Source organism: Allobosea sp. TND4EK4 (assembly GCF_900156025.1).
In the GTDB taxonomy this organism is placed as follows: domain Bacteria; phylum Pseudomonadota; class Alphaproteobacteria; order Rhizobiales; family Beijerinckiaceae; genus Allobosea.
On record NZ_FTMO01000018.1, the window covers coordinates 1 to 54964 of the forward strand.

58 protein-coding genes (1 of these 58 cut by a window edge) are annotated in these 54964 nt (G+C 68.0%); 27 read left to right on the plus strand and 31 right to left on the minus strand.

Annotated features, from left to right (window positions below; genetic code table 11):
- From BW981_RS18590 to tesB, 4 genes are all read right to left on the minus strand, one after another.
- Positions 1–1260: DNA translocase FtsK (locus BW981_RS18590; RefSeq protein ID WP_175624172.1), on the minus strand; the 1260-nt coding region annotated here is incomplete at its 3' end.
- A 175-nt stretch (positions 1261–1435) separates the two neighbouring features.
- Positions 1436–2917 carry an ammonium transporter gene (locus BW981_RS18595; RefSeq protein WP_076441956.1) on the minus strand — a complete coding sequence of 494 codons (1482 nt, stop codon included), beginning with the start codon at positions 2915–2917 and terminating at the stop codon, positions 1436–1438.
- Between the two features lie 28 nt (positions 2918–2945).
- Positions 2946–3284: a P-II family nitrogen regulator gene (locus BW981_RS18600; RefSeq protein ID WP_076441958.1), complete on the minus strand. Its 339-nt coding sequence runs from the start codon at positions 3282–3284 to the stop codon at positions 2946–2948.
- A 237-nt stretch (positions 3285–3521) separates the two neighbouring features.
- The gene (tesB, locus tag BW981_RS18605; protein WP_076441960.1) at positions 3522–4388 is read right to left on the minus strand and encodes an acyl-CoA thioesterase II; all 867 of its coding nucleotides are present in this window, start codon (positions 4386–4388) and stop codon (positions 3522–3524) included.
- A 123-nt stretch (positions 4389–4511) separates the two neighbouring features.
- On the opposite strand from tesB, the gene BW981_RS18610 reads away from it, so the two are divergent.
- Positions 4512–5753, plus strand: coding sequence for a ubiquinone biosynthesis hydroxylase (locus BW981_RS18610; RefSeq protein ID WP_076441962.1), 1242 nt, complete (start codon positions 4512–4514; stop codon positions 5751–5753).
- A 12-nt stretch (positions 5754–5765) separates the two neighbouring features.
- Here the strand turns inward: BW981_RS18610 and BW981_RS18615 are convergent, their stop codons facing one another.
- Together BW981_RS18615 and BW981_RS18620 are read right to left on the minus strand one after the other, a co-directional pair.
- Positions 5766–5963: a Trm112 family protein gene (locus tag BW981_RS18615; protein ID WP_076441964.1), complete on the minus strand. Its 198-nt coding sequence runs from the start codon at positions 5961–5963 to the stop codon at positions 5766–5768.
- Between the two features lie 10 nt (positions 5964–5973).
- Entirely contained in the window at positions 5974–10803 is a 4830-nt protein-coding gene (locus tag BW981_RS18620) for an NAD-glutamate dehydrogenase (RefSeq protein WP_076441966.1), read from the minus strand.
- A gap of 181 nt (positions 10804–10984) precedes the next feature.
- On the opposite strand from BW981_RS18620, the gene BW981_RS18625 reads away from it, so the two are divergent.
- Positions 10985–11533, plus strand: coding sequence for a peroxidase-related enzyme (locus tag BW981_RS18625; protein WP_076442042.1), 549 nt, complete (start codon positions 10985–10987; stop codon positions 11531–11533).
- Between the two features lie 292 nt (positions 11534–11825).
- Positions 11826–12191: a DUF2794 domain-containing protein gene (locus tag BW981_RS18630; RefSeq protein WP_076441968.1), complete on the plus strand. Its 366-nt coding sequence runs from the start codon at positions 11826–11828 to the stop codon at positions 12189–12191.
- A 110-nt stretch (positions 12192–12301) separates the two neighbouring features.
- Here BW981_RS18630 and BW981_RS18635 read toward each other — a convergent pair whose 3' ends face one another.
- The 4 genes from BW981_RS18635 to BW981_RS18650 form a co-directional block, all read right to left on the minus strand.
- Positions 12302–12838 (minus strand): GNAT family N-acetyltransferase, encoded by a 537-nt coding sequence (locus BW981_RS18635; RefSeq protein WP_076441970.1) that lies wholly within the window; start codon positions 12836–12838, stop codon positions 12302–12304.
- A gap of 88 nt (positions 12839–12926) precedes the next feature.
- A complete protein-coding gene (locus BW981_RS18640) occupies positions 12927–13709 on the minus strand; it encodes a Bax inhibitor-1/YccA family protein (protein WP_076441971.1) in 783 nt (260 codons plus the stop codon).
- Positions 13710–13927: 218 nt separating this feature from the next.
- Positions 13928–16513: an ABC transporter permease gene (locus BW981_RS18645; protein ID WP_076441973.1), complete on the minus strand. Its 2586-nt coding sequence runs from the start codon at positions 16511–16513 to the stop codon at positions 13928–13930.
- Positions 16514–16515: 2 nt separating this feature from the next.
- Positions 16516–17232: an ABC transporter ATP-binding protein gene (locus tag BW981_RS18650; protein ID WP_076441975.1), complete on the minus strand. Its 717-nt coding sequence runs from the start codon at positions 17230–17232 to the stop codon at positions 16516–16518.
- A gap of 156 nt (positions 17233–17388) precedes the next feature.
- Between BW981_RS18650 and BW981_RS18655 the strand changes: the two genes are divergently transcribed.
- The 4 genes from BW981_RS18655 (at position 17389) to BW981_RS18670 (ending at position 20180) form a co-directional block, all read left to right on the plus strand.
- Positions 17389–18027: an arylesterase gene (locus BW981_RS18655; protein ID WP_139333849.1), complete on the plus strand. Its 639-nt coding sequence runs from the start codon at positions 17389–17391 to the stop codon at positions 18025–18027.
- 82 nt (positions 18028–18109) lie between these two features.
- On the plus strand, positions 18110–19165 hold the full coding sequence (locus BW981_RS18660; protein WP_076441976.1) for an NADP(H)-dependent aldo-keto reductase: 1056 nt from the start codon (positions 18110–18112) through the stop codon (positions 19163–19165).
- Positions 19166–19314: 149 nt separating this feature from the next.
- Positions 19315–19887: an RNA 2',3'-cyclic phosphodiesterase gene (thpR, locus tag BW981_RS18665; protein WP_076441978.1), complete on the plus strand. Its 573-nt coding sequence runs from the start codon at positions 19315–19317 to the stop codon at positions 19885–19887.
- Positions 19884–20180, plus strand: coding sequence for a 4a-hydroxytetrahydrobiopterin dehydratase (locus tag BW981_RS18670; protein ID WP_076441980.1), 297 nt, complete (start codon positions 19884–19886; stop codon positions 20178–20180). The genes thpR and BW981_RS18670 overlap by 4 nt, the downstream gene beginning before the upstream one ends.
- A gap of 6 nt (positions 20181–20186) precedes the next feature.
- Here BW981_RS18670 and BW981_RS18675 read toward each other — a convergent pair whose 3' ends face one another.
- A complete protein-coding gene (locus BW981_RS18675) occupies positions 20187–20846 on the minus strand; it encodes an RluA family pseudouridine synthase (RefSeq protein WP_244560375.1) in 660 nt (219 codons plus the stop codon).
- 155 nt (positions 20847–21001) lie between these two features.
- On the opposite strand from BW981_RS18675, the gene ftsY reads away from it, so the two are divergent.
- The 4 genes from ftsY to BW981_RS18695 all read left to right on the plus strand — a co-directional run bounded on the left by ftsY (position 21002) and on the right by BW981_RS18695 (position 24033).
- Complete coding sequence (gene ftsY / locus BW981_RS18680) at positions 21002–22198, plus strand: signal recognition particle-docking protein FtsY (protein WP_076441984.1); 1197 nt, start codon at positions 21002–21004, stop codon at positions 22196–22198.
- Complete coding sequence (locus tag BW981_RS18685) at positions 22198–22842, plus strand: septation protein A (protein WP_244560376.1); 645 nt, start codon at positions 22198–22200, stop codon at positions 22840–22842. Before ftsY ends, BW981_RS18685 begins: the two co-directional genes overlap by 1 nt.
- Positions 22843–22912: 70 nt before the next feature.
- Entirely contained in the window at positions 22913–23323 is a 411-nt protein-coding gene (locus BW981_RS18690; protein WP_210188699.1) for an MbcA/ParS/Xre antitoxin family protein, read from the plus strand.
- On the plus strand, positions 23320–24033 hold the full coding sequence (locus tag BW981_RS18695; protein ID WP_076441988.1) for an RES family NAD+ phosphorylase: 714 nt from the start codon (positions 23320–23322) through the stop codon (positions 24031–24033). Before BW981_RS18690 ends, BW981_RS18695 begins: the two co-directional genes overlap by 4 nt.
- A gap of 2 nt (positions 24034–24035) precedes the next feature.
- Here BW981_RS18695 and BW981_RS18700 read toward each other — a convergent pair whose 3' ends face one another.
- Positions 24036–24821 carry an SDR family NAD(P)-dependent oxidoreductase gene (locus BW981_RS18700; protein WP_076441990.1) on the minus strand — a complete coding sequence of 262 codons (786 nt, stop codon included), beginning with the start codon at positions 24819–24821 and terminating at the stop codon, positions 24036–24038.
- 179 nt (positions 24822–25000) lie between these two features.
- On the opposite strand from BW981_RS18700, the gene BW981_RS18705 reads away from it, so the two are divergent.
- The gene (locus BW981_RS18705) at positions 25001–25375 is read left to right on the plus strand and encodes a YkvA family protein (RefSeq protein ID WP_076441992.1); all 375 of its coding nucleotides are present in this window, start codon (positions 25001–25003) and stop codon (positions 25373–25375) included.
- A gap of 7 nt (positions 25376–25382) precedes the next feature.
- On the opposite strand, the gene BW981_RS18710 is transcribed toward BW981_RS18705, so the two are convergent.
- On the minus strand, positions 25383–26357 hold the full coding sequence (locus tag BW981_RS18710; RefSeq protein WP_076441994.1) for an NADPH:quinone oxidoreductase family protein: 975 nt from the start codon (positions 26355–26357) through the stop codon (positions 25383–25385).
- 189 nt (positions 26358–26546) lie between these two features.
- On the opposite strand from BW981_RS18710, the gene BW981_RS18715 reads away from it, so the two are divergent.
- The 3 genes from BW981_RS18715 to BW981_RS18725 all read left to right on the plus strand — a co-directional run bounded on the left by BW981_RS18715 (position 26547) and on the right by BW981_RS18725 (position 29000).
- Entirely contained in the window at positions 26547–27146 is a 600-nt protein-coding gene (locus BW981_RS18715; protein WP_083712479.1) for a hypothetical protein, read from the plus strand.
- Positions 27147–27274: 128 nt separating this feature from the next.
- Positions 27275–28507 (plus strand): dual-specificity RNA methyltransferase RlmN, encoded by a 1233-nt coding sequence (rlmN, locus tag BW981_RS18720; RefSeq protein ID WP_076441996.1) that lies wholly within the window; start codon positions 27275–27277, stop codon positions 28505–28507.
- Positions 28508–28514: 7 nt separating this feature from the next.
- Positions 28515–29000, plus strand: a complete 486-nt coding sequence (locus BW981_RS18725) for a hypothetical protein (protein WP_076441997.1) — start codon at positions 28515–28517, stop codon at positions 28998–29000.
- A gap of 25 nt (positions 29001–29025) precedes the next feature.
- Here the strand turns inward: BW981_RS18725 and ggt are convergent, their stop codons facing one another.
- Positions 29026–30771: a gamma-glutamyltransferase gene (gene ggt / locus BW981_RS18730; protein WP_076441999.1), complete on the minus strand. Its 1746-nt coding sequence runs from the start codon at positions 30769–30771 to the stop codon at positions 29026–29028.
- Positions 30772–30897: 126 nt separating this feature from the next.
- Here ggt and BW981_RS18735 point away from each other — a divergent pair, with 126 nt between their 5' ends.
- The 3 genes from BW981_RS18735 (at position 30898) to BW981_RS18745 (ending at position 32958) form a co-directional block, all read left to right on the plus strand.
- Positions 30898–31500 carry a LemA family protein gene (locus tag BW981_RS18735; RefSeq protein ID WP_076442000.1) on the plus strand — a complete coding sequence of 201 codons (603 nt, stop codon included), beginning with the start codon at positions 30898–30900 and terminating at the stop codon, positions 31498–31500.
- A gap of 82 nt (positions 31501–31582) precedes the next feature.
- Positions 31583–32353, plus strand: a complete 771-nt coding sequence (locus tag BW981_RS18740; RefSeq protein ID WP_244560373.1) for a TPM domain-containing protein — start codon at positions 31583–31585, stop codon at positions 32351–32353.
- The gene (locus tag BW981_RS18745) at positions 32353–32958 is read left to right on the plus strand and encodes a TPM domain-containing protein (RefSeq protein WP_083712481.1); all 606 of its coding nucleotides are present in this window, start codon (positions 32353–32355) and stop codon (positions 32956–32958) included. The genes BW981_RS18740 and BW981_RS18745 overlap by 1 nt, the downstream gene beginning before the upstream one ends.
- 8 nt (positions 32959–32966) lie before the next feature.
- On the opposite strand, the gene BW981_RS18750 is transcribed toward BW981_RS18745, so the two are convergent.
- The 10 genes from BW981_RS18750 to BW981_RS18795 form a co-directional block, all read right to left on the minus strand.
- Positions 32967–33728: a DUF1223 domain-containing protein gene (locus BW981_RS18750; protein WP_076442003.1), complete on the minus strand. Its 762-nt coding sequence runs from the start codon at positions 33726–33728 to the stop codon at positions 32967–32969.
- Between the two features lie 68 nt (positions 33729–33796).
- Positions 33797–34777, minus strand: a complete 981-nt coding sequence (locus BW981_RS18755) for a lipid A biosynthesis lauroyl acyltransferase (RefSeq protein WP_244560374.1) — start codon at positions 34775–34777, stop codon at positions 33797–33799.
- 101 nt (positions 34778–34878) lie between these two features.
- Complete coding sequence (locus tag BW981_RS18760; protein WP_076442006.1) at positions 34879–35901, minus strand: zinc-binding dehydrogenase; 1023 nt, start codon at positions 35899–35901, stop codon at positions 34879–34881.
- A 13-nt stretch (positions 35902–35914) separates the two neighbouring features.
- Positions 35915–36199 (minus strand): type II toxin-antitoxin system RelE/ParE family toxin, encoded by a 285-nt coding sequence (locus tag BW981_RS18765; protein WP_076442008.1) that lies wholly within the window; start codon positions 36197–36199, stop codon positions 35915–35917.
- Between the two features lie 6 nt (positions 36200–36205).
- Positions 36206–36439, minus strand: coding sequence for a CopG family ribbon-helix-helix protein (locus BW981_RS18770; protein WP_076442010.1), 234 nt, complete (start codon positions 36437–36439; stop codon positions 36206–36208).
- Positions 36440–36494: 55 nt separating this feature from the next.
- Positions 36495–37241: an SDR family oxidoreductase gene (locus BW981_RS18775; protein ID WP_076442011.1), complete on the minus strand. Its 747-nt coding sequence runs from the start codon at positions 37239–37241 to the stop codon at positions 36495–36497.
- Complete coding sequence (locus tag BW981_RS18780) at positions 37238–38527, minus strand: beta-ketoacyl-ACP synthase (protein ID WP_076442013.1); 1290 nt, start codon at positions 38525–38527, stop codon at positions 37238–37240. The genes BW981_RS18775 and BW981_RS18780 overlap by 4 nt, the downstream gene beginning before the upstream one ends.
- An 11-nt stretch (positions 38528–38538) precedes the next feature.
- A complete protein-coding gene (locus tag BW981_RS18785; RefSeq protein ID WP_076442015.1) occupies positions 38539–39678 on the minus strand; it encodes a beta-ketoacyl-ACP synthase in 1140 nt (379 codons plus the stop codon).
- The gene (locus BW981_RS18790) at positions 39675–40139 is read right to left on the minus strand and encodes a 3-hydroxyacyl-ACP dehydratase FabZ family protein (RefSeq protein ID WP_076442017.1); all 465 of its coding nucleotides are present in this window, start codon (positions 40137–40139) and stop codon (positions 39675–39677) included. The genes BW981_RS18785 and BW981_RS18790 overlap by 4 nt, the downstream gene beginning before the upstream one ends.
- Before the next feature lie 137 nt (positions 40140–40276).
- The gene (locus BW981_RS18795) at positions 40277–40558 is read right to left on the minus strand and encodes an acyl carrier protein (RefSeq protein ID WP_076442018.1); all 282 of its coding nucleotides are present in this window, start codon (positions 40556–40558) and stop codon (positions 40277–40279) included.
- 266 nt (positions 40559–40824) lie between these two features.
- Between BW981_RS18795 and BW981_RS18800 the strand changes: the two genes are divergently transcribed.
- Entirely contained in the window at positions 40825–42759 is a 1935-nt protein-coding gene (locus BW981_RS18800; RefSeq protein WP_076442020.1) for a methyl-accepting chemotaxis protein, read from the plus strand.
- 123 nt (positions 42760–42882) lie between these two features.
- Here the strand turns inward: BW981_RS18800 and acnA are convergent, their stop codons facing one another.
- A complete protein-coding gene (gene acnA / locus BW981_RS18805) occupies positions 42883–45582 on the minus strand; it encodes an aconitate hydratase AcnA (protein ID WP_076442022.1) in 2700 nt (899 codons plus the stop codon).
- Positions 45583–45841: 259 nt separating this feature from the next.
- On the opposite strand from acnA, the gene ccmA reads away from it, so the two are divergent.
- From ccmA to BW981_RS18830, 5 genes are all read left to right on the plus strand, one after another.
- On the plus strand, positions 45842–46438 hold the full coding sequence (gene ccmA, locus BW981_RS18810) for a heme ABC exporter ATP-binding protein CcmA (protein WP_076442051.1): 597 nt from the start codon (positions 45842–45844) through the stop codon (positions 46436–46438).
- Positions 46435–47103, plus strand: a complete 669-nt coding sequence (gene ccmB, locus BW981_RS18815; protein ID WP_076442024.1) for a heme exporter protein CcmB — start codon at positions 46435–46437, stop codon at positions 47101–47103. The genes ccmA and ccmB overlap by 4 nt, the downstream gene beginning before the upstream one ends.
- A 125-nt stretch (positions 47104–47228) precedes the next feature.
- Positions 47229–47990: a heme ABC transporter permease gene (locus tag BW981_RS18820; RefSeq protein ID WP_076442025.1), complete on the plus strand. Its 762-nt coding sequence runs from the start codon at positions 47229–47231 to the stop codon at positions 47988–47990.
- Positions 47987–48172, plus strand: coding sequence for a heme exporter protein CcmD (gene ccmD, locus BW981_RS18825; RefSeq protein WP_139333848.1), 186 nt, complete (start codon positions 47987–47989; stop codon positions 48170–48172). The genes BW981_RS18820 and ccmD overlap by 4 nt, the downstream gene beginning before the upstream one ends.
- On the plus strand, positions 48169–48777 hold the full coding sequence (locus BW981_RS18830; protein WP_076442027.1) for a DsbE family thiol:disulfide interchange protein: 609 nt from the start codon (positions 48169–48171) through the stop codon (positions 48775–48777). The genes ccmD and BW981_RS18830 overlap by 4 nt, the downstream gene beginning before the upstream one ends.
- Positions 48778–48901: 124 nt before the next feature.
- Here the strand turns inward: BW981_RS18830 and purQ are convergent, their stop codons facing one another.
- From purQ to purC, 4 genes are all read right to left on the minus strand, one after another.
- Positions 48902–49594 (minus strand): phosphoribosylformylglycinamidine synthase subunit PurQ, encoded by a 693-nt coding sequence (purQ, locus tag BW981_RS18835; protein WP_076442029.1) that lies wholly within the window; start codon positions 49592–49594, stop codon positions 48902–48904.
- A gap of 4 nt (positions 49595–49598) precedes the next feature.
- Positions 49599–49841 carry a phosphoribosylformylglycinamidine synthase subunit PurS gene (gene purS / locus BW981_RS18840; protein ID WP_076442030.1) on the minus strand — a complete coding sequence of 81 codons (243 nt, stop codon included), beginning with the start codon at positions 49839–49841 and terminating at the stop codon, positions 49599–49601.
- 84 nt (positions 49842–49925) lie between these two features.
- A complete protein-coding gene (locus tag BW981_RS18845) occupies positions 49926–50510 on the minus strand; it encodes a hypothetical protein (protein ID WP_076442032.1) in 585 nt (194 codons plus the stop codon).
- A gap of 41 nt (positions 50511–50551) precedes the next feature.
- Positions 50552–51346: a phosphoribosylaminoimidazolesuccinocarboxamide synthase gene (purC, locus tag BW981_RS18850; RefSeq protein WP_076442033.1), complete on the minus strand. Its 795-nt coding sequence runs from the start codon at positions 51344–51346 to the stop codon at positions 50552–50554.
- A 274-nt stretch (positions 51347–51620) separates the two neighbouring features.
- Here purC and BW981_RS18855 point away from each other — a divergent pair, with 274 nt between their 5' ends.
- Positions 51621–51944, plus strand: coding sequence for a DUF1476 domain-containing protein (locus tag BW981_RS18855; RefSeq protein WP_076442035.1), 324 nt, complete (start codon positions 51621–51623; stop codon positions 51942–51944).
- 130 nt (positions 51945–52074) lie between these two features.
- A complete protein-coding gene (locus BW981_RS18860; RefSeq protein ID WP_076442036.1) occupies positions 52075–52854 on the plus strand; it encodes an HpcH/HpaI aldolase family protein in 780 nt (259 codons plus the stop codon).
- A 7-nt stretch (positions 52855–52861) separates the two neighbouring features.
- Here BW981_RS18860 and BW981_RS18865 read toward each other — a convergent pair whose 3' ends face one another.
- Positions 52862–53506: a DNA-3-methyladenine glycosylase family protein gene (locus tag BW981_RS18865; protein ID WP_076442055.1), complete on the minus strand. Its 645-nt coding sequence runs from the start codon at positions 53504–53506 to the stop codon at positions 52862–52864.
- Positions 53507–53606: 100 nt separating this feature from the next.
- Between BW981_RS18865 and gluQRS the strand changes: the two genes are divergently transcribed.
- Positions 53607–54500, plus strand: coding sequence for a tRNA glutamyl-Q(34) synthetase GluQRS (gene gluQRS, locus BW981_RS18870; protein ID WP_076442038.1), 894 nt, complete (start codon positions 53607–53609; stop codon positions 54498–54500).
- A 6-nt stretch (positions 54501–54506) separates the two neighbouring features.
- Here the strand turns inward: gluQRS and BW981_RS18875 are convergent, their stop codons facing one another.
- Positions 54507–54964, minus strand: the 3' portion of a protein-coding gene (locus tag BW981_RS18875; protein ID WP_076442040.1) for an AEC family transporter. It continues 472 nt past the right edge of the window; only the last 458 of its 930 coding nucleotides appear in the window; the start codon falls outside the window, past its right edge — the gene reads right to left on this strand; the stop codon is at positions 54507–54509.

A 54964-nucleotide genomic window follows, 5' to 3' on the forward strand; every position in this document is an offset into this window, starting at 1 on the left:
CGACCGCGCAATGTCGTCCGCCAGCGAAATCACCCGCGACGACTTCGTCCCAGGAGCAGGCTCAAGCTCATACAGCGTCACGACAGGCCCGGGGCGCACCTGCGTGATCTCGCCACGCACGCCGAAATCCTCCAGCACGCCTTCCAGAAGCGTCGCGTTCTGCTCCAGCGCATCGGTGGAGACAGTGTTCGCCGGCGTCTTCTTCGGCTCGGCCAGATAGGTCAGCGGCGGCAGCTCGAAGGCTTCGCGGTCGAGCAGCGAAGGCTGCGCCTCGCGCTGGATGCGCTTGCCGGGCTTTGGCGCAGGCTTCGGAGCGGCGACGCGCGGCGCGTTGAGATCGCGCAGATCCTGGGCGTCGTCGATGTCGAAGGGAGGCTCTTCGTCGACTTCGGCCTGGCGGCTGCCGGGCAGGGGCTCGGGACGGAACTCGGGTGCCGGCGCGCGGGGGCTGCGGCCGTCGCCGAATTGCGGCTCGCGGCGAATACGGCCGGGCTGCCCCGGCATCGGCCCGGCATCGACCGCCGGTTCGGGCGGGTGCGGCAACCGGCGCAGGATGGCGCCGCGCAGCGCCATCGCCCCATGCGCCAGCCAGCCGATCAGGATGACGGCGATGCCGGGCTCGTCGTCGCGCCGCTCCTCGCCATCGGACAGGCCGTCATCCTCGTCGTCGAGGGCCGGATCCTCGTCATGAACGAAGCCGAAACCGGCGGCGGCCGTCACGGCCAGTATCGCCACGCCAGCATAGACGAATCCGACAAGGCTCGAGACGGCGCCCCCGGCGATGCCGGCGATGTTTCTCGTGCCGAACAGGAGCCCGTCGCCGATCACGCCGCCCATGCCGGTCGGCAGGGGCCAGCGCGGGGTCGCGGGCAGGGCGCTGGCGACGGCGGCGGCGGCGGCGACACCGATCACCCAGAGGCCGAGCTTCAGCGCGCCGCGGTCGAAGAGGTGAAAGCGAATCAGCCGCAGCGCCCAGATCATCGGTGGAAACAGCACGGCGATCACGCCGAGGCCGATGAGCTGCATCAGCAGGTCGGCGACCATCGCGCCGGGCCGGCCGAGCCAGTTGCGGACAGCGCCATTGGTGGCGTTGTTGAGGCTCGGATCGTCGACGGACCAGCTCGCGAGGGCCAGCGCGACCAGGACGATCAGGCCGAGAAGCCCTAGCCCCGTCAACTCGGCGGCGCGACGCGACAGGAACTCCCGCACCGGATCGGGCAGGCGGTCCATGAGCGATTGGGAGCGGCGGACGGTGCGCATGCGGATGGGCGATCGGGTTCCGGGCTTGCCGGCGGCGTGGTGCCGGCATGCCCGAGAGGTTAGGAAGGCGAGGTTAAGGCCCGCTTAACCTTGAATCGATCGGCCCCGGAAACCGGTCAAAGAAAAACCCCGGCGGTTGCCCGCCGGGGCAGCGTTTCACGTGAATCCGTGAGGCTCAGTCGTGATAAGCGCGCTCGCCGTGCTGGGCGATGTCCAGGCCCTCGCGCTCTTCGTCGGAGGTGACGCGCAAGCCGACGACCACGTCGACGATCTTGTAGAGGATCGCCGAGCCGACGCCGCTGAAGACCAGGGTGAAGAGCACGGCCTTGACCTGCGCCAGCACCGCATCCCCGAAGACATAGGCACCGACGGCGAGCTCGCCGGGCTTGGAGGCGTAGTCCGGGATGCCGGCGCCGCCGAGGGCGGTGTTGACGAGGATGCCGGTCGCGATCGCGCCGATGATGCCGCCGACGCAGTGCACGCCGAAGACGTCGAGCGAATCGTCGTAGCCGAGCGCGTTCTTCACCGTGGTGCAGAAGAAGAAGCAGACCACGCCGGCGACAAGGCCGAGCACGATCGAGCCCATCGGGCCGGCAAAGCCGGCGGCCGGGGTGACGGCGACGAGGCCGGCGACGGCGCCCGAGACCATGCCCAGCATCGAGGGCTTGCCCTTGATCGCCCATTCCGCGAACAGCCAGGCGACGGCGGCGGCAGCGGTGGCGACGAAGGTGTTGATCATCGCGAGGCCGGCGGTGCCGTTGGCCTCGAGGTTCGAGCCGGCGTTGAAGCCGAACCAGCCGACCCAGAGGAGGGCGGCGCCGATCAGCGTCATGGTCAGCGAGTGCGGGGCCATCAGCTCCTTGCCGAAGCCGATGCGCTTGCCGATCAGCAGGCAGCCGACGAGGCCGGCGATACCGGCATTGATGTGGACGACCGTGCCGCCGGCGAAGTCGAGCGCGCCCCATTTGAACAGCATCCCGGCGTCGGCATTGACCGCGTCGAGTGCCGACTGGGCCGCCGCCTTGCCGTCAGCGCCCGCATCCGCCAGCGCCTTGGCGGCATTGCCGACCGCGTCGGGGCCGCCCCAGTACCAGACCATGTGGGCCATCGGGAAATAGATGAAGGTGACCCAGAGCACGCTGAACAGCAGCAGCGCCGAGAACTTGATGCGCTCGGCGAAGGCGCCGACGATCAGCGCCGGCGTGATGCAGGCGAAGGTCATCTGGAAGCAGATATAGACCAGTTCCGGGATGACCACGCCGTTCGAGAAGGTGGCGGCGGTGGAGTTGGCATCGACGCCCATCAGGAAGGCCTTCGAGAAGCCGCCGACGAAGTCGTTCAGGCCGCCGCCATTGGTGAAGGCGAGCGAGTAGCCATAGGTGACCCAAAGGATGCAGACGACACTGACGATGGCGAAGACCTGCGTCAGGACGGACAGCATGTTCTTGGAGCGGACGAGGCCGCCATAGAACAGGGCGAGGCCGGGAATCGTCATGAGCAGGACGAGGATCGTCGAGCTCATCATGAAGGCGACGTCGCCCTTGTTCGGCACCGGCGCCGCCGGTGCCGCGGGAGCCTGGGCATAGGCCGCACCGGCGCCGAGCGCCGCCACGGTGAGGCCGGTCAGTCCGGCCCGCAGGAAGGTTTTGGAATTCATCGCGGAAGTGCTCCTGGAGGTCGGAAAATCAGAGGGCGTCGCCGTCGGTCTCGCCGGTGCGGATGCGCACGGCCTTCTCGATCGAGGAGACGAAGATCTTCCCGTCGCCGATCTGGCCGGTGCGGGCGGCGGCCGTGATCGCCTCGATGACCTTGGCGGTCAGGTCGTTGGCGACGGCGACCTCGATCTTGATCTTCGGGAGGAAGCTCACGGCATATTCAGCGCCGCGATAGATCTCGGTGTGGCCCTTCTGCCGGCCGTAGCCCTTCACCTCGGTCACGGTCAGGCCGTGGACACCGATGGCAGTGAGCGCGTCGCGCACCTCCTCCAGCTTGAACGGCTTGATGATCGCCATCACGATTTTCATCTGTCGGGCTTCCCCTCTTCGCCGCCCGGTCGTCAGCCCCGGCGAACGCGTTGCAACTCGCGCGCCCTGCAGAACGCAGTGCGTGGCAGCGCACAATTCAAAGGGCGTGCCAAAGCGCCCGGCGACGCGAATCGGGGCGAGTGTCGGGGAATCCCCGGGTGATCTGGCCGATGTCGGCGTACATCTGCCTCATGATTAGGCAGATGCTCACAAGATAGGCATATGCCTATCGCGACATCAGGTCCGGTCGGGGCGGGGCCGGATCAGGCCTTCCTGCGCGACAGAGGCGACGAGATTGCCCTGCCGGTCGAAGACCAGCCCCCGCGAAAAGCCCCGCGCGCCCGAGGTCGAGGGGCTGTCCTGCGAATAGAGCAGCCACTCGTCCGCTCGGAAGGGGCGATGGAACCACAGCGCATGGTCGAGGCTGGCACCCTGGATGCGCTTGTCGAAGACCGTGGTGCCGTGCGCGATCAGACTCGAATCGAGCAGCATCAGGTCGGAGGCGTAAGCGAGCACGCTGCGATGGAGCGCCGGATCGTCGGGCAGCGTTTCCATCGCCCGGATCCACACGTTGAATTTGGGCTCCATCTTGCCGCCGGTCCGATAGCGCTCCAGCTCGACGGGGCGGATCTCGATCGGCCGCTTGCGCTGGTAGTAGGCCTGCACGGCATCCGGCATGTGCGGCAGGATCGTCCTCGACATCTCCTCGCGGTCCGGCAGTTGCTCCGGCATCGGCACGTCCGGCATCGGCATCTGGTGCTCGTAGCCCGGCTCCTCGACCTGGAAGGAGGCCGACATGGCGAAGATCGCTTCGCCCTTCTGGATCGCCAGAACACGCCGCGTGGTGAAGGAGCGGCCGTCGCGCAGGCGGTCGACCTCGTAGACGATCGGAATCTCGGGATCGCCCGGCAGGAGGAAATAGGCGTGCAGAGAATGCGGCAGCCTCTCCTCCACCGTCTTGCAGGCCGCATAGAGCGATTGGGCGATCACCTGGCCCCCGAAGACGCGCGGCCAGTTCGATTTCGGGCTGCGACCCCGGAACAGATTGCGCTCGAGCGGCTCGAGGTCGAGAATCGCCGTCAGCGAGGCGGTGATCTGGGACATGGATTGCCGTTCGGATCGCGATCGGGTTGATGGGCACCGGCGCGCCGCACAGGCACGGCCATTGCCGCATCAGCACCGAGGTGCCAGATGCCGTCAAGGGCCGACAGGGCCGAGGAGAGTGACATGGTCCAGGCAAACGCCAGCCGTATCGTCATCGCGGGCGGCGGCATTTCCGGGCTGGCGCTGGCGCTGGCGCTGAAACGGGCGCTCGGCGCGGACATCGAGATCATCCTGGCCGACCCGGCGCTTTCAGGCGCGCCGAGGCCCGACAACCGCGCCTATGCGATCGCGGCGGCGGCGCGCGCGATGCTGGAGGCGCTCGGCGTCTGGTCGGCGGTGGAGGCGACGGCCGCGCCGATGAACGAGATGGTGATCTCCGACAGCCGCACCGGCGATGCGGTGCGACCGATCTTCCTGACCTTCGACGGGGAGGTCGAGCCCGGCCGGCCTTTCGCCCATATGATCGAGGCGGCTCCCCTGCTCGCGCATCTGCGGAGCGCGTGCGAGAGCGCCGGGGTGGTACTCGACCCGCGAGGCGTGCGCCGCTTCTCGGTCGACGGTGCCCGCGTTGAGGTCAACTTCACCGATGGGAGCGTGGCACAGGCCGCATTGCTCGTCGCTGCCGACGGGGCGCGCTCCAAGCTGCGCGAACAGGCCGGGATCGACTGGGTCGGCTGGAGCTACAAGCAATCGGGGATCGTCGCAACGATCGGTCATGAGCGGCCGCATCATGGCCGTGCGGTCGAGCACTTCATGCCGTCCGGACCCTTCGCCATTCTGCCGCTCGCCGATGGCGGCACGCTCGGGCACCGCTCCTCGATCGTCTGGACCGAGCGGACGGAAAATGTCGCGCCGCTGCTCTCGCTCGACGGCGAGGACTTGCTCGCCGAGATCGAAACGCGCTTCGGGCTGGAACTCGGGGCGATCGCGCTGGAAACGCCGGCTTCCGCCTATCCGCTCGGGTACGGCGTGGCACGCAGCTTCGTCGACTCGCGTTTCGCACTGCTGGGCGATGCCGCGCATCTGGTGCATCCGATCGCGGGCCAGGGTCTCAATCTCGGCCTGAAGGATGTCGCGGCACTCGCCGAGGTGATCGTCGATGCGGCGCGGCTCGGGCTCGATCCCGGCTCGCTCGACGTGCTGGAGGCCTATGAAAAGGCGCGGCGCTTCGACACCGTGGCGATGGGCGCCTTCATGGACGGGATGAACCGGCTGTTCTCGAACGACGCGACGCCGCTGCGGCTCGCGCGCGATCTCGGGCTCGGGCTGGTCGACCGGCTGCCGGGATTGAAGCGCTTCTTCATCCGCGAGGCCGCAGGCATCGGCGCGGGCGCGCCGCGGCTGATGCGAGGCGAGACGCTGTGACGGCAGCGGCCGTCACTCTTCCAGGGCGCGCGCTTCTTCCGGCAGCATGATCGGGATGCCGTCGCGGATCGGATAGGCGAGCTTCGCCGGGCGGCTGATCAGTTCCTGCCGCGCGGCGTCGTATTCCAGCGTTGCCTTGGTCAGCGGGCAGACCAGGATCTCCAGCAGCTTCGGGTCGACGCGGGTGGTGGTCTCGGCGGTGTCGGGCATCTTCGCTCCCTCAGCTCTTGCGTGGCAGGTCCGCGAGCATGCCGGCCGCGACCATCAGTTTCGGAAGGGTCAGGCCCGAGCCGGTGATCGCGTTGACGGTGCTGCGCGTGCGTTCGGCGTCGGCATGGCGCTCGGCGACCCAGGCGTCGAGCGAGGCTTCGCTTCCACCCGCGACCTCCCGTGTCAGATGCGCATGGGCGTCGTCCAGCGTCTCGACGGCGCGCTCGCGGGCAAGGCGTTCGTAATCGTCTGTCGCCGGCACGGCCGCCGCCGCGGCCTTCAGGCCCGAGAGGCCGAAATAGGCATCGACGCCGAAATGGATGCGGGCGACATCGCCGATCGCGTGCTTGCCACGTTCGGAGATGTCGACGATGTCGGTCGCCTCGGCCAAGGTCGGCAGGCTCGCAATCCGCGCGGCGAGCGCCTCCGGCACGCCGTCCGCGGTGAGCACTGCGATGCGGGCGAGCCGCGCCTGGGCGGCCGCCTCGGGCAGGATCGCATCGAGCGCGCCGGCGAGTTCCGCCACGCCCTTGGCATAGCGGGCGATGGTGGCCTCGATCGCGCCGGGTTTGGCGACGCCGCGGCGCAGCAGCCAGCCCATGCGGTCGATGACCAGCTGCTGGGCGGCGCCATAGAGGCCGAGCTGGGTCCTCCCCGGGATCCGGGCGTCGAGCGCATCGATCTCGCCGTTGAGCGTGATGAGATCGAAGGAATCGCGGGCGATGGCATAGGCCGCCGCGATCTCGGGCACCTGTGCATGGGTCAGGGCCGAGAGCACCGGCACCAGCGCCGGGCCGCCGCGATTGATCAGCGCGTTGGCGAGCTGCGTCGCCACGATCTCGCGGCGCAGGCGATGTCCGGCGATGGCTTCCGGATAGGCTTCACGCAGCTCCTTGGGAAAATAGCGGACGAGTTCGGTGGCGAGATAAGGGTCGTCCGGGACGCTCGATTCGATCAACGCATCGTGGAGCGCGAGCTTGGCATAGGCCAGCAGGACCGACAGCTCCGGCCGGGTCAGCCCCTCGCCGCGTTTCTCGCGCTCGGCGAGAACGGCATCGCTGGGCAGGAACTCGACGCTGCGGTCGAGACGGCCCTGTCGTTCCAGCGTCTGCATCAGGAAGCGCAGGCCGGGCGTCGCGGCGGTGCCTTGCGCCTCCGTCAGGGAGAGCGCCAACGTTTGCAGGTAGTTGTTGCGCAGGACGAGCAGGCCGACCTCGTCGGTCATCGAGGCGAGCAGCGCATTGCGGTCGGTTTCCGAAAGCAGGCCTTCCTTCACCGGGCCGGCCAGCGCGATCTTGATGTTGACCTCGACGTCGGAGGTGTTGACGCCGGCCGAGTTGTCGATCGCGTCGGTGTTGAGGCGCACGCCCTTCTGGGCCGCCTCGATGCGGCCGCGCTGGGTCACGCCGAGATTGGCGCCCTCGCCGATCACCCGGGTGCGGAGGTCGCTGCCGGCGATGCGGATCGCGTCGTTGGCGCGGTCGCCGACCTGTGCGTCGCTTTCGTCGCTGGCGCGGATATAGGTGCCGATGCCGCCGAACCAGAGCAGGTCGACGCGGCTTTTCAGGATCGCCGTCATCAGCTCAGGCGGAGAGACCTCAGCCTTGTCGAGATCGAGCAGGGCGCGAACCTCCGGGGAGAGCGGGATGCTCTTGGCCTGGCGCGAAAACACCCCGCCGCCCTGCGAGATCAGGCTCTTGTCGTAGTCGGCCCAGGAGGAGCGCGGCAGGGCGAAGAGGCGCTGGCGCTCGGCCAGCGAGGTCGCGGGATCGGGAGCCGGATCGAGGAAGATGTCGCGGTGGTCGAAGGCGGCCACGAGCTTGATCGCGGGCGAGAGCAGCATGCCGTTGCCGAAGACGTCGCCGGACATGTCGCCGACACCGGCGACGGTGAAGGGCGTCGTCTGGATATCGATGTCCATCTCGCGGAAATGGCGCTTGACCGCCTCCCAGGCGCCGCGCGCCGTGATGCCCATGCCCTTGTGGTCATAGCCCTGCGAGCCGCCCGAGGCGAAGGCGTCGCCGAGCCAGTGATGCTTCTCCAGGGAGATCGCATTGGCCGTGTCCGAGAAGGTCGCTGTGCCCTTGTCGGCGGCCACCACGAGATAGGGGTCGTCGCCGTCATGTCGCACCGTGTCCGGCGGCGGGACCAGCGTCTCGCCGTCGAGGTTATCCGTGAGTTCGAGCAGGTTGCGCACGAAGATGCGGTAGCTCTCCGTACCCTCCGCCAGCCAGGCGGCGCGGTCGGAGGCCGGCGGCAGATGTTTGGGCACGAAGCCGCCCTTGGCGCCGACCGGCACGATGACGGCGTTCTTGACCTGCTGCGCCTTGACGAGGCCGAGCACCTCGGTGCGAAAATCCTGCGGCCGGTCGGACCAGCGCAGGCCGCCGCGCGCGACCTTGCCGAAGCGCAGATGGATGCCCTCGACGCGGGGCGAGTAGACGAAGATCTCATAGAGCGGGCGCGGCAGGGGCAGGCCATCGACCCTGGCGCAGTCGAACTTGAAGGTGATCGTCTGGCGCGGATGCCCATCCGGGCCGGTCTGGAAGAAGTTGGTGCGCAACGCCGCGTCGATCAGGTTGACGAGGCGGCGCAGGATGCGGTCCTCGTCGAGGCTTGTCACGGCATCGAGCGCCGTTTCGATGCCGGCACGGGCGGACGCCATGGCGCCCTCGCGGTTGTCCGATTCCAGGCGCGGATCGAATTTCGCGACGAAATAGGCCAGCAGGCCGGATGCGATCCGCGGATGGCGCGTCAGCGCATCGGCAATGTAATCCTGGGCATAGGGCGCGCCGACCTGGCGCAGATAGCGCCCGAAAGCGCGCAGCAGCGCCGCCTCCCGCCAGGCGAGGCCGGCGGCGAGGACGAGCTGGTCGAAACGGTCGGATTCGGCGAGGCCCCGGAACTGCGCCATCAGCGCGGCCTCGATCGCCGGGTCGAGGCGGGCGATGTCGATCTCGCCGTCATCGGCGCGTTCGAGCGTCATGTCGTGCAGCCAGACCCGGGCGGTGTCGCCTTCGGCCGTCTGGGGCAGCACATTGTAGGTCCGCTCGTTGACGACGCGGAAGCCCATATTCTCCAGCACCGGCACGCGTGCCGACAGCGAGATCGCCACGCCCCGTGAGAACACCTTGAGGTTGGCGCGCGTCGCCGGGTCGCCCTCGCGCCGGTAGAGATTGACCGCGCGTGTCCGCTCCGCCGAGAGCTGCTGCAGTGTCTCGATATCTGCCAGCGCGTCCGTGGCGGAAAAGCGCTCGCGATAGGCGGCGCCGAAGGCGGCGGCGTAGCGCTCGGCCAGAGCGCGGGCGGCCGGGCCCGCCTTCTCGCGGTCGAGCGCGTCCTTCAGCCCGTCGCCCCAGGTGCGGACGATGGCCGAGATGCCGGCTTCGAGCGCGGCCCGCTCGATCCGCGGGGTTTTGCCCTCGTCGCGGCCGATGATGTAGTGCGTGCGCGAGAGCGGCCCTTCCGGATAGGCCGGATAGGCGGCCGAGACGCGGCCGTTGTAGATCCGGGACAGGAATTCGCCGACGCGCTGGCGTATCGTCGTGTCGTAACGGTCCTTCGGGATGAAGACGAGAATCGAGACAAAGCGGTCGAATTCGTCGACGCGCGGCAGCGCCCGGATGCGGGGCCGCTCGGTCAATTGCAGGATGTCGAGCGCGAACTGCTCCAGCGTCGGCACGTCGATCTGGAAGAGCTCGTCGCGCGGATAGGCATCGAGCACGTTGAGCAGGGCCCGGCCGGAATAGCTCGCCGGATCGAAGCCGATATTCTTGGCGACGCGGGCGACCTTCAGCCGCAGATAGGGGATGGCGCGCGCCGAGCCAGTATAGGCGTTCGAGGTCAGCAGCCCGACGATGCGCAATTCCCCATCGAGGCGCCCTTCGGGCGTAAACAGCTTCACGCCGACATAGTCGAGATGGACCCGCCGATGGACGCGGCTCTTGACGTTGGCCTTGGTGATGATGAGTGCCTGCGGCTTGGCGAGGAAGGCCCGCACCTCCGGCGTCGTCGTGACCAGCTCGCGCCCGCGCCGCAACACCTTGACCGCCGGATCGCGCAGGATGCCGAGGCCCGAGCCCTCGATCGGATCGGCGGCGACGTCGCCGCCCGGGAAGCGATAGGCGCGGACGCCGAGCAGGGTGAAGTTGTCGCCCGCGATCCATTCGAGGAACTGGAGCGCCTCGGCGATCTCGTCCTCCGGCAACGGCGGCGGGTTCGACCGGTAGGCCTGAATCACCTCGGTGATGCGGCCGCGCATGGCAGCCCAGTCGTCGACGGCGAGACCGACGTCGGTATAGACGCGCTCCAGCCCGAGCTGCAGCTGCTCGCGCGCCTCGGGAGCGTCGATCCTGTCGACGTGGATGTGGATCAGGCTCTCGCGGCGGGTCCCTTCCGGCGCGCGGCCGACGGCCTCTCCGGCCAGGGAGAGGAAGCTCCCTTCGGCATCGCGCGCCACCGCCAGGATCGGATGCGCCACGAGGCGGGGGTCGTGGCCCTGGTCCTGCAATTCGGCGAGCGTCGAATCGAGCAGGAAGGGCTTGTTCTCGTTGACGACCTCGAGGATCGTGATCTGGCGCTGCTGGCCGGCCTCGTCATAGGCGTCGTCGCGGAAGCGCAGGTGGATGCTGTCGGCTCTTCGCGGCTGGGCAAGGTGGTCGAACGCCGCTGCCGATGCGCGCGCCAGCAAATCGGGCGGCACCGCCTCCAGATCCTCGGCGACCGAGCGACCGAAGAGCAGGCGTGGAAACTCTGCAGGCATGGCGCTGGTCAGCCCGGAGGCGGCAGCTTCGATCGCTGCGACGGCCGCTGCCGTGGCGTTGGTAACCCGCTTGGCCATGATCCACCCCGTTGTTTTGCTGCAGCGATGACATAGGCTGCGAGGCCTTTCAACTTTGCCTCGCTCGGACGAGCGGCAATTCGCCGCCGTGCCGGAGCCGACAGGAGCGACCATGGCGGCCAAGCATGACAAACCTAAGGTGGGGGAAGAGCCGGCCCGGCAGGATTCGCCGGCGCAGGTGATGGCGCTGGCCCTGCCGCCCGGCACGCTGTCCGAGTCGAACCAGGCTTATTTCGCCAAATGCGAGGAAAAGCTGGGCTTCGTACCGAACGTGCTCGCGGCCTATGCGCATGACGATGCGAAGCTCACCGCCTTTGCAGCCTTCTACAACGACCTGATGCTGGCGCAGTCAGGCCTGTCGAAGCTGGAGCGGGAGATGATCGCGGTCGCCGTCTCGAGCGTGAACCGCTGCTATTACTGCCTCGCCGCCCATGGCGCGGCGGTACGCCAGCTTTCAGGCGATCCGATTCTCGGGGAACTGCTGGTGATGAACTATCGCGCGGCGGCGCTCTCCCAGCGCCATCGGGCGATGCTGGATTTCGCCGTGAAGCTGACGGAGGCGCCCCATCGGGTCGAGGAGGCGGACCGGGACGGGCTGCGCAAGGCCGGATTCGGCGAGCGCGAGATCTGGGACATCGCGGCGGTTGCCGCGTTCTACAACATGTCGAATCGGATGGCGTCGGCGGTCGATATGCGGCCCAACCCCGAATATCACGCGCAAGCGCGCTGAAAAAAGAAACGGCCGGCATGGCGCCAGCCGTGAGTTGGCCTCGACTCGGTGGCCCGGCTCCGCCGGAACACCGGGGGGCTGGGGGGCTGACAAACCGGGGTTCGGCAGAACCGGGCCGTCGAGGCAACGAGTGCAGTTGAGCGGGGCAATCGGGCGGACGATTGGCCCGTTCGCGGCGAAATTGCGGCGGCTTTGACGAACGCGCGAGGACGCCGTGAATGGGGACCGGGCGATGCCTTGCCAGCGCAGCATTGCGGGCGCATCATTTCCGCCGGCTCATTCAGGAGGCGTCATGAGCGAAAGCGAAACGCCGCAGTCCGCTGCCGGCGCGATCTTGAGTTTCCCCTCGCCGGCAAGGCCGGCCACCGTCACCTTCGACCGACGCGAACTTTCCGAACTGCTCAATCTCTACGGACGCATGGTCGCCGCCGGGGAATGGCGCGACTACGCCATCGACTTCCTCAAGGACAAGGCGCAGTTCTCAGTGTTCCGGCGCTCATCCGAGATGCCGCTCTATCGGATCGTGAAGGATCCTGCGGCGGCGCGGCGCCAGGGAGCCTATTCGGTCGTCGCGGCGACGGGGCTGATCCTGAAGCGCGGCTCGGAGCTCTCGCGCGTGCTCAAAGTGCTCGACAAGAAGCTCAGCGTGGTCGGCTGACCGCCTCGCGACGTGATGGCGATGTAACGAAGCAATCCAGCGGCATTGGATGAGGCGGTCAACCACGTCGCCCGGGATGGCTTCGCTACACTCGCAATGACGTCCAGCGATCAGAAGATCGGAGGGCTTCGGTCCCCCTCGCCCAATTCCTTCTGCATCAGCATCTGGTCGAGCCAGCGACCGTGCTTGAAGCCGACATTCTCCGCGACGCCGACCAGCCGGAAGCCCGCCCGCTCATGCAGGCGGCGGGAGCCTGCCGAGGCGCCGGTGCCGTCGCCGATGACGGCGATCATCTGGCGGAAGCCGCGGCCGGCACAGTCCTGAATCAGCGCATCGAGCAGCAGGCTGCCGAGGCCCAGGCCCTGCGCGTGCGGGGCGATATAGATCGAGTTCTCGACTGTGCTGCGATAGGCAGGCCGCGGCCGATAGGCCCCGGCATAGGCGTAGCCGAGGACAGTCCCGTCGCGCTCGGCGACCAGATAAGGATAGCCGCCCGTCAGGATCGCCTCGTATCGCCGCAATATCTCGGGCTCGTCCGGCGGCTCGACCTCCCAGGAGGCGGTGCCATGCAGAACTGCATGGGCATAGATCGCCGCGATGGCCGTGATGTCGGCGGATGTGGCGGGTCGGATCGAGGGTGCTGTCATGCGCGCAGAATGAGCAACCGCCGTGCCAAAACAAATGCCCCGGCCTTGCGGCCGGGGCATGTCGGCTCCGTCGATGGAGCGGGTCGTCTTATTCGCGGTTGCCGAGCAGCGAGAGCAGCATCTGGAACATGTTGATGAAGTTCAGGTAGAGCGACAGCGCGCCGTTCACCGAGAGCTTCGCCGCCTCTTCCGGACCGAGGTCCGAGGAGAGGTACATCTCCTTCAGCCGCTGGGTGTCCCAGGCGGTCAGGCCGGCGAAGACGCCGACGCCGATCAGCGAGATCACGAAGGCAAGGCCGCTGGAGGCCAGGAAGATGTTGACCAGCGAGGCCAGCACCAGGCCGATCAGCCCCATCACCAGGAACGAGCCGATGCCGGAGAGCGACTTGCGCGTGGTGTACCCGTAGAGGCTGAGGCCACCGAAGGCCGCCGCCGTGATGAAGAACACCTGCACGACCGAGGCGCCGGTGTAGCGGATCAGCAGCGTCGACATCGACACGCCCATGACCGCCGCGAAGGCGAAGAACATGGAGCGGGCCGAGGAGGCCGACATCCGGTCGATCCGGAACGAGAAGAAGAAGATGAAGGCCAGCGGCGCGAGCGCGAACACCCACATCAGAGGCGAGCCGTACATCAGCTGGCCGAAGGAGGTGAGGTAGGTGTTTCCGATGCGGGCGACCGCATTGGCCTGGTCGGTCACGGCCATCTTGTTGACGCCCAGCGCGAACAGCGCCGAGATCGCCAGGCCGAGAACCATGTTGTTGTAGACGCCGAGCATGAACGAGCGCAGGCCCTGATCCATCTCGACGGCGCTGGTCTGCTGTGCGCGGCCGGCACCCCAGACTGGAGCATTGCGGTCGAAGTTGCTCATCGAGCGAATTTCCCCTGACGTTGTTTCGGACGACGGCCGGCGCAATTCCCCAGCCATCCTCGCGCATGATCGTCGCGATGACGGGAATATGAGGGGCTTTCCGTGCGGTTACAAGGGCTGGCCATGGTTAAGGCCGCCGCAGCCATAGAAACGCCGAGTCGCCGCGGCAAGGTATTACAAAATTTTAATGTCTATCGCTGTCGGCTCAAAGAGTGTCCTCAGAGATTTCTGAGATGAGAAGCGGGCGCTTTCGACAGTATTCTTAGCGTGCCGACGAGGCCGAACAGAACGGTAAGGCCGATTGCGGCAGTCGCGGCCAGTAGTGCGCCCGTCGGATCACTGACGAATTCGATCCGCATCACTTTGGTGACGACGCCCCAGCCGGTGGCGGCGCCCGCGATGACGCCAAAAAGCGCCGCGACGAACCCGATCGCCGCGTATTCAAGGGCGTACGACGAAAGTATGAAGCGGCGGGTCGCTCCGAGCGTCTTCAGGATCATCGCGTCATAGAGCCGCGCCCGCTGCCCGGCGGCCAGCGCTCCGCCCAGGACGAGAAGGCTGGCGGCGATGGCGAGGCCCGATGCGCCGCGGATCGCCATGGCGAGCTGCTGGACGATGGTGTTGACCGCCTCCAGCGCATCCTTCACCCGCACGGCGGTGACGGCCGGGAACTCGGTGGCGAGCCGCCGCATCAGGACGGCGTCGGTGGAGCCGGCCCCATTCGGGGAGGCGGTGACGGTGGCAAGATCGGTATGCGGCGCCCCGGCGAAGGTGTTGGGCGAGAACACCATCACGAAGTTGATGCCGAAGGAGCGCCAGTCGATGGTGCGCAGATTGGCGACGCGGGCGGTGATGCTGCGGCCGAGCACGTTGACGGTCAGCCGGTCGCCGATCTTCAGCCCGATGCCCTCGGCATTCTGCGCGTCGAAGGAGACGAGCGGTTCGCCCTTGTAGTCCGCCGGCCACCACTCGCCCGCCGTGATTCGCGACCCCTGGGGAACGGTCGCTGCATAGGTGATGCCGCGGTCGCCATCGAGCACCCAGGCGGATTGCTCGCTGGCCTTGATGTCCTCGGCCCGGGCGTCGTTCACGCGCAGGATGCGTCCACGCATCATAGGGACCCGTTCGACAGCGGCGCCCGGCCGTTCCTGCGCCAGGAAGGCGTCGAAACGAGCCGAATCGCGGCTGGGAATGTCGAGGAAGAAGAAGCCGGGCGCCTTGTCGGGCAGCGCGCCGGTGAGCTGGCGTGTCAGGCTGACGTCGATGAAGGAGAGCGCCGTCAGCAGCGAGACGCCGAGCCCGACCGAGAGCACCAGCGAGGGTGTCAACGCGCCGGGCCGATGGCTGTTGGCAAGTGCCATGCGCAGCGCAGGGCGGCGGGGGCGGGGAAGGCGGCGCGCCAACGCCATCAGACCGACCGAGACGCCGCGCAACAGCACGAACACGCCGAGCATGGCCCCGATATAGATCAGTGCGATGCGCCTGTCATAGGCGAAGCCGAGCGCGACGCCGACGAGCCCGGCGAGCGCCAGCAGGCAGATGGCGAGGTAGATCGCGCGCGGGCGGCGCGGATCGGGTTCGACCTGGTCGCGGAACAGGGCCGAGACCGGCACGTCATGGGCTCGCCCGAGCGGCAGGATCGCGAAGACCAGGGCGGTCAGCAACCCGTAGAGCGCGGCGATGGCGAGCTCGGCCGGCGCCAGCGTCGGCTCGAAGGGAACGGGCAGGATGCTCTGCAGCAGCGCGCCGAGGCCGAAGGGGGCCGCGGCCCCCAGCACGAGGCCGATCGCGGTGCCGATGGCTGCGACCAGCATCACCTCGGCCAGGTGGATCGCGACGACCCGGCCGCCGGTGGCGCCGACCGCCTTCATCGTGGCGAAGTCGAGCTTCTTGGCGGCGACGAAGCGGCGCACCGCGTTGGCGACGCCGACGCCGCCGACCAGCAGCGCAGTGAGGCCGACGAGCGTCAGAAACTGGGTGAAGCGTTCGAGATTACGCTGGAAGCTCGGCGCGGCGTTGTCGCGCGAGCGGATTTCCCAGCCGGCATCGGGCTGCTGGGTGCCGGAATCGGCGATGAGGCGCTTCAGGTCCGCATCGGTCGCCGCGGTCGCCGGCAAGCCGAGGCGATAGGTCCAACGCACGAGGCTGCCGGGCTGGATCAGCCCTGTGGCGCGCAGTGCCTCCTGCGAAATCAGGAGACGCGGGCCGAATCCAACGCCGGCAGCAATCTTGTCGGGCTCGGCGACGAGTTCGGCGCGAAGCTGGATACGGGCGGTGCCGACGGTGACGATATCGCCCGGCTTGAGCCCGAGGCGGCCGAAGAGGATCGGGTCCGCGACGGCGCCATAATGGCCGTCGCGTGCGGCGAGCAGGCCGGAAAGCGCTTCATGAGGGGTGGTTTCCAGTGTGCCGATGCTCGGATAGCTGCCGTCGACGGCCTTGATCTCGACCAGCGCGGACCCCTTCTCGCCGGCATTGGCCATGGCGCGCAGCGTGGCGATGGCCGAGACGGTGCCGCGCGCCGACAGGAAGGCGAGCTCCTGCGGGTTCGCCTCGCGCTGGATCAGGCTGAAACTGGCATCGCCGCCCAGGATGCGGCGCCCTTCCCGGGCCAGGCCCTCGGTCAGCCCGCGCGAGGCCGAGGCGACGGCGGCGATCGTCATGACGCCGAGCGCCAGGCAGGCGATGAAAACGCCGAAGCCGCGCAGGCCCGCACGCAGGTCGCGCAAGGCGAGCCGCAGCGACAGGCCGATGCCGGGGGAGCGGGCGGGTTGGCGGCCGGTCGGCCTCAGGGGAGCATGCATCGTCAGGCGACCGCGACCGCACCGGCATCTTCGGGCTCGATCACGCCGGAGCGCAGCCGCACCGTGCGCTCGCACAGCGCCGCCAGGGCAAGGTCGTGCGTGACGAGCACCAGCGTCGCGCCGCGCTCGCGCTTCAGCGCAAAGATCAGGTCGACGATCGAGCGGCCGGTGGTCTCGTCGAGATTGCCGGTCGGCTCATCGGCGACGAGGATCGCCGGGTCCGGCGCGACGGCGCGCGCGATGGCCACGCGCTGCTGCTCGCCGCCCGAAAGCTGCGCCGGGTAGTGGTCCATGCGGTGGCCGAGCCCGACATTGCGCAGCTCGGCCTCGGCGCGGGCGAAGGCGTCCGGTGAACCGGCCAGTTCCAGCGGAAGCGCGACGTTCTCCCGCGCCGTCATGGTCGGGACGAGATGGAAGGACTGGAAGACGATGCCGATATGGCGGCCGCGGAACAAGGCGAGGCCATCCTCGTCGAGGGCGCCGAGGTCCTGTCCCGCCACCTTCACAAGGCCGGAATCGGGCCGTTCCAGCCCCGCCATGGTCATCAGCAGCGTCGACTTGCCGGAGCCGGAGGGCCCGACGAGGCCGGTTGCCTCGCCATCGGCCAGCGACACCGAGACGCCCTTGAGGATATGGACCCGGGCCGGGCCGCGCCCGAGGCTCAGATGGACGTCGCGCAGCTCGATCGCCGGGGAGCTTTGGGCGGCGGCTTGATTCATCGCGTCATGATCCCGACTTCACCCTGCATGATGATCGACACAGACCTCTCAGTCCCGCCCGGCAGAGCCGGTGGGGTGGCGCCCAGTCCGAGCCGATATGGGCGCTTGCGGCCGGTTGTCCAATCGCTGCGACGGTTTTTCGCGCTTGTCGTGGGCATGAACCTGCTGGTGCTGGCGCTTCCCTTCGCCGCCGCGCAGGCCCAGAATCCGGCCCCGAATGCGGGAGAACGCACCTTGAAGCTCGTGGCCCTCGGCGACTCACTGACAGCCGGTTACAATTTGCCGGCCAGCGCAGCCTTCCCCGTCGTCCTGGAGAAGGCACTCCGCGAGAAGGGCGTCGCTGTCGACATCGTGAACGCCGGCGTCTCCGGCGATACCACCCAAGGCGGGCTCGAGCGGCTCGACTGGTCGGTCCCGGACGGGACGGATGGGGTGATCCTCGAGCTCGGTGCCAACGATGCGCTGCGCGGCATCGACCCGGCGCTGCCGCGACAGGCACTGGAGGCGATCGTCACGCGGCTGAAGGCGCGGAACATCCCTGTCCTGCTCGCCGGGATGTACGCGCCGCGCAATCTCGGCGCCGAGTATACGCGCCGCTTTGACGCGATCTTTCCGGAGCTTGCGCAGAGATACGGACTGGTGCTCTACCCCTTTTTCCTGGAGGGCATCGCCGGCGACAAGGCGCTCAATCAGGCAGACGGGCTTCATCCGACGGCCGAGGGCGTCAAGGTCATCGTCCGCAACATCCTGCCATCGGTCGAGCGCTTCATCGCGACGCTGCCCGCCAAACCCTGATCTGCCAGCGGGCTCTCCGCTCCGGCGTATCCCCTGATTCTTGCATCGCGGCCGGCCGGCCCGCTTCCGGAGTTGCTTCGCCATGGATTACCGCCGTCTCGGCCGCACCGATCTCGATGTGTCGGTCATTTGCCTGGGAACCATGACCTGGGGTGAGCAGAACACCGAGGCCGAGGGCCACGCCCAGATGGATTACGCCGTCGAACAGGGCGTGAACTTCTTCGATACTGCCGAACTCTATGCGATCCCGCCCCGGCCGGAGACGCAAGGGGCGACCGAGCGGATCATCGGCAGCTGGTTCAAGGCGCGCGGAAACCGCGACAAGATCATCCTCGCCTCGAAGGTCTGCGGACGCGGCGGCAACACCTGGTTCCGGGACGATCAGAGCCCGACCCGCCTGACCCGCAAGCAGATCAACGAGGCGGTCGATAAGAGCCTGAAGCGGCTGCAGACCGACTATATCGACCTCTACCAGATCCATTTCCCCGAGCGGCCGATGCCCTGGGGCTCCAACCCGACCCGCTTCGGCGCTGCCGCCTACCAGAAGGCCGAGGACGAGACCTCGGTCCCGGAGCAGCTCGACGCCTTCGGCGAACTGGTGAAGGCCGGCAAGATCCGCCATCTCGGCCTCTCCAACGAGAGCGCCTGGGGCACGATGCGCTTCGTCACCGATTCGGAACAACGCGGTACCCCACGCGCCCAGTCGATCCAGAACGCCTACAACCTGTTGAACCGGACCTTCGAGACGAATCTCGCCGAAATCGCCCTGCACGAGCAGGTCGGGCTGCTGGCCTATTCGCCGCTGGCGCAGGGCTACCTCACGGGAAAATATCTCGACGGCGCGCGTCCGGCCGGCGCCCGCACCAGCCTGTTCAATCGCGGCCAGCGCTATGAAGGCCCCGGGGCCGAGGAGGCGACGCGGCGCTACATCGCGATCGCGCGGCAGGCCGGGCTCGATCCGGCGCAGATGGCGCTCGCCTTCGTCAACAGCCGCCCCTTCGTCACGGCCAGCATCATCGGCGCGACCTCGATGGAGCAGCTGAAAACCGACATCGCCTCGATCGACGTCAAGCTGCCTGCCGATGTGGAGGCGCAGATCGACGCTGTCCACCAGCTGGTCGGCAATCCCTGCCCCTAGCTCTCGCGGTCATTCCCGGGCGAAACGCGGCTTCAACCCGGGGATGACGCCACCCTGGCCGGCTCATCATCGGCGATGCCCGGTTTCCATGAGCCGGCTTCCCGCTTACCGTCTCGCCAGAGTCACATTCTCTTGGCAGGAATCGCGTCATGCCGAGGCTGTTCATCGCTCTGGAAATTCCCGCCGAGGTCGCGACCGAACTGACGCTGCATCGCGGCGGGTTGTCGGGGGCGCGCTGGATCGAGCCACCGGATTATCACGTCACCTTGCGCTTCCTCGGCGATGTCGACCGCCGCACGGCGAACGATGTCGACCAGATGCTGGCGGACGTTTCGGCCTATCCCTTCGACATTGCGCTCGATTCGCTCGGCAGCTTCGGCGGCGACAAGCCGCGCGCGGTCTATGCCCGCGTGCAGCCGAGCAAGCCGCTGACCGAGCTGCAGGCCGATATCGAACGGCAGATGCGCCGGATCGGGCTGCCGGCGGAGGGGCGCAAATTCGTGCCGCACGTCACGCTGGCCCGGCTGCGCGACACCGCGCCCGCCGAGGTCGCGCATCACCTGAGCCTGCATCCAATCGTCCGGCCGATCGTCTTCCCGGCGCGCCGCGTGGCGCTGATGTCCTCCCGCGATTCGGTCGGTGGCGGCCCCTATGTGCTGGAAGCCGCCTATCCGCTCGGGCTCTCCTATCCGAACCGCTTGCCGCGCGAGATGCGCAGATGACGCGACCGAAGCGCCTTTCGCCGGAAGCGCAGGCGGAGGCGCTGGCGACGTTGACCGGGTGGAAGCCGGCGCAAGGCCGCGAGGCCATCACCAAGCGCTTCGTCTTCCGCGATTTCAACGAGGCCTTCGGCTGGATGACGCGTGTCGCCTTGCGGGCCGAGACGATGAACCATCACCCTGAATGGTCGAACATCTACCGCACCGTCACGGTGACGCTGGCCACGCATGATGCGGGTGGGCTGACCGAACTGGACGTCAAGCTGGCACGGGCGATGGACGCGCTGGCGAGCTGAGCCGGATCAGCCGTCCCACCCGCAGGCGCGAAGGGCTGCCAGCATATGCGGCGGCGGCGGGGCCTCCACCGCGATGGGATCGCGCTTCTTGTAGAGCGGCACCGTGATCGAGCGGGCATGGAGCTGGAGGCCGGGGCCGCCTTCGCGCGGGGCCTCGCCATAGATCTCGTCGCCGAGCATCGGCCAGCCGGAGGCCTGGCAGTGGACGCGCAGCTGATGGGTCCGGCCGGTCAGCGGCTCCATGGCGAGCCAGGCGATCGGCGCGCCGTCCAGCTCGCCGCGGCCGAGCACGCGGTAGCGCGTCTGGGAGGGCAGACCGGCCGGGTCGACCTTCATCCACCAGCCGCGCTCGGGCGAGCGGCGTGCGAGCGGCAGATCGATCACACCCTCTTCCGCCTCGGGGCCGCCCTGCACGATCGCCCAGTAGGTCTTGTCGATCCGCCCGTCGCGGAACATCTGGTTGAGTTCGGCCATCGCACGGGGATGCCGGCCGAGGACGAGGCAGCCGGAGGTATCCTTGTCGAGCCGATGCGCCAGCTCCGGCCGGCGCGGCAAGCCGAAGCGCAAGGCGTCGAGATGATCCGTCAGGACGGGAATGGTGCGTCGCTTGGCCTGCGGCCCGCGATGAACCGGCAGCCCGGCCGGCTTGTCGAGCACGAGCATCATGGCGTCGCGATACAGCAGCGGCACCGGCAGATCGGTCTCGACAGGCTCCTGCGGCTTCGAATTCTCTGGTCGGTCCGTCTGCGCCATGGCATTGCGCTAGCGATACCGGCCCGGCGGCGCAAGCCAGGATCCGCCGAACCGAAGATGGAACAGCGATGAGCGAGACCGAACCGAAAAAGCGCAGCTTCCTTTCGAAGCTCTTCGGCCGCGAGGACGAGCCGGCGCAACCTGCGCCGGCGCCGGAGCAGGTTCTTCCGCCGGGCGAAGGGCCGAAGCCCGAGGTGACCGATGCCACCGCGCCTGGCGTGCCGGCCGGCCTACCCGACACGGCGCCGCCGCTTCCGCCCGAAAACCCTGCACCGTTGGCCGCGGCGCCGGCCCCGCCCGAGGTCGCCGCCGAACCCGCCGCGCCTGCCGCCGAACCGAAGCGGAGCTGGTGGCGACGCCTCACCGAGGGGCTGTCGCGCACCTCGTCCGCGCTGACGACCGGCATCACCGACCTCTTCACCAAGCGCAAGCTCGACGCGGGCACGCTGGAGGATCTCGAGGACATCCTGATCCAGGCCGATCTGGGTCTCGCCACGTCGGCGCGCATCGCCAAGGCGGTGGGCGAAGGCCGCTACGACAAGCAGATCGACCCGGCCGAGGTGAAGGCGATCCTGGCCCGCGAGGTCGAGACGATCCTGACGCCGGTGGCGCGCCCGCTGCCCATCGACGCCACGAAAAAGCCGTTCGTCGTGCTGATGGTCGGCGTCAATGGTTCGGGCAAAACCACGACGATCGGCAAGCTCGCCGCGAAATTCCGTGCAGAGGGCAAGTCGGTGATGCTGGCGGCGGGCGACACCTTCCGCGCCGCTGCGATCGAGCAGCTGCGTGTCTGGGGCGAGCGCACCGGTGCCGAGGTCGTCTTCGGCCAGCAGGGTGCCGATGCCTCCGGCCTCGCCTTCGAGGCGCTGCAGAAGGCGAAGGCCAACGGCACCGACGTGCTGCTGGTCGACACGGCCGGGCGCCTTCAGAACAAGCAGGGGCTGATGGACGAACTTGCCAAGGTGGTGCGGGTGATCCGCAAACAGGACGCGACGGCGCCGCATGCGGCGCTGCTCGTGCTCGATGCCACCGTCGGCCAGAACGCGATCAGCCAGGTCGAGGCCTTCCGGACGACGGCAGGCGTGACGGGCCTGGTAATGACAAAGCTCGACGGGACGGCGCGCGGCGGCATCCTGGTGGCGCTGGCGGCGCAGTTCGGCCTGCCGGTGCATTTCATCGGCGTCGGCGAGGGAGTCGAGGATCTGGAGCCCTTCTCGGCGCGTGATTTCGCCCGGGCCGTGGCAGGATTGGGAGAAGCAGCGTGATCGATGGGGCGAGCGAAACCACCCAGCAGATCCCGGTCGAGGCGGCGAAAGGCAGGACGGTCAGCCCGCTGCTCAAGCTCGCGCTCGAATTCGGACCGCTGGCGATCTTCTTCTTCGCGAATTCCTATGGCGACCGGCTGTTCCATGTCGCCGAGGACCGGCGGATCTTCGTCGCCACCGGCATCTTCATCGGCGCCTCGCTGGTGGCGCTGGTGCTGTCGCGGGCGCTGATGGGCTATCTGCCGCGCATGGCGATCGTGAACGCGGTCGTCGTCTCCGTCTTCGGCGGGCTGACGCTGGCGCTGGACGACGCCTTCTTCATCAAGGTCAAGCCGACCATCGTGAACGCGCTGTTCGGCTGCGTCCTGCTCGGCGGGCTTTTCTTCGGCCGCTCTCTGCTGTCGCTGGTGCTGGAGACCGTGCTTCAGCTCGACGAGGAGGGCTGGCGCAAGCTCACCTTCCGCTGGGGCCTGTTCTTCTTCGTGCTGGCGGCGCTGAACGAGGTGGTCTGGCGCACGCAGACACAGGATTTCTGGGTCGCGTTCAAGGTCTGGGGGGTGATGCCGTTGACGATGCTGTTTGCTCTCGCCCAGACGCCGTTGATCCTGCAGCACGAGATCAAGCCTGCGAAGACAGGGGAATAGGCCTCTCCGCCCACCTGTTGCCATTTGGCTGGTATTGCCCCATTTTATGCCAAATGGATAGCGACTGCTGATGGCCTTGCTGCCGGTCGAAACGGCCCATCGCAATTTTGTCCCCGATCCCATCACGGACGGGGAGGCGGCCGCGATGTTTCGCGCGGCGGTCAACCTGTTCCGCCTCTGGCGGATCACGGACGAGGAGGCGGCCGTCCTGATCGACCTGCCCGCCCGCACCTATGCGCGCTGGAAAGCGGGGCAGGTCGGACGGATTTCGCGCGACGGCAAGGCGCGGCTCTCCAACCTGATGGGCATTCACAAGGCCTTGCGCCTGATCTTCAGCGAGCCGCAGCGCGGCTATGACTGGATCAGGCGGCCGAACGGCGATCTCGGCGGCCGGTCGGCACTCGAGGTCATGCTGGGCGGGGAGCTCACCGACCTGATGCGGGTGCGCCGGCTGCTCGACGCCGAGCGGGGCGCCTGGTGATCGATCCGGCGAGCCTGCCGGTCGCGCAGGTGGAATGGCGCGGTGCGGTGCGGATCATCCGCAGCATCTTCCCGCCGATCGACCTGTTCGAGGATATCGCCGACCCAGCCGACTGGCCACTGCTGATCGCGGCCGAGCAGAAAACCAACCCGCGCCTGATGGAGACGATCGGCCAGCTCGATCTGGTGCCGCTCGAGCGGCGTGTCTCGGGCCCGGGCGCAAGCTGGCTGATGGCCCCCTTTACCCATGTCAGCCCCGACCGGCCGAGCCGCTTCTCGGACGGAACCTTCGGCGTGCTCTATGCCGGCGACCGTTTCGAGGTGGCATTGCTGGAAACGGTCCACCATCACGCGCGATTCATGGCGGCGACGGCCCAGCCGCCCGGCTGGACCTCGCAGTTCCGCGAGATCGTGCTCGACGTCGACGGCTCGCTGCACGACCTGCGCCGCGATGCCGACAAGATCGCGCCGGTGCTCGCGCCGGGCGATTATCGGGAGAGCCAGCGGCTCGGCCGGAGTTTGCGGGCCGGCGGCTCCGAGGGTGTCGTCTATCCGAGCGTCCGCTGCGCGGGCGGTGACTGCGTCGGGCTTTTTCACCCCGATCTCGCCAGCCATCCCGTGCAGGGGCGGCATCTCGACTATCACTGGAACGGCGAACGGGTGGACCTCTACCGGGACCGCAGCGCCGGCGCGGTCTACCGGATCGTCTGACCCTATTTTGGCGCCATCCGGAGCGCGCCGTCGAGGCGGATCGCGGTGCCGTTGAGCATGTCGTTCTCGATGATGCTGCGGGCGAGCGCGGCATATTCCTCCGGCTTGCCGAGGCGCGAGGGGTGGGGCACCGAGACGGCGAGCGAGGCCTTGGCATCCTCGGGCAGGCCCGCGAACATCGGTGTCTCGAACAGGCCCGGCATGATCGTGACGATGCGGATGCCGAGGGAGGCAAGGTCGCGCGCGATCGGCAACGTCATCCCGGCCACGCCGGCTTTGGAGGCAGCATAGGCCGCCTGGCCGATCTGGCCGTCTTCGGCCGCGACAGACGCGGTGCAGACGATCACGCCACGGCCGCCATCCGCCGTGACCGGCTCCAGCGCGGCGAGCGCCACAGCGGCTTTGGCGATGACCCGGAAGGTGCCGACGAGATTGATCGCGACCGCCTTCTCGAAGGTCGCCATGTCGTGGGCGACGAGTTCGCCCGTATCCCGCTTCCTCGAGACGACGCGGCGGCCCGGCGCGATGCCGGCGCAGTTGACGACGATGCGGGCGACGCCATGAGCCGCGCTCGCCTTGGCCAGGGCCTCTTCGACCGAGGCGTCGCTGGTCACGTCGCAGCTGCAGAACAGCCCGCCGATCTCGCTCGCCACGGCTTCTCCTCGCTCGGCGTTGAGATCGAGCAGCGCAACCTTGACGCCTTGGGCGGCGAGCATCCGGGCCGTCGCCTCGCCGAGGCCGGAGGCGCCGCCGGTGACGATCGCCGACAGGGAAGAATCGAGTTTCATGGCGCGTTTCCCGGAGCTCTTGCGTTGCAGAAGGGTTTAAGCGGCACGGCAGCTCCGCGAAAGCGGGTTTTGGGCGGAGCCTCTTGTGCAGCTTTGCCCCGAAACCATCTTTCGACATGGCGCGCCAAGACAGGCCGCACGATCATGTCATCCGCCATGAGCAAGGGAGTAGAATGGGAATGAGCCAGGGTTTCAGCTCTCGCTTCAGCCGCGAGGAGATAGCGGCGATCCGGGCGAGCCTGCGCGACGAGGCGAAATTCGGCTCCGACTTCATGAGCCGGCTGAAGCGTGTCGCCAAGCGCATTCCCTTCGCCGAGGACCTGCTGGCGGCCTGGTTCTGCACGCGCGATCCGCAGACGCCGCGGCGCGTGCGGCTGACGCTGCTCGCCGCGCTCGGCTATTTCGTGCTGCCGCTCGACGCGCTGCCCGACATCATGCCGCTGGTCGGCTTCACCGACGATGCTGCCGTGATCGCCGCCGCGATCGCCGCTGTCGCCGGCTCGATCAGGCCCGAGCATCGCGATCAGGCCCGGCAGGCTCTGGCAGACCTCTGAACGGCCTTCAGAACGTCAGCACCACCTTGCCCTTCGCCTTGCGCTCGCCGATGAGCGCATAGGCTTCGATCCAGCGCTCGACCGGGATGCGGGCATGGACATGGGCGCGGATATGGCCGCCGGCCGCCCAGTCCAGCAGACGTTCCATGTTCCGGCGATGGGCGGCGGGCTCGCGCCTGACGAACTCGCCCCAGAAGACACCGCGCAGGTCGCAGCCCTTGAGCAGCAGCAGGTTGAGCGGGATCTTCGGAATCTCGCCGCCGGCAAACCCCACGACGAGATAGCGCCCCTCCCAGGCCATGGAGCGCAGGGCCGCCTCGGCCAGCTCGCCTCCCACGGGGTCGTAGAGAACGTCGATGCCGCGGCCCTCCGTCAGCCGCTTGAGGCTGGCGCGGAGATCCTCCGCGGCGTAGTCGATCATCTCGTGCGCGCCGTGCTCGCGGGCGAGGGCCAGCTTCTCGCCCGAGGAGGCGCAGGCGATGACATGGCCGCCGAGCAATGCCCCGATCTCGACCGCAGCCAGTCCCGCGCCGCCGGAGGCGCCCAGAATGGCCAGCGTTTCGCCGGCCTTGAGCCGGGCGCGCTGGATCAGCCCGTGCATGGCGGTGCCATAGGTGACGAAGAGCCCGGCTGCCTGCGCGTCATCGAGCTGGTCCGGCACGCGCACCAGCGCTTGCGCCGGCACGACCACCTTCTCGCGGGCGGCGCCATAACCCAGCCAGGCGGCGACCCGCTCGCCGATCCGCCAGCCGGTGACGCCCTCGCCGATCGCGGCGATGGTGCCGGCGCATTCGGCGCAGGGAGAGAAGGGGAAGGCTGGCCGGGTCTGGTAGCGCCCGCGGATGATCAGTGTATCGAAGAAATTGAGCGCCGCTGCGCTGACCGCGACGACGACCTCGCCCGGCCCCGGCGCAGGATCGGGCAGCTCGGCCAGCGCGAGGTCTTCGGCAGGGCCGTGATGGTGGCAGAGCAGCGCCTTCATCGGGTCTCCATCGTCCGGTGGGCGAGCGGAATCCTGCCATGGCGCGCCGCTTGCCGGAACCGCTCCCTTGGTCGCGGCCATTCGTATTTTCGCCAGGATCGTGACACTCTATGCCGCCGGCCCGCGCGAGCGCATCGACAGCGACGTGGTAAACGCGGTGTTAAGATTTTTCGTGACTGATGGCGGTCCATGAGCAGCTCATTCCTTTCTCCGTCCGCCGCCATCCGTCTCCGCGTCGCCGGGCTCGGCCTTCTGGCCGCGTTCGCGACCGCTGCGTCCACCGCCACCGCCGCACCGGCCAAGCCGAAGCCGGCCGCCGCTTCGGCCGCCCCGGCAAGCGCCGGACAGGGCCAGGCGATGCTGCTGGAGACGGCGGGCAAATGGCAGGCCTTCTCCTCCCAGCAGGGCCGCTCCAAGGTCTGCTACGCCCTGTCGAAGGCCGAGACGCGCTCGCCGGCGAATCTCAAGGATGTCGAGGGCTTGCTCTTCATCTCGAACCGCCCGGCTGAGGGCGTGCGCAACGAGATCAGTTTCGTGATGAATTTCGACGTCAAGGAAGGCGTCGAGCATCAGGCGGTGATCGGTGCCGAGCGTTTCGCGCTGGTCGCCAAGGGCAAGAACATGTGGCTGAAGAACCCGGCCGAGGAGCCGCGCATGCTCGACGCGATGCGCAAGGGCGCCGGGCTGGAGATCAAGGCCCATTCGAAGCGCGGCAATCCGACCAGCGATAAATACTCGCTTGCGGGCATGAGCCAGGTGCTGAAGAAGGCCGACGACGCCTGCAAGTAAAGCGGCCGCGGCCACTGTGAGACGTCGAGCGGGCGGCCTTTAGGCCGCCGCTTCGCTTTGGGCGCCAAATATGCTATGGCCCTGCCATCGACGGGCGCCATGGGCGCCGATCCGAGCAGAGTTTTCCGATGTCCCTTGCCGTTTCCCCGATGACCGCTCCGGCGGCCGAACCCGTTTTGCGGCGGCCCTCGCTGGTCGGCCGCACGCGCGCCGGCATGGCGCAGGCCCTGGCCGAGATCGGCGTGCCGGAGAAGGAGCGGCGCATGCGCGTCGGCCAGCTCTGGAACTGGGTCTATCATTACGGCGTGCGCGATTTCGAGGCGATGACGACGATCGGCAAGGGCCTGCGGGCGCAGCTTGCCGAGCGCTTCTCGCTCGACCTGCCGGAGGTCACGGCCGAGCAGGTCTCGACCGACGGCACCCGCAAATGGCTGATGCGCATGCCGCCGACCGGCCCGCATGACCGCGGCGCCGAGATCGAGTGCGTCTACATTCCCGAAGTCGATCGCGGGACGCTCTGCGTCTCCAGCCAGGTCGGCTGCACCCTGACCTGCACCTTCTGCCACACGGGCACGCAGCGCCTGGTGCGCAACCTCACGACCGAGGAGATCGTCGCGCAGCTGATGGTGGCGCGCGACGGGCTCGGCGATTTTCCGAACCGCAAGCCGCCGGAAGGCGCCTTCGTTCCCAATGATGGCGGGCGCCTCGTCACCAACATCGTCTTCATGGGCATGGGCGAGCCGCTCTACAATTTCGACGCGGTGCGCGACGCCATCGACGTCATCGCTGACGACCAGGGGCTCTCGCTCGGCCGCCGGCGCATCACCGTCTCGACCTCGGGTGTCGTCCCGCAGATCGGCCCGCTCGGCGAGGAGATGGGCACGATGCTGGCCATCTCGCTGCATGCGGTGCGCGACGAGCTGCGCAACGAGCTGGTGCCGCTCAACAAGAAGTACCCGATCAAGGATCTGATGGAGGCCTGTCGGACCTATCCGGGCCTGACGAACGCCAAGCGCATCACCTTCGAATACGTCATGCTGAAGGGCGTCAACGATTCCGACGCCGAGGCGCGTGAGCTGGTGCGGCTGCTCAAGGGCATCCCGGCCAAGATCAACCTGATCCCGTTCAATCCCTGGCCCGGAACGAAATACGAGTGCTCGGACTGGGACCGCATCGAGCGCTTCTCCGAGATCGTCTTCCGCGCCGGCTACGCCTCGCCGGTGCGCACGCCGCGCGGGCGCGACATCCTCGCCGCCTGCGGGCAGCTCAAGAGCGAGACCGAGAAGCTCTCGGCCCGCGCCCGGCTGATGCTGGAGCAGGAGCAGCCCGCCGAGCCCGCCCCCGCCGTCGCGGCGGAGTAGTCCTCCCTTGGCGCTGCGCTGGCTGCTGCTGATCCCTTTCGCCTGCCTCGTCGCCATGGGAGCGGGGCTGCTCGCACTGGGCGCGGCCAGCGTCGCCTCGCCGGCCGTCGCGCTGACCATCGGCGGCGGCATCGAGCGGCTGCTCGACCTGCTGTTCGGGCTCGCCGATAGCGGCATCGACCCGACGCCCGCCGCCCAGGCGGCCTTCGCCATGGTCACGCGACTGGGCTTCGCGATCATCGTCGCGCCGGTGGTCATCGTCGCGATCGGCTCGGAGCTGTTCCGGCTGCGCAGCGGCCTGATCCAGAGCGGGCTGGCCGGTCTGCTGGCGGCGCTTCTGCCGCTGGCCATGCTCAGGCTGTCGCGGGCGCCGAGCCAGGCCGAGCTCCAGATCATCTCCGGGCTCTTCCTGGTCGGCGTCGTCGCGGGCTTCGTCTACTGGCTGATCGCCGGGCGCGGCGCGGGCGGGGAGCGGGCGCTGACCGGGGCGTGAGCCTTGGCGGGCCCGGGACGGGGCTTCAGTCGCCGATCGCCACGCCTTCCCGGCGCCCATCCGCGCCGCCCAGGAAGCCCTCGGGCGTCTTGACGATCGCTTGCGTGCCGGAGGTCATCTCCAGCAGACGGACCTCGTGGCCCTTCGCCTCGAGGGCTGCCTTCCAGGCTTCCGCTTCCGTGCCCTTTTCCAGTTCTGTCGGGCCGTTGCGGCTGCCGAAATTGCCGAAATCGACCGCCTGCTGCGGATCCATGCGCCAGTCGAGCAGAGCGACCAGGGACTTGGCGACATAGCCGATGATCTGACTGCCGCCGGGCGAGCCGACCACGGCGTAGAGCCGGCCGAAGGCGTCGAAGACCAGCGTCGGCGCCATCGAGGAGCGCGGCCGCTTGCCGGGCTCGACACGGTTGGCGACGGGCTTGCCGTCCTCCTCAGGAGCGAAGTTGAAGTCGGTCAGCTCGTTGTTGAGCAGGAAGCCGCCCTTGGTCATCAGGCGCGAGCCGAAGCCGTCCTCGATCGTCGTGGTCATCGCCACGGCATTGCCGGCCGCATCCACGATGGAGATGTGGCTGGTGCCGTGCTCGATGCCGTCCGAAGGGGCGAGCAGGCCCGCCCGCTTGTTGGGCGGGTCGCCGGCCTTGGCGCGGCCCATCGAGCGCTCGGGGTTCACGAGCAGGGCGCGGGAGCGGATATAGTCGCGGTCGATCAGCCCCGTGACCGGCACGCTCAGGAAGCCGGGATCGGCGAGATAGAGGTTGCGGTCGGCGAAGGCGAGGCGGCCCGCCTCGCTGAACCAGTGGGCCGCCTCCGCGCCCGGGCCCATGCGGCGCAAATCCTGCCCTTCCAGGATGCCGAGCATCTGCTGGATCGCGACGGCGCCGGAGCTGGGCGGTCCCATGCCGCACAGCCGCCAGACACGATAGGCACCGCAGACAGGCTCGCGCTCCTCGACGCGATAGGCGGCGAGATCGGCGAGCGCGATGTCACCGGGATTGGACGGATGGCCGGTGACGGTCGCGACGATGTCCTCGGCGATCGGCCCCTTGTAGAAGGCGTCGGCACCCTTTGCCGCGATGGCGCGAAGCGTCGCGGCGAAGGCGGGGTTCTTCAGAATCGTGCCGACCGCCCTGGGCTTTCCGTCGGGCTCGTAGAAATAGGCCGCGGCGAGGGCGTTCTTGGGGAGGTCCTTCTCGCGGGCAAGGAGCCCATTGAGACGCGGCGAGACCGGGAAGCCCTCTTCGGCGAGCTTCAGGGCGGGGGCGACGAGATCGGCGAAGGGCAGCTTCCCCCAGCGCCGATGCGCCTCTTCCAGCAGCTTGAGCGTGCCCGGCACACCGACCGAGCGACCGCCGACCACCGCCTCGCGGAACGGCATCGGCTTGCCGTCCTTCATGAAGCGGTCGGGTTTCGCGGCAGCGGGGGCGGTCTCGCGACCGTCGAGCGTCGTCACTTTGCGCGCGGCCTCGTCCCAATGGACGAGGAAGGCACCGCCGCCGATCCCTGAGCTCTGCGGCTCGACCAGGTTGAGGACGAGCTGGACGGCGATGGCGGCATCCACCGCGCTGCCGCCGGCCCGCAGGATCTCGCGGCCCGCCGAGGCGGCGAGCGGGTTGGCGGCGGCGGCCATGTATCGCTGGGCCGTGCCCAGGCTGCGGACGCTGCGGCCTGTCGCCGCTTCCGGTGCCGCCTGCATCTGCGCGAGAGCCGGAGCCTGGCAGGCGAGGCTCGCCAGCAGCAGGGCGGGCAACAGCAGCAAGGCATGGCGGCGCATGGCGAAGCTCTCCGGTCGGATCGGCACGATAGCGCAAACGTCGCAGGCTGCCAGCTTGGAGGCCCGGCCTTGCGCGGGTAAGGTCCGAATCGTGTTTTGCCTGACGTTGCCAAAAGGGGTTTCGGCATGTCGTTTACCGTCCAGCTTCGCCGCCCGCTTGCCTGGCTCGTCCTTGGACTCGTCGGTCTGGCCCTCGCCGGCTGCGGCTACAACAATGTGCCGACGCTGGAGGAGAGGGCCAAGGCGGCCTGGTCCGAGGTGCAGAACCAGTACCAGCGGCGTGCCGACCTCATTCCCAATCTCGTCGAGACCGTGAAGGGCTACGCGGCCCAGGAGAAGGACGTGCTGACCTCCGTCATCGAGGCGCGTGCCAAGGCGACTCAGGTCAAGGTGGACGCCTCGACCATCAGCGACCCGGTGAAGTTCAAGGAATACCAGGACGCGCAGAACCAGCTGACCGGCGCGCTGGGCCGACTGCTCGTCACGGTCGAACGCTATCCGGAGCTGAAATCGAACCAGAACTTCCTCGCCCTGCAGTCGCAGCTCGAGGGCACCGAGAACCGGGTGGCGGTGTCGCGGCGCGACTACATCGAGGCCGTGCGGGCCTATAACACCGAGATTCGGACCTTCCCGGGCGTGATCTGGGCCAAGTTCGTCTGGGGCGCGAAGCCGATGGAAACCTTCGCCGCAACGGCGGGGGCCGACCGGGCGCCGAGCGTGAAGTTCTAAGCTCGTGACCACCTTGCAGGACAAGGCGCCCAGAACTCCTCTCCCGGTCGGGAGAGGGGTCCTGCGTCGAGTCTCCGCATTCTTGGCTGTCCTGCTCTGGGCGCTTCCGGCTTTCGCTGCCGATCCGACCTATCCTGCCCTGACCGGCCGCGTCGTCGACGGGGCCAACATCATCGCGCCCGAAGCGCGCCAGCGCATCGAGGACAAGCTCAAGGCGCATGAGGACAAGACCTCCGACCAGGTCGTGGTCGCGACGGTGCCTTCGCTGCAGGGGGTGACGATCGAGGATTTCGCCAATGGCCTCTTCCGCCGCTGGCAGCTCGGGCAGAAGGCGAAGAACAACGGCGTGCTCCTGCTGGTGGCGCCGAACGAGCGGAAGGTCAGGATCGAGGTCGGCTATGGGCTGGAAGGCGCGCTGACCGATGCGCTCTCCAGCGTCATCATCTCGACGGCGATCGCGCCGAAGTTCCGCAGCGGCGATTTCGCGGGTGGGATCGAGGCCGGTGCCGATGCGATCCTGAGCATCCTGACCGGCGATGCCGAGCAATGGCAGCGACGGGCCGAGATCCGCAGCAACGAGAGCTCGCCGGCCGAGGACATCGCGGTGGTGATCGCCATCGTCCTCATCTTCTTCTTCATCGTCCTCTTCCTGCGCAGCCTGTCGCGGCAGAGCGGCGTGCAGCGCCACCGCACCCGGGACGGCCGCTGGATCGTGCTGCCGCCGAGTTCCGGCTCGGGCTGGGGTTCCGGTTCCGGCTGGGGTGGCGGCGGAGGGGGCTGGAGCTCCGGCGGTGGCGGATTTTCCGGAGGCGGAGGCTCGTCGGGAGGCGGCGGGGCATCGGGGAGCTGGTGATGGACGCTGCCGACAGGGATGCGATCGCGGAAGCCATCCGCCGCGCCGAGAGCCGCACCGCAGGCGAGATCGTCGTGGTGGTGGAGGGGGCGGCGTCGAGCTATCGCACGGTGCCGGTGGTGCTGGCCCTGACGCTGGCGCTGCTGGTGCCCTGGCCGCTGATCGCGCTCACCATGGCCAGCGCCCAGCGCATCTTCCTGATCCAGCTGATCTGTGCCGCCGCGCTGCTGGCGGGCTTGCTCTGGTACGGGCGCGGCGGACGGTTCGTGCCGGGCTTCGTCAAGCGGCGCCGGGCGCATGATGCGGCCTTGCGGGAGTTCGTCGCGCGGGGCCTGACCCGCACCAGCGGACGCACCGGAGTCCTGCTCTACGTCGCGCTGCAGGAGCGCTATGCCGAGGTCGTGGCGGATAGCGGTATCGATGGCCTGGTCGATGCGGGGCGCTGGGAAGCCATCATCGAGCCGCTGATCACGGCGGCGCGCGAGGAGCGGCTGACGGAAGGTCTGATCGCGGCGGTGGATGCGGCCGGTGCCCTGCTGGCGGAGCATGTCCCGCCGCGACCGAGCGACGTCGACGAGCTGCCGAACAAGGTCATCCTGCTGTAGGACGCACCTCAGGGCGCCGGCAGGCCTCGCGCGGCACCGAGGACGGGGCCCGGCATCATGCCGTATTTGCCCGGCTGGTCGGCCTGGACGACGACCACATAGCCATCCGCTTCCGGCGCCTGCGTCGCGCCGATGGGCACCGTCACGGTCGCCGTCTTGCCGGTCCAGTCGCCGACCCTGACCATGCTGCGCACGACATTGGCGTAGGACAGCGTCTTGCCCTGGTTCTCGCCGCGGGTCACGGGGACCGTTGCGTGGCGGGTGGTCGGCATCACCCAGATTCCGGCCGTCCGCTCCTCGGCCGCCCCGGAGGGGGAGACGGCGATGACGAGGCTGCCGCCCTCCTGCTTCAGCGCGACATGGGCAGCGAGGCCGGATGGCGTCATCTGGCGAACCGCCTTCTCGATCTCCTCCTTGTCGGAGCCGACAAGATGGGCCGTGCCGTTGACCACGACCTGCGGCGTGTAGACCTGCCCGTCGCCGCGGGCCTTGGCGTAGAATTTCTGCCGCTTGGCGAAAGCCTCCTTGCCGAGCGTGTCCTTCCAGCCGAGATAGTCCCAATAGGTCACTGGCAGCGTCAGCGCGATCATCGCGGGGTTCTTCGACAGCTCGACGACCAGTGCATCGGCCGGCGGGCAGGAGGAACAGCCCTGGCTGGTGAAGAGCTCGATCACCGCCTGCGGATCCTTGGCCGGCTGCGCCCAGGCGCCCGCGAGACCCAGGCCGAAGGTCGCAATCGTCAGGGCGATGTGGCGTCGGGCGGAGAGCATGGGGCTCACTCTGGCAGGGAAGGGTTGGTCCGCGGTTACCAAAGCCCCCGAAGCCCCTCAGATGGAAATCACGTTGCCTTGAAGACAGGCACCGTCGCAGGGCTGTGATCGAAGGCCGCCAGCGCATCGGCGGGGATCATATTGGGGCGCCAGCGCCGATGCATCCACAACCACTGCTCGGGATATTCCCGGACCCAGCCATCGACCACCGCCGTCATCATGGCCATGGCACCGCGCACGTCGATCTCTCCGGCGGCGTCGCGCGGCAGGTCGAGAGGCGGCGTCAGCTCGATCCGGAAGCGGCGATTCGGCAGGCGGATGACGCGCACGCCGTGAACCGGGCATTCGAAGCGCCTGGCGAACTTGCCGAGGATCGGGTTCGTCAGGGCGGGCCGGCCGAGGAAAGGCACGACCACGCCGCGGGTGAAATGCTGGTCGATCAGCATGCCGAGATGGCCGCCATTCTCCAGCACGCCCTGCATGGCGAAGGCCGCGCCCTGTCTTGCGGCTGCGAGCCCGCCCATGGCGCCAGAGCGGATCTCGTGGACGATCGCAGCGATGGCCGGGTCGTTCGGCGCGCGGAAGACGGCGGTGGTCTCGAGATCGTAGGTCGCGGCGCAGATCGCCGGCAGCTCCCAGTTGGCGAGATGGGCCGAGAAGATCAGACCGGGCTTTGCGTCGTCCTTCAGCGCGATGAAGTGCTCGATGCCGGTGACCTCGACGCGCGAGGGCCGGTCGGGGTTGTGGTAGTCGTAGTCGAAGATGTCCTTGAGATGGGCGTATTCGGCGGCGACGCGACCGAGGTTTTCCCAGGCCGCGCGCGCAATGCGCTTGACCTCCCGGTCGGGCATGCCGGGGAACGTCGCCCGGATATTGGCCAGCGCGACCCGGTTGACCGGGATCAGCGGGCTCGCCGTCCTGAGCAGCCAGCCGCCGAGGTCGCTGGAGCGATCGGGGCCCAGCAGGCGCAGGAATCCGAAGAGTGCGCGGATCGCACCGATCGTGATCGCCGCGCCGATGCGCGCAGCGAGGGCCTTGGCCTGTCTCAACACCGTCTGGTCAGTCCCGTCTCGCCCGTGCCGGCAGCAAGTCCGGGCCCGAAGGGCGCGATCTGGGGCAGGATGGGCCTCGCGTCAAGCCTGCGGCCCGTTCAGAAGGCGATGACGACCTTCCCGAACACCTTGCGCCCTTCGATGCGGGCGAGTCCCTTCTCGAATTCCGCGAGCGGAAACACCGAATCGATCACCGGCTTCATGCCACCGGCCATCTTCTCCAGCGACTGGGCGATGTTCTCGATGCGGCAGCCGAAGGAGCCGGTAATGCGGTATTGCTGCTGGAAGAGCTGCATCAGGTTGATGGTGGCCGAGGGGCCCGAGGTCGCGCCGCAGGTGACGAGGCGGCCGCCGCGCTTGAGACAGAGCAGCGAGCCGTTCCAGGTATCGGCGCCGACATGCTCGAAGACGACATCGACGCCTTTGCGCCCGGTGAGCTTGCGGACCACGCCTTCGAAGCGGTCCTCGCGATAGTTGATGACATGATCGGCGCCGAGCGCCTTGGCCTTGGCGCCCTTCTCGTCGTCACCCACGGTGGTGTAGACGGTGCATCCGATCGCCTTCGCCATCAGGATGGCGGCCGTGCCGATGCCGGAGCCGCCGGCATGGACGAGCACCGATTCGCCAGGCTCCAGCCTGGCATTGTCGAAGAGCATGTGCTGCACCGTTCCGAAGCCGATCGGCGCGCAGGCGGCATCCTCGAAGGAGACGCCTTTCGGCGCCTTGATGGTCAGGCGGGCCGGGCGGTTGAGCAACTCGCGTGCAAAGCCATCGATGTGGAAACCCATGATGCCGGCGACGTTCTCGCAGAGATTGTCGCGGCCCTCGCGGCAGGCCTTGCAGTGCCCGCAGGTATCCGCGCCATAGGCGGTGACGACGTCACCCGGCGCGAAGCCCTCGACTCCCTCGCCGACGCAGACGATCTCGCCGGCCGCTTCGACGCCCGCCGCCTGCGGCATCTTGCGCTTGGCGAAGGCCATGCCGCGAAAGCCCCAGAGGTCGAGATAGTTGAGGCCCACCGCCTTGATGCGGATCTGCACCTCGCCGGGAGCCGGCGGCGGCGGCGGATCGATCTCCTCGAGACGGAGGTCACGGTCGCCATGGAGCTGGAGAGAGCGCATGCGAAACGGTCTTTCAAAGTTGGTTCGGGTATGACCTGGCGGCATGGAATACGGCGAGGATCTCGATGCGTTCGTCCCGGACACGATAAGGGAGAATGTACGGCGATCCGGCCAAGACGAGCTCGCGCGTCCCGTGCTGACGTCCGGGGCGCCCGATTTCGGGGTGCTCCGTCAATGCCGCAGCGCGACTTTCGGTCATCGCGACCAGAGCGGAAGCGGCGGCACGGCTATCGCGTGCGACATACGCGAAAATCTCGTCGATTTCGCGCAATGCGCGCCTCGTCCAGATGATCTTCATGCCGGGCTAGGCCCGGTATTTCGCAAAGACCGCTTCCACCTCGGCATCGCTGGCGAAGTCGCCGCGATCGGCCTCGGCGAGACCTTCCTTGATGCGCCGAATCTGCCAGGCGTTCAGCTCGACATAGTCCTGTATCGCCTTGGCCGCGATCCAGCTTCGCGAGCGATCCGTATCGGCGGCCAGCGCGTCGAGCTTGGCGAGCATCTCGTCGTCGAGGCGAATGGTGAAGGCTGCCGTCATGTCGGTTCGCTCCGGTTCGGAGTGAACCGTACCACGAGGGTCCCCGCCGGTCGATTCAGCGGTGCACGCCGAGCTGCGCAGTCAGGCCGCCATCGATCGGCAGGACGGTGCCGCTGATATAGGCGGCCGGCTCGCTCATCAGGAAGGCGGCGAGGCCGGCGACCTCTTCCGGCTTCGCAAAGCGCCCGGCCGGAATCTGGCTCTGCATCTTGTCGCGATAGGCGGCGTAGGGCGCCATCATGTCGGTGTCGACGAAGCCCGGCGCGATGACATTGACGGTGACGCCGCGCTTGCCGGTCTCGACGGCGAGCGTCTTGGCGTAGGAGATCAGCGCGCCCTTGGATGCCGCATAGGCCGCGTTGCCGGGGTTCCCGCGCAAGGCTGCCACCGAGCCGATGGCGACGATGCGCCCGGTCCGGGCGCGGATCATCGCGCGCATCAGGCTCTTGGCGAGGCGGGTGAAGGCCCAGAAATTGACCTGCATCGCGGCCTCGGCCTTGTCCTGGTCCATCATCGCGGCGAGCGCGTCATAGGGCTGGCCGGCATTGTGGACGAGGCCGAAATAGCCCTCGCCCTCCCGCGCCTCGCAGAAGGCGTCGAGCGCGGCCTTGTCCGAGAGATCCAGCGGCAACGCCGTGACGCTGCGGCCGGGATGGGCTTCTGCGATTCCGGAGGCGAGCTCCTTCGCCTGCTCGGCCGAGGAGCGGAAGGTGAAGTCGACATCGTGGCCGGCGGCGGCGAGCGCGCGCACGATGGCGGCGCCGACGCCCTTGGCGCCGCCCGTCACCAGAATCCGGGTCATGCGGCCTCCGGCGGCGCGGTCAGCACGAGGCAGGTGTTCTGGCCGCCGAAGCCGAAGGAATTGGAGATCACGGTGCGCACCTTCGCCTTGCGGGCCTGATTCGGCACGACATCGAGCGGGATCGCCGGATCGGGATTGGCATGGTTGATCGTCGGCGGAATCGTGCCGTTGGCAATGGTCAGGAAGGAGATCACCGCCTCGACCGCGCCGGCCGCCGTCAGCGTGTGGCCGATCATCGACTTGTTGGAGGAGATCGGCAGGCTCGGCATGCGCTCGCCGAAGACGGCGGCGCAGCTCATCGCCTCCATCTTGTCGTTCTCGGGCGTCGAGGTGCCGTGGGCGTTGATGTAGTCGACGTCGTCGGGCGTAAGCCCGGCATCGGCCAGCGCGTCCTGCATGGCGAGGATGGCGGGCTTGCCGTCCGGGCTGGAGCGCGTGCGGTGGAAGCCGTCGCCGCGCTCGCCGCAACCGGCGACGATGCCGAGAATGGTCGCTCCGCGTGCCAGAGCGTGGTCGTAATCCTCCAGCACCAGCGCGCCGGCTCCTTCGCCCATGACAAAGCCGTCACGGTTCTTCGAGAAGGGCTTGGCAGCGGCGTCCGGCGGGTCGTTCTGGGTGGAGAGCGCCGACAGCAGCGAAAAGCGGATCAGCGCCTCGGCATGGATCGAGCCGTCGGTGCCGATGCAGAGCGCGGCGGCCGTCTCGCCGCGGCGGATCGCCTCGACGCCCATCTGGATCGCGGTCGCGCCCGAGGAGCAGGCCGTCGACAGTGAGATCGGCGAACCCTGCGTGCCGAAGCGCTCGGCGATATGGTCGGCGACGGTGCCGAACAGGAACATCTCGTGCATGGCCTTGAAGCGCTGCGAGGCGGCTGCCCGGAGCAGGCCGTCATAGTCGACGTCCCCGTCCAACGTCTGCGCGAGTTCCTGCTTCTGCGGCCATTCCATCTCGACGGGCGGGACCGCCATGAACAGCTCTCCCGGGAAGGCGCCGGGCTGTCCGAGGCCGCTCTGGGCGATCGCCTCCTCGGCCGCCAGCGTCGCGAGCTTCTCCGAGAGCTGAGGGGCGCTGAACGGCTCGTCGAACAGGAAATCGACCGTGCCGCCGATGGTCGTGCGCAGTCCCTCGGTGGGGAAGCGCTCGATGGCATGAATGCCGGACTTTCCGGCCGTCAAAGCCTGCCAGTTCACGTCCTTGCCCTGGCCGAGCGAGGTGACGATGCCGAGCCCGGTGACAGCCACCAGGGGCCGGCCCTTGGCGTCGCGATGTGTGCCTTGCGTGGTCATGGAACTGCCTCTCACGCTTGGATCAGGCGCGCTGCACCTTCGCCGCGCCAATGTCCGGCGCCGGTCACGACCGCTTCCTTCGCCTGCCCGGTCGACAGGGCGATCGCCGCAAGCGCTACGGAGACCGGGAACGCGGCTTCGAGCGCGTGGCCGACGAGATCGCCGGTGGCGACGCGCCGGGCCGTCGGTGCACTCTTCGACAGCGCCGCGGCCTCTTCCGCCGTGATGCCGGCGCAGCCCGTCGCAGCGGAGATCGCGAGCGTCGGTGCGGCGCCGAGCCCGTCGAGCAAGCCGGTCAGGGCCGTTTCGACGCCGCCCGGCTGCCGCCTGGCGTGGCTGGCTGCAACACGGCCGAGCCGGGCGTGGACCTTTGCGCCGCGGGCGGCGGCGCGCGCGGCCGATTCCAGCACGAGAAAGGCGCCGGCGCTGCCGGTGATGGCGCCCGGCGCATCGTCGCGTGCGAAAACCGGGGCGAACGAGCCATGGCGCAGGAAGCCGCCGAGCTCCAGCAGAAGCAGCATGTCGCGGCGTTCGGCGTTGTAGGCACCGCCGACGAGCATCAGCTCGGACTGGCCCGCGGCGATGCGTGCCTGGGCGATGCGAATCGCGTCCACGCCGGCCTGCTCCTCGCCCATGAAGGTCCGCGAGGGGCCGGTGATGCCGTGCACGATACCGATATTGCCCGCCAGCAGATTGGAAAGCTGGGCGAGGAACAAGGTGGGACGCAGGTCGCCGGTCAACCGCTCGTTGAGATAGGCGCCCGGCGCGTTCGCGTTGCGCAGCCCGGTCAGGATGGCGGAATCGACCGCATGGTCGCGCTCGCCGCCGCCGGCCGCCACGATGACCTGCAACGCGCTCTTGGCCTCGGTGTCCTCCTTGAGGCCGGCAGAATCCAGCGCAAGCCCGGCGGCATAGACGCCGAGGCGCTGCCAGGGCTCCATCTGGCGCTGATCGGATTTTTTGGGGATCTGGCGGTCGAGCTCAAGCGCTGCGAGCGGGTGGATCGGGTAGGGTTTGAAGCCCTCGGTATCGACGACCGGCTGCGAGCCTTCGGCCAGCGCCGCCGCATGGGTCTCGATGCCCTCGCCCAGGGAAGAGACGATGCCGATGCCGGTGATGACGACGTCGCGGTCGGCTTGTGCGCTGATCATGGTGCAGGCTCCGGCTCGAGGCCGATGGCTTCGATACGGCCTTGCATCAGGGTGCGCATGTCGGCCGGGAAGGGCATCAGGCGAAAACGGAGCTGCGCATCGCAGATCGGCTTGCCAGCACTGGAGAGCTTCGCCTTGGTAGCGGCGTAGCCCGAGCCTTCGATGACGAGTTCGGCTTCGGCGTCGAGCACCGTTCCGGGCTCGACGAATGTGCGAAAACGAGCCTTGTCGACCGTCATCAGGAAGGGCATCTGGGACAGCCCATTGAGGCCGAGAAGGAGATAGCCGGAGGCCTGCGCCATCGTCTCGGTCAGCAAGACGCCGGGAACGAGCGGGTGGCCGGGGAAATGGCCCTCGAAGACCGGGCTCGCGGCCGGGACGGTGGAGCGCGTGACGATGCGCTTCTGCGACGGATCGAAGGTCACGACCGTGTCGATCATGTCGAAATATTCGAGGCGCATGCGAACCTTGATCTGAGAGACGCCCTAACGGCGCAAACCCGCGATGCGGACCGGATGATCCGCGCCACGGGTTCATGCTCTATCGGGAGGAGCGCGCCGGCTCAAGTCCGGCGGCGAGCACGGCTCTGGCGCCGTGCTCAGGCCTTCTTGGCGGCGACCAGCTCGTCGATGCGCTTGCACAGGTTCTCGAGCACGAAATACTGCTCGGCCGGCGCCTTGCCCTCGTTGACCTCCTGGGTCCACTGCTCGAGCGGCAGCTTGATGCCGAAGGCCTTGTCGATCGCGAAGGCAATGTCGAGGAAGGCGAGCGAGTCGATGCCGAGATCGTCGATGGCGTGGCTCTGCGGCGTGATCTTGTCGCGCGGAATATCGCAGGTTTCCGAAATGATGCCGGCGACCGTCTCGAACGTGGCGGACATGCGGGTGCTCCCGTCTTGAAAGAGTGAGGCGGGCGACATCCGGGCGCGGACGATCGTCCTGCGCCTGCCCCAAGCCCCCCGCCAAGGATGACTGTGACGCCCCCTTACACCGCGTGGGGTGAGAGGACAACTGCGTCCAGTCCGGAAGCGGGCAGCGACGCATTCTGGCGCAGATCGTGCCGCCGCTCGTCAAGGTTGCGGATTGACGCAACGTTAAGCATCGGACGCGATACTCTATTCTTCCCGAGGCGGTTGAGGGACGGACCGTGGTTTCGCTGCGAACGCGCTTTGCCTTGCTGTGCCTGTTCCTTGCCTTCATCACCAGCGCGGTGGCGGGCATCGGGATTTATTCCTCGTCTCGCATGGGCGGGGCGATCGACGAGTTGGCCAACTCCGCCACCGCGATCCGCAACCACACCATCGGCGACATGCTGCATGACGGCCTTCGGGCGGATGTCTATGCCGCCCTCATCCGCTCCGATACGGGCTTGGACGGTGCCGAAACCACCGCCGAGACGCGCGCCCACGCCCAGGAGTTCTCGGAGCGCATCGCTGCGACCAAGGCAATCGTCGAGTCCGCCGAGACACGCGCTCGGCTGGAGGCGCTGGACGAGCCCCTGAAGAGCTACATCGCCCAGGCGGTGACGCTCGTCGAACTCGCCTTCAGGGACCGCAAGGCGGCGCTCGCAGGCATGGCGTTGTTCGACGAGCGCTTCGAGGCGCTCGAGAAGTCGATGAAGGAGGCCGGCGACGCGCTCGAGGCCGAGGCGGTGGCGGCGCAGGCCAGCGCGGGCACGGCCCGCGGGCTCGCGGAGACCGTCGCGGTTTCGGGTCTCGTCATGGCCCTGCTGACGGCGCTCGGTCTCTATGCCACCGTGTTGCGCAGCATCGCCCGGCCGATCGCGGAGATCGTCGCGACGATGCGGCAGCCCGGTTCGGAAGCGGTGACCGTTGTGATTCCGCATCGCGACCGGCGCGACGAGATCGGCGAGATGGCCCGGTCCATCGGCACCTATCAGGATGTTCTGGCCGGACGCGCGGCCGAGGAGCAGATGCGGCGGGACGAGGAGCTGCGGGTTTCGCAGGGGCAAAGCGCGGCTTTCGCAGAAACCGCTCAGCAGATCCGGCGCGCGGTCGACGCTGCGGTGCATGGCGATTTCAGCCACCGCGTCGACAGCGAAGCCCAGCAGGGCGAGATGGCGGCGCTCGTCACGGGCATCAATCAGATCAACATGGCGATCGACGACGCGACGACGACCTTCGCGGATATTCTGGAGGCCATCGCCGAGGGCGACCTGACCCGGAGCGTCGGAGCCGAATATTCCGGCAAGCTCGGTTCGGTGAGCGGCTCCATCAACGGAATGGTCGAAAAGCTGTCGCTGACGGTGACGGTGATCAAGCAGACGGCGCGCGAGGTCGCCGCCGCCGCCGACGAGATCAAGTCCGGTGCGGAAAACCTGTCGATCCGCACGGAGGAGCAGGCCTCGTCCCTGGAGGAGACCGCGGCGACCACCGAGCAGCTGGCCGCCTCGGTGAAGGCCTCGGCCAACGCCTCGCGGCAGGCGGTCGATCTCGCCGAGAACGCGACGCGCGTCGCCCGCAACGGCGGCGCGATCGTGACCGACGCGATCGGCGCGATGAACCGCATCGAGCTCGCCAGCGGCAAGATCACCGCCATCATATCCGTCATCGACGGCATCGCCTTCCAGACCAACCTGCTGGCGCTGAACGCGGCGGTCGAGGCGGCGAGGGCGGGCGATGCCGGCAAGGGCTTCGCGGTCGTGGCCTCCGAGGTCCGGGCGCTGGCGCAGCAATCCGCGGATGCGGCCAAGGGCATCTCCGGCCTGATCAACGACACCACGCAGGAGGTGGTCGCCGGGGTCAAGCTCGTGCGCAGCGCGGGCGAGGTGCTGGGCGAGATCGTCGAGGCGACGCAGAAGGTAGCCAGCACGGTGACGGAAGTCGCCGCCGCCTCGGGCGAACAGTCGAACGGCATCGACGAGATGAGTCAGACCGTCGTGCGGATGGACGAGATGACGCAGCAGAATGCGGCGCTGGCGGAGGAAAGCGCGGCCGCCGCCGTCATGCTCGGACGCAAGATCGCGGAACTCGATGCTCTGGTGGCCGCGTTCCGGACCGGGCAGGCCGTCGCGCCCTCTCGCCGCCAGGACCACGTCCCGCCCCTGCGCAGGGCCGGCTGACGGCGCCGTCCGGCATCCTCCGCATCTCTCACATGAAAGGGCCGCGGCATCGTGCGATGCCGCGGCCCTTCATCTTGAATGCTCGCCTGCCTCGCCGGGGGGTAGTCCCGGCGTTTGCGAGCCTCAGGCGGCCAGGCCGCGCAGGACGTATTGCAGGATGCCGGCGTTGCGGAAGTAGTCGATCTCGTCCAGCGTATCGATGCGGCAGAGGATCGGGACCTTCTTCATCGAGCCGTCGGCATAGGTGATCTCGGCTTCCATCATCTGGCGCGGCTTCACGTTGGCGAGGCCCTTGATGGTGACCATCTCGTCGCCCTTCAGGTCGAGCGAGGCCCAGCTGGTGCCCTCCTGCAAGGTGAAGGGCACGACGCCCATGCCGACCAAGTTCGAGCGGTGGATACGTTCGAAGCTCTGGGCGATCACGGCCTTGACGCCGAGCAGGTTGGTTCCCTTCGCCGCCCAGTCGCGCGAGGAGCCGTTGCCGTATTCGACGCCGGCGAAGATCACCAGCGGCACGTTCTCCTGCTTGTACTTCATCGCCGCGTCGTAGATCGGCAGCTCTTCCTTGGACGGGTAGTGGATGGTGTAGCCGCCCTCGCGCCCGTTCGGGCCGAGCATGTGGTTGCGGATGCGGATGTTGGCGAAGGTGCCCCGCATCATCACCTCATGGTTGCCGCGGCGCGTGCCGTACTGGTTGAAGTCCGCCACCGCTACGCCGTGCTCGGTGAGATAGGCGCCGGCCGGGGAAGCCGCCTTGATCGAACCGGCCGGGGAGATGTGGTCGGTGGTGATCTTGTCGCCGAAGAGGCCGAGGATGCGCGCACCGGCGATGTCGGAGATCGCGGCCGGCTTCTGCTGCATGCCCTGGAAATAGGGCGGGTTCTGCACATAGGTCGAATCGTCGTCCCAGGCATAGGTCTCGGAGGTCGGAGCGTTGACCGCCTGCCAATGCGCGTCGCCCTTGAAGACGTCGGCGTATTTCGCCTCGAAGATCGCGCGGGTGACGTTCTGCTGGATGAACGCCTGGATCTCCTTGTTGGAGGGCCAGATGTCCTTCAGGTAGACGTCCTTGCCGTCCGAGCCCTGGCCGAGCGGCTGGGTCGTCAGGTCCATCTGCACCGAGCCGGCGAGCGCATAGGCGACGACCAGCGGCGGCGAGGCGAGGTAGTTCGCCTGGACGTCAGGCGAGACGCGGCCTTCGAAATTGCGGTTGCCGGAGATGACGGCGCCCGCGATCAGGCCCTTCTCGTTGATCGTCCTGGAGATCGGTGCCGGCAGCGGGCCGGAATTGCCGATGCAGGTGGTGCAGCCGAAGCCGACGAGGTTGAAGCCGAGCTTGTCGAGATCGGCCTGCAGGCCGGCCTTGGCGAGGTACTCGGCGACGACCTGCGAGCCGGGGGCGAGCGAGGTCTTCACCCAGGGCTTGACCTTGAGGCCCTTGGCGACGGCGTTGCGGGCGAGCAGGCCGGCTGCCATCAGCACCGAGGGATTCGAGGTATTGGTGCAGGAGGTGATGGCGGCGATGACGACGTCGCCATGGCCGAGGTCGAAGTCTTCACCCTCGACCTGCACGCGGCGGGAGAGTTCGCCACCCTTCTTGTAGTCGCTTTCCATCGCAGCCGCGAAGCCGGACTTGACGGCGGAGAGATCGACGCGGCCCTCGGGACGCTTCGGGCCGGCCATGGAGGGCTGCACCGTCGAGAGGTCGAGTTCGAGCGTGTCGGTGAAGACCGGATCGGCCGTTTCGCGCGTGGCGAACAGGCCCTGGGCCTTGCTGTAGGCCTCGACCAGCGCGATGCGCTCCGACTTGCGGCCGGTCGTGGTGAGGTAGTCGATCGTTTCGGCATCGACCGGGAAGAAGCCGCAGGTGGCGCCGTATTCCGGGCCCATATTGGCGATGGTTGCGCGGTCGGCGAGGGTCAGATTGTAGAGGCCCGGGCCGAAGAACTCGACGAACTTGCCGACGACGCCCTTCTTGCGCAGCATCTGGGTGACGGTGAGCACGAGGTCGGTGGCGGTGATCCCTTCCTTGAGCGAGCCGGTCAGCTTGAAGCCGATGACCTCCGGCAGCAGCATCGACTGCGGCTGGCCGAGCATGGCGGCCTCGGCCTCGATGCCGCCGACGCCCCAGCCGAGTACGGCGAGGCCGTTGACCATGGTGGTGTGCGAATCGGTGCCGACGACCGTGTCCGGATAGGCGACCTCGACCTGCGCCCCCTCGATCGTCTCGGCCTTCGTCCAGACGGTCTGGGCGAGGTATTCGAGATTGACCTGGTGGCAGATGCCGGTGCCGGGCGGAACGACGCGGAAATTGTCGAAGGCCTGCTGGCCCCATTTCAGGAACTTGTAGCGCTCCTGGTTCCGCTCATATTCGAGCTCGACGTTCTGGGCGAGCGCTTTGGGCGTGCCGAACTCGTCGACGATGACCGAGTGGTCGATGACGAGATCGACCGGCACCAGCGGGTTGATCTTCTGGGCGTCGCCGCCGAGCGCCTTGACGCCGTCGCGCATCGCGGCGAGGTCGACCACCGCCGGCACGCCGGTGAAGTCCTGCATCAGGACGCGGGCGGGGCGGAAGCCGATTTCCTTGCCGGCCTTGCCCTTGTCGTCGAGCCAGCCGACGAAATTCTCGATATCGGCCTTGGTGACCGAGCGCCCGTCCTCGTTGCGCAGCAGGTTCTCGAGCAACACCTTCATCGAGAAGGGCAGCTTCGAGATGCCGGGCAGGCCGTTCTTTTCGGCGTCGGGCAGGGAGTAGTAGGTGTAGCTCTTGCCGCCGACGTCGAGCGTCTTGCGGGCCTTGAATGAGTCGAGCGAAGCCATCGCAGAAGGATCCTGATCAAGGGGTTGCGGTCGCGACCGGCCTGCCCTCAAGGGATGTTGCCCTTGCGGACTACGCCGTTCGAAGGCCTAATGCGCATGACGCGCGCGCCGCCCCGGGAGTGCCCGAGCCCCGCGCCGGATCGGCGTGCGGCGTAGCCGCGGGTTCTATAGAGCAATTCCAAGATGCGCGCTACATGAACGAAAAGTGGTCGAACGCGTCGGCGGCAGCGCAGCATTGAATCCGATATCCTTTCCCCATCTGCGGCTTTTCGCCGAGAATCTGACCTGTCGCCGCGGCGGCAGGCTGATTTTCGAGGGCGTTAGCCTGTCGCTCGCATCGGGCGAGGCAGTTTCACTCACCGGGCGCAACGGCGCCGGCAAGTCGAGCCTGATCGCCATGCTGTGCGGGCGGCTGCGCCCCGAGGCAGGCAGGATCGGCGTCGAGGGGGCGGACGAGGCGGAACTCACGGAACTCTGCCATCTCGTCGGCCACCGGGACGGGCTGAAGACCGCGCTGACGGCGCAGGAGAACCTCGGCTTCGCCCAGGCCGTGCTCGGGCAGCCCGCGGCCACCCCGGTGGAGGCCCTGGCGGCGGTGGGGCTCGCCCATGCCGCCACGCTGCCGGTCGGCTATCTTTCGGCGGGGCAGAGGCGGCGGGTCGCGCTGGCGCGGCTCCTGGTCGCCGCGCGGCCGTTCTGGCTGCTCGACGAGCCGATGTCGGCGCTGGATACGGCCTCGCAGGCAATGCTGACCGGTCTGATGCGGGACCATCTCGCCCAGGGCGGGGCGATCCTGGCCGCGACCCACGGCCCTCTGGGGCTCAATGAAGCCCGCGAACTCCGGATCGGGCCATGAGACGCGCCTTCCTCGCCATTCTCAGGCGGGACCTCACGCTGGCGGCGCGAGCCGGCGGCGGCGGGGAACTGGCGCTCGTCTTCTTTCTGACGCTCGTGGTGCTGGTGCCCTTCGCGCTCGGGCCCGATCTCAACCTGCTCTCGCGCATCGGCCCGGCGATCCTGTGGCTGGGGGCCCTGCTCTCCGTCCTCATCGGCCTCGACCGCCTGTTCCAGGCCGATGAGGAGGACGGGTCGCTCGAGTTGATGCGCGCCTCGCCGCTGCCGCTGGAAGCGGCGGTGCTGGCCAAGGGGCTGGCGCATTGGCTGACCACCGGGCTGCCGCTCGCGCTGGCGACGCCGCTGCTCGGCCTGCTGGTGGCCCTGCCGGTGGAGGGCGTGCTGCCGCTCGTCGCGACGCTCGCGGTCGGCACGCCGGCACTGAGCTTCATCGGTGCGGCAGGCGCCGCGGTCGCCGCGAGCCTGCGCCGCGGCGGGCTGATCGTGCCGGTGCTGGTGGCGCCGCTGACGATCCCTGTGCTGATCTTCGGGGTCTCGGCCGCCAATGCCGCGCTGGGCGGGACGGTGCCCTTCCGCACGCCCTTCCTCATCCTTGCCGGCCTGTCGCTGGCCTCGGTCACGGTGGGGACGCTGGCTGCCGCTGCCGCGCTGCGCTCGGCGGAGTGAGCCGCTTTTGCTGAAGCTCTGCGCTTCGTGATGTCGCAGCGCGCCGGCACGGATTGCTTGGAACCCGTCGAGATTGCTAGAGCAGCGGGAATGGCATTTCCCGGACAGGACTCTTCGCAAGACGCATGGCCAGCCTGATCGACCTCGCCAACCCGACGCGTTTCATGCGCTTGTCGGCCGTGCTCCTGCCCTGGCTTGCGGCGGCGGCGGCGGTGCTGCTCGTCGTCGGCTTCTATCTGGCCTGGTTCTCCGCTCCGCCCGACTACCAGCAGGGCGAGACCGTGCGCATCCTCTATGTCCATGTCCCCGCCGCCTGGCTGGCGATGATGTTCTATTCGATGATGGCGCTCTCGGCGCTCGGCACGCTGGTCTGGCGCCATCCGCTGGCCGATGTCGCGCAGAAGGCGGCGGCGCCGATCGGTGCCTGCTTCGCCCTGATCTGCCTGGTCACCGGGGCGCTGTGGGGCAAGCCGATGTGGGGCACCTACTGGGTCTGGGATGCGCGGCTGACCTCGATGCTGGTGTTGCTGTTGATCTATCTCGGCATCATCGCGCTCTGGCGCGTTCTCGATGAGCCGTCGCGGGCGGGTCGTGCCGTCGCCATCCTGACGCTGATCGGATTCGTCAACGTGCCGATCATCAAGTTCTCGGTCGATTGGTGGAACACGCTGCACCAGCCGGCCTCGGTCTTCCGCATGGGCGGCTCGACGCTCGATCCCTCGATGCTGTGGCCCCTCCTGATCCTGGCCGCCGGGTTCACGCTGTTTGCGCTTGCGCTCCACATGGTCTCGATGCGGGCGGAGATCATGCGCCGCCGGGTGCGGACGCTGACGATCCTGGAGGCCGAGCGGCTCGATCGCCTGGCTGCGCAGGGAGCCCCGGCATGAACGATCTGATCGCCCCGCTCGGCCCGCATGCGGACTATATCCTCGGCTCCTATGCAGCGGTCGCGGTCGTCCTCGTCGGGCTCGCTGCCTCGATCCTGCGCGACCATGCCGCGCAGAAGAAGGCGCTGGCGGCGCTCGAGGAGCGCGGCGCTGGCCGACGGTCCGGCCGGAGGGCGTCGTGAGCGCTGCCGGGCCCGACACCGAGGACGGCCAGCCGCGTCGGCGCTCGCCGCTGATCTATCTCGTGCCGCTGATCCTGTTTGCCGGGCTTTCCATCATCTTCGGGGTCGGCCTGTTTTCCGGCGATACCAGCCGCGTTCCCTCGGCCCTGATCGGCCGGGTGGCGCCGGCCGTCGCCCTGGCTCCGGTCGAGGGTCTGGCCCGGGATGGGCAGGCGGTGCCCGCCTTCGGCAATGCCGACCTGGCGAAGGGGCGGGCCACCATCGTCAATGTCTTCGCGAGCTGGTGCGCGCCCTGCAAGGTCGAGCATCCGGTGCTGATGGGCATCGCGCAATCGGAGGCGGTCAGCCAGGGCAAGGTCGCGCTGGTGGGGCTCAACTACAAGGACGAGGCCGAGAACGCGCGGCGGTTCCTAGGGGCGCTCGGCAACCCGTTCTCGGCTGTCGGCGCCGACAAGGCCGGCCGCTCGGCGATCGAATGGGGCGTCTATGGCGTGCCGGAGACCTTCGTGATCGGGCCGGACGGGCGCATTCTCGACAAGCATGTCGGCCCGCTCGACCAGGCGGCGGCGAGCAAGCTGCTGCAGAGGGCGCTGAAGGGAAGCTGACGGTCAGGCTTCGTCATTGCGAGGAGCAAAGCGACGAAGCAATCCAGAGGACTTGGCAGAACGGCGGCAATCCAGTCCCTCTGGATTGCCTTCGCTGCGCTCGCAATGACGGAAGGCGGCGGCCTCAGGCCGCCTTGGCCGAAACCAGGCTCTCGAACAGGCCGCGACCGTCCGTCCCGCCGACGAGGGAATCGATCAGGTTCTCGGGGTGCGGCATCAGGCCGAGCACATTGAAGCCCGGCGAGTAGATGCCGGCGATGTTGTTGAGCGAGCCGTTGGGGTTGGCTTCCGGCGTGACCGCTCCGGTCTCGTCGGCATAGCGGAACGCGACGAGGCCTTCGCCCTCGAGCCGGGCGAGCGTCTGCGCATCGGCGATGTAGTTGCCTTCGCCATGGGCGATGCAGACATCGATCGCCTGCCCGGCCGCATAGCTGCGGGTGTAAGGCGTGTCGTTGCGCTCGACCTTGAGATGCTGGCGCTTGCAGACGAATTTCAGATGGGCATTGCGCACCAGGATGCCGGGAAGCAGACCGGCCTCGCAGGCGATCTGGAAACCGTTGCAGATGCCGAGCACATAGCCGCCGCGGGCGGCATGGGCACGCGTGGCGTCCATGATGTGGGCGCGGCCGGCAATCGCGCCGGTGCGCAGGTAGTCGCCATAGGAGAAGCCGCCCGGCAGCACGACGAGATCGGTCCCTGCCGGCAACTCGCTGTCGGCGTGCCAGACATGCGCGACCTCGGCGCCGGCCTGCTTCAACGCCTTGGCGACGTCGCCGTCGCGGTTGGAGCCCGGAAAGGTGATGACGGCGGCCTTCATGATCTCAGGCTCCGATCTCGATGCGGTAGTTTTCGATCACCGTATTGGCGAGCAGCTTGTCGCAGGCGGCCTTCAGCGCGGTCTCGGCCGCGGCCTTGTCCGAGCCGGACAGCTCGATGTCGAAGACCTTGCCCTGGCGAACCGAATCCACACCCTCGATGCCGAGCGACTTCAGCGCGCCCTCGATCGCCTTGCCCTGCGGATCGAGCACGCCGGTCTTCAAGGTGACGGTGACGCGGGCTTTCATGGGATTCTCCGGGCGCGGGCGCTATGGCGCTGCCTTAACGAGGAATCGGGGCGGGCTCAACCGTTTCCCGCGGTTTCACGTGAATCAGCGACTGCGCCACGCGGCCTGCGCATCCTGCTTCGCGGCTTCGATCTCGTCGCTGACGCCCAGCGCGACGAGGAGCCTGTCGCCCTGCCAGCCATAGAGGATGGCTGTCACGCCCTGTCGCGCCGTGGTCTTCGCGCGGATTGTCACCATGACGCCTTTCGAATCGGGGCTGTCGAGGCGGACATAGCTGGTGAGGCTGCGTTCCGGTGCCGGCGGTAGCGGCTTGCGTCCGGCGCGCTGCCGCTCGGCCGCGCGCTCGGCGCTCTTTTCCGCCGCAAGCCGTGCAAAGGCGCGCGCGAGCTGGGCCGGGTCTTCCGACAGCGCCTGCTCCATCCGTCGGCCACGCTCGCCCTCGAAGGCGACGAGAGCGGCGAAGCCGGGTCGGATGCAGACATCGCGCGGGCAGAACACCATCGCCCGTGCTTCGAGCCCGTCGTTCAGCACCCAGGCGCCGATCGGCAGCGGCTGCCAGCCGGCCGAGGCGGGCAGATCGGCGATACCGTAGCCGAAATCGTTCGCACAGGAGCCGAGCAGCAGGGCGCAAGCCGAAACGAGGGGCAGAACGCGAAAACGGGAGCGCATGGGCTCCCGCTTCGTCTTCGATTGTGGCTGGCGAAAGGCGCTCACTGCACCAGGCGCGGGCCGCTTTGGCCAGGGTTCTCGTTCTCGCCGAGGATTCCGAGACGGCGAGCCACCTCCGAATAGGCCTCGATCAAGCCGCCCATGTCGCGGCGGAAGCGGTCCTTGTCCAGCTTGTCCTTGGAGCGGACGTCCCAGAGGCGGCAGCAATCCGGGCTGATCTCGTCAGCGACGACGATCCGCATCATCTCGCCCTCCCAGAGCCGGCCCGTCTCCATCTTGAAATCGACGAGGCGGATGCCGGCGCCGAGGAAGAGACCGGAGAGGAAGTCGTTGACGCGGATGGCGAGCGCCATGATGTCGTCGATCTCCTGCGGAGTCGCCCAGCCGAAGGCCGTGATGTGCTCTTCCGAAACCATCGGGTTCTTGAGCGCGTCGTTCTTGTAATAGAACTCGATGATCGAGCGGGGCAGCTGCGTGCCCTCCTCGAGCCCGAGCCGTTCCGAGAGCGAGCCGGCGGCAATGTTGCGGACCACCACCTCGAGCGGAATGATCTCGACCTCGCGGATGAGCTGCTCGCGCATGTTCAGCCGGCGGATGAAATGCGTCGGAACGCCGATGTCGTTCAGGTTCGAGAAGATGTGCTCGGAAATGCGGTTGTTGAGCACGCCCTTGCCGTCGATGACTTCGTGCTTCTTCGCGTTGAAGGCAGTGGCGTCGTCCTTGAAATGCTGGATCAGCGTACCGGGCTCAGGTCCTTCATAAAGGACCTTCGCCTTGCCTTCGTAGATGCGACGGCGGCGATTCATGGGGATGTACCGTGGCTTGAGGAAATCCAAAGGTCGGCCCTTCTCTGGACGCGATTGATCGCGGCGGGATCTGGCCCCTGATCATGTCGGCTCGGTGCCGGCTTGAAGCTGTGGCGCCGTAAGGCGCAGCATGCGGCTGCTATATGGAGCCTCTCGGCCGCAAACGCAACAAACCGGGCCTCTTGCGATGCCGACAGGCTTAAAGCGCGGATCGCGGCCACAGGAGGCTGGCTGGGGTCGGAAACACTCTCTATATAAGGAGAGACGACGCCATTTGCAGCTGCGTACAGGAGCAAGACGCCGCATGACCACCTTCGAACAGCGCAAGGACGCCTTCGAGAACAAGTTCGCCCATGACGAGGACCTGCGCTTCAAGGCCAACGCGCGGCGCAACAAGCTGCTCGGACTGTGGGCCGCCGAGAAGCTCGGCAAGAGCGGTGCGGATGCCGACGCCTATGCCAAGACGGTGGTGATCGCCGATTTCGAGGAGGCCGGCGACGAGGATGTGCTGCGCAAGGTGAAGAACGATTTCACGCTGGCCGGCGTCTCGGTGCCCGATTCCGAAATTCGCCGCGTGATGACCGAGCTGCTGATCCAGGCGGCCGAGGAGATCCAGGCCGGTCGCTGATCGCTGCTGCCGACGCAGATCGTGATTGAAACGGGCGCATGGGCGCCCGTTTGCTTTTTGGGCTCCCGCCTGCTCATCCTCTGCCCACCCGCCGGAACCAAGCGCGGGAAGTCTCAGGGATCAACGCATCATGGCCAAGCCCACCGTCCTGTCCTCGCTCGCCGATCGCTTCGCGCGGGGCGAGACCGTCGTCTCGGCCTGGTGCGGGCTTCCGGATGTCTCGACGGCCGCGATCCTGGCGCAGGAGGGCTTCGACGCCGTCACGCTCGACATGCAGCATGGGCCGATGCAGCTGGGCGACGCGATCCGCGCGATTCCGCTGGTCAATGCGGCCGGCAAGCCAGCCATCGCCCGCATTCCCGTCGGCGAATTCCAGAACGTCTCGAAGTTGTTCGATTCCGGCGCCTCGGGTGTCATCGCGCCGATGATCAACACGATGGAGGATGCGCGCACCTTCGCGGCCTATGCGAAATATCCGCCGATGGGCGAGCGGAGCTGGGGCAGCTATGGCGGGCTGGGGGCGTCCGGGCTCGACCCCAACGCCTATCTGCGCGAGGCCAACGGCTTCTCGATGTCGTTCGCGATGATCGAGACGCGCGAGGCGATGGCGATTCTCGATGATATCCTGGCGCTCGAGGGAATCGACGCAGTCTTCGTCGGTCCTTCCGATCTCTCGATCGCGCTGTTCGACGGGAAGCGGGTCGATGCGACCGCGCCGGAAGTCGACCAGGCGATCAAGCACATCGTCGCCCGCGCCTCGGCCGCCGGCAAGCCGGTCGCGGTCTATGCGCCCTCGGCCGAGCGGGCCAAGGCCGCGCTCGATCTCGGCGCGCGGATGGTCACCGTGATGAGCGACACGGCGATGCTGCGCTCGGCGGCGCAGGCCGCGCTCAAGGTCGTGCGCGCTTGAGCAGTGCTCACGCGTCGATGCCTTCGCGCTTCTTGAGCACGGCATAATCCGCCCAGAGCAGGCGCGCAGCCACGCCGCGCCAGGGTCGCCAGGCCTCCGCCATCGCCGCCAGTTCCCCGGCCTTGGGCCGGGCCGGCAGGCCGAAGGCGTGACGCGCGGCCTCCTGCACGGCGAGGTCTCCCGCCGCGAAGCCGTCGCGGTGGCCGAGGCAGAAGAGCAGATAGACATCGGCCGTCCAGGGGCCGATGCCGGAAATCGCGGTGAGGGCGAGATGCACATCCTCCGCCGTCATGTCCTGCAAGGCTTCCAGAACAAGGCGCTTCTCGACAAGGGCGGCTGCGAGCGCAGCGAGGGCCCGCTGCTTCGGACGCGAGAGCCCCGACAGGCGCATGTCGTCATCGCTCGCCGCCAGGAAGCGCTCCGGCGTCAGCGGCACGAAGACGCTTGAGAAGCGCGTCCAAACAGCCCGTGCGCTGGCGACAGAGAGTTGCTGCGAGACGATGATGCTCGCCAGCCCGGAGAACCCGCCTTCGCGCAGCCGCAGAGGCGGAAGGCCGGTGCGGGCGACCAGCGCCTCCCAATGGGGATGAAGGGCAGCGAGCGCCGCCATGCCCTCCTCGAGATCGGCATTGCTGGTGATGCGAAGGGTCATGATCATCCGAGGTTGACGACGGGGCGAGACATGCTCCGTCAGCAGCGCTTGGTCGCGAGCCAGGCTGCTTCTAGAAGGAAGAGAGCTCAAGATCGCAACGATGGCCAGCATTCCACCCGATTCCCCTCAACCCGTCCTGCGCTTCGCGCCCAGTCCGAACGGGCGGCTCCATCTCGGCCATGCGCTGTCGGCGTTGACCAACGAGGCCATGGCGCTGCGGCTCGGCGGCCTGCTTTTGCTGAGGATCGAGGATATCGACCTGGGCCGGTGCCGCCCCGAATTCGTATCCGGGATCGTGGCGGACCTGGACTGGCTCGGAATTCGCTTCGATGGTCCGGTGCGACGGCAATCGGAGCATTTCCAGGATTACCGGGCGGCGCTGGCGCGGCTGAGCGCCCGCCGGCTCCTTTATCCCTGCTTCTGCTCGCGGCAGGACATCCACCGCGAGGTTGCGGCTTTCGAGGCTCGGAGCGGGCGGGCCTGTCCGGTGGATCCGGACGGCGCGCCGCTCTATTCCGGCGCCTGCAAGGCGATCGCGCCGGACGAGGCGGCGCGCCGGGCGGCGTGCGAGCCTCATGTGCTGCGACTCGACATGAAGGCCGCGCTGGCGGCCTCGGGCGAGGGGCTCGGTTACCGTGCCTTCGACAGTGAGGGCGGCGACCGCGCCGTCCCGGTCGATCCGGCCCGCTGGGGCGATGTGGTGCTGGCGCGCAAGGACGTTCCGACGAGCTATCACCTCGCCGTCGTTCTCGACGACGCGGCGCAGGGCGTGACGCATGTGGTGCGTGGCCAAGACCTGGAAGCCGCGACCGATATCCATGTCCTGCTGCAGCGCCTGCTGGGGTTGCCGACGCCGCTCTATCATTTCCACCGGCTGCTGCTGGACGAGGATGGGCGAAAGCTCGCCAAGAGCCGGGGCTCGACAAGCCTTGCAGAGCTCAGGGAGGCGGGAGAGACGCCGTCTTCGATCCGGCTGAGGCTCGGATTCGCCTGACGCGCCTCAGCCGACGCCGAGATAGGTCAGCCAGCCGGCGGTGGTGAACAGCGAGAGCAGCGTCGAGAGCGTGATCGCGCTCGATGCGTCGGCGACGCCCTGGCGATAGCGCTCGGCGAAGAGATAGGCGTTGATGCCGCAGGGGCAGGCGGCGAAGAGCACCGCGACGCCCGACCAGTGGGCCGGCATCTCGAACACCCGCGTCGCCAGCCAGAACACCAGGAGCGGGTGCAGCCCCAGTTTCAGGGCGCTCAGCACCGCCGGAAGGGCCAGGCCCGATTCCAGACCGTAGCGTCGCATCGCGATGCCGAGGCTGATCAACGCGCAGGGAACGGCGGCGGCGGCGAGCAGGTCGACGATCGTCCAGAAGGGCTGCGGGATCTGGCCGACGAAAGGCCTGACAGCTGAGCCGAGCAGGATGCCGATAATGATCGGGTGGCCGAAGAGGCGCCGCAGCAGCATCG

Excerpts from the sequence above, each read along its gene's own strand:
- BW981_RS18595 (WP_076441956.1), bottom strand. The coding sequence starts at position 2,917 with ATGAATTCCAAAACCTTCCTGCGGGCCGGACTGACCGGCCTCACCGTG.
- BW981_RS18600 (WP_076441958.1), bottom strand. The coding sequence starts at position 3,284 with ATGAAAATCGTGATGGCGATCATCAAGCCGTTCAAGCTGGAGGAGGTG.
- tesB (WP_076441960.1), bottom strand. The coding sequence starts at position 4,388 with ATGTCCCAGATCACCGCCTCGCTGACGGCGATTCTCGACCTCGAGCCG.
- BW981_RS18610 (WP_076441962.1), top strand. The coding sequence starts at position 4,512 with ATGGTCCAGGCAAACGCCAGCCGTATCGTCATCGCGGGCGGCGGCATT.
- BW981_RS18615 (WP_076441964.1), bottom strand. The coding sequence starts at position 5,963 with ATGCCCGACACCGCCGAGACCACCACCCGCGTCGACCCGAAGCTGCTG.
- BW981_RS18620 (WP_076441966.1), bottom strand. The coding sequence starts at position 10,803 with ATGGCCAAGCGGGTTACCAACGCCACGGCAGCGGCCGTCGCAGCGATC.
- BW981_RS18625 (WP_076442042.1), top strand. The coding sequence starts at position 10,985 with ATGGCGCTGGCCCTGCCGCCCGGCACGCTGTCCGAGTCGAACCAGGCT.
- BW981_RS18630 (WP_076441968.1), top strand. The coding sequence starts at position 11,826 with ATGAGCGAAAGCGAAACGCCGCAGTCCGCTGCCGGCGCGATCTTGAGT.
- BW981_RS18635 (WP_076441970.1), bottom strand. The coding sequence starts at position 12,838 with ATGACAGCACCCTCGATCCGACCCGCCACATCCGCCGACATCACGGCC.
- BW981_RS18640 (WP_076441971.1), bottom strand. The coding sequence starts at position 13,709 with ATGAGCAACTTCGACCGCAATGCTCCAGTCTGGGGTGCCGGCCGCGCA.
- BW981_RS18645 (WP_076441973.1), bottom strand. The coding sequence starts at position 16,513 with ATGCATGCTCCCCTGAGGCCGACCGGCCGCCAACCCGCCCGCTCCCCC.
- BW981_RS18650 (WP_076441975.1), bottom strand. The coding sequence starts at position 17,232 with ATGAATCAAGCCGCCGCCCAAAGCTCCCCGGCGATCGAGCTGCGCGAC.
- BW981_RS18655 (WP_139333849.1), top strand. The coding sequence starts at position 17,389 with ATGAACCTGCTGGTGCTGGCGCTTCCCTTCGCCGCCGCGCAGGCCCAG.
- BW981_RS18660 (WP_076441976.1), top strand. The coding sequence starts at position 18,110 with ATGGATTACCGCCGTCTCGGCCGCACCGATCTCGATGTGTCGGTCATT.
- thpR (WP_076441978.1), top strand. The coding sequence starts at position 19,315 with ATGCCGAGGCTGTTCATCGCTCTGGAAATTCCCGCCGAGGTCGCGACC.
- BW981_RS18670 (WP_076441980.1), top strand. The coding sequence starts at position 19,884 with ATGACGCGACCGAAGCGCCTTTCGCCGGAAGCGCAGGCGGAGGCGCTG.
- BW981_RS18675 (WP_244560375.1), bottom strand. The coding sequence starts at position 20,846 with ATGATGCTCGTGCTCGACAAGCCGGCCGGGCTGCCGGTTCATCGCGGG.
- ftsY (WP_076441984.1), top strand. The coding sequence starts at position 21,002 with ATGAGCGAGACCGAACCGAAAAAGCGCAGCTTCCTTTCGAAGCTCTTC.
- BW981_RS18690 (WP_210188699.1), top strand. The coding sequence starts at position 22,913 with ATGGCCTTGCTGCCGGTCGAAACGGCCCATCGCAATTTTGTCCCCGAT.
- BW981_RS18700 (WP_076441990.1), bottom strand. The coding sequence starts at position 24,821 with ATGAAACTCGATTCTTCCCTGTCGGCGATCGTCACCGGCGGCGCCTCC.
- BW981_RS18705 (WP_076441992.1), top strand. The coding sequence starts at position 25,001 with ATGAGCCAGGGTTTCAGCTCTCGCTTCAGCCGCGAGGAGATAGCGGCG.
- BW981_RS18710 (WP_076441994.1), bottom strand. The coding sequence starts at position 26,357 with ATGAAGGCGCTGCTCTGCCACCATCACGGCCCTGCCGAAGACCTCGCG.
- BW981_RS18715 (WP_083712479.1), top strand. The coding sequence starts at position 26,547 with ATGAGCAGCTCATTCCTTTCTCCGTCCGCCGCCATCCGTCTCCGCGTC.
- rlmN (WP_076441996.1), top strand. The coding sequence starts at position 27,275 with ATGTCCCTTGCCGTTTCCCCGATGACCGCTCCGGCGGCCGAACCCGTT.
- ggt (WP_076441999.1), bottom strand. The coding sequence starts at position 30,771 with ATGCGCCGCCATGCCTTGCTGCTGTTGCCCGCCCTGCTGCTGGCGAGC.
- BW981_RS18735 (WP_076442000.1), top strand. The coding sequence starts at position 30,898 with ATGTCGTTTACCGTCCAGCTTCGCCGCCCGCTTGCCTGGCTCGTCCTT.
- BW981_RS18745 (WP_083712481.1), top strand. The coding sequence starts at position 32,353 with ATGGACGCTGCCGACAGGGATGCGATCGCGGAAGCCATCCGCCGCGCC.
- BW981_RS18750 (WP_076442003.1), bottom strand. The coding sequence starts at position 33,728 with ATGCTCTCCGCCCGACGCCACATCGCCCTGACGATTGCGACCTTCGGC.
- BW981_RS18760 (WP_076442006.1), bottom strand. The coding sequence starts at position 35,901 with ATGCGCTCTCTCCAGCTCCATGGCGACCGTGACCTCCGTCTCGAGGAG.
- BW981_RS18765 (WP_076442008.1), bottom strand. The coding sequence starts at position 36,199 with ATGAAGATCATCTGGACGAGGCGCGCATTGCGCGAAATCGACGAGATT.
- BW981_RS18770 (WP_076442010.1), bottom strand. The coding sequence starts at position 36,439 with ATGACGGCAGCCTTCACCATTCGCCTCGACGACGAGATGCTCGCCAAG.
- BW981_RS18775 (WP_076442011.1), bottom strand. The coding sequence starts at position 37,241 with ATGACCCGGATTCTGGTGACGGGCGGCGCCAAGGGCGTCGGCGCCGCC.
- BW981_RS18780 (WP_076442013.1), bottom strand. The coding sequence starts at position 38,527 with ATGACCACGCAAGGCACACATCGCGACGCCAAGGGCCGGCCCCTGGTG.
- BW981_RS18785 (WP_076442015.1), bottom strand. The coding sequence starts at position 39,678 with ATGATCAGCGCACAAGCCGACCGCGACGTCGTCATCACCGGCATCGGC.
- BW981_RS18790 (WP_076442017.1), bottom strand. The coding sequence starts at position 40,139 with ATGCGCCTCGAATATTTCGACATGATCGACACGGTCGTGACCTTCGAT.
- BW981_RS18795 (WP_076442018.1), bottom strand. The coding sequence starts at position 40,558 with ATGTCCGCCACGTTCGAGACGGTCGCCGGCATCATTTCGGAAACCTGC.
- acnA (WP_076442022.1), bottom strand. The coding sequence starts at position 45,582 with ATGGCTTCGCTCGACTCATTCAAGGCCCGCAAGACGCTCGACGTCGGC.
- ccmB (WP_076442024.1), top strand. The coding sequence starts at position 46,435 with ATGAGACGCGCCTTCCTCGCCATTCTCAGGCGGGACCTCACGCTGGCG.
- BW981_RS18820 (WP_076442025.1), top strand. The coding sequence starts at position 47,229 with ATGGCCAGCCTGATCGACCTCGCCAACCCGACGCGTTTCATGCGCTTG.
- ccmD (WP_139333848.1), top strand. The coding sequence starts at position 47,987 with ATGAACGATCTGATCGCCCCGCTCGGCCCGCATGCGGACTATATCCTC.
- purQ (WP_076442029.1), bottom strand. The coding sequence starts at position 49,594 with ATGAAGGCCGCCGTCATCACCTTTCCGGGCTCCAACCGCGACGGCGAC.
- purS (WP_076442030.1), bottom strand. The coding sequence starts at position 49,841 with ATGAAAGCCCGCGTCACCGTCACCTTGAAGACCGGCGTGCTCGATCCG.
- BW981_RS18845 (WP_076442032.1), bottom strand. The coding sequence starts at position 50,510 with ATGCGCTCCCGTTTTCGCGTTCTGCCCCTCGTTTCGGCTTGCGCCCTG.
- BW981_RS18855 (WP_076442035.1), top strand. The coding sequence starts at position 51,621 with ATGACCACCTTCGAACAGCGCAAGGACGCCTTCGAGAACAAGTTCGCC.
- BW981_RS18860 (WP_076442036.1), top strand. The coding sequence starts at position 52,075 with ATGGCCAAGCCCACCGTCCTGTCCTCGCTCGCCGATCGCTTCGCGCGG.
- BW981_RS18865 (WP_076442055.1), bottom strand. The coding sequence starts at position 53,506 with ATGACCCTTCGCATCACCAGCAATGCCGATCTCGAGGAGGGCATGGCG.
- gluQRS (WP_076442038.1), top strand. The coding sequence starts at position 53,607 with ATGGCCAGCATTCCACCCGATTCCCCTCAACCCGTCCTGCGCTTCGCG.